The organism is Caballeronia sp. INML2 (assembly GCF_023631365.1).
Lineage (GTDB): Bacteria > Pseudomonadota > Gammaproteobacteria > Burkholderiales > Burkholderiaceae > Caballeronia > Caballeronia turbans.
In genome coordinates this window covers 1-44,124 of record NZ_JALQDH010000009.1, presented here as the reverse complement: position 1 = coordinate 44,124, position 44,124 = coordinate 1, and the positions used below count along the sequence as shown (strand labels likewise).

Here is a 44,124-nt window from a genome sequence, read left to right as displayed (position 1 = left end):
TGAGTCCCGTGCAATACAGAACTCAGGCCTTGGCTACCCGCTAGACTTTAACCGTCCAACTTCGCGGGGTCAGTTCAAACCCGCGCCGTTTTTACTTCCAAAGACCCCTTCGATCAATCCACTTCGATTGCTTCCGGATTCGGATTGCGCGGCGGCGCCGAGTTTTCGTCGAACGTGAGCTGTACCTTGTCGTCCGCATCGACATCCACCGTCACGCGGCCACCGTTGAGCAGCTTGCCGAACAGCAGTTCATCGGCCAGTGCACGACGGATCGTGTCCTGAATCAGACGCTGCATCGGGCGAGCGCCCATCAGCGGATCGAAACCGTGCTTCGCGAGATGCTTGCGCAATGCATCGGTAAAGACCGCATCGACCTTCTTCTCGTGCAATTGATCTTCCAGTTGCATGAGGAACTTGTCGACCACGCGCAGGATGATTTCCTCGTCCAGCGAGCGGAAGCTGATGATCGCGTCCAGACGGTTACGGAACTCCGGCGTGAACATGCGCTTGATGTCGGCCATTTCGTCGCCCGATTCGCGGCGCGACGTGAAACCGATCACCGACTTGCCCATCGTCTCGGCACCCGCGTTCGTCGTCATGATGATGATGACGTTGCGGAAGTCCGCCTTGCGGCCGTTGTTATCCGTCAGCGTGCCGTGATCCATCACCTGCAGCAGCACGTTGTAGATATCCGGATGCGCCTTCTCGATTTCGTCGAGCAGCAGCACGCAGTGCGGCTTCTTCGTGACGGCTTCGGTCAGAAGACCACCCTGATCGAACCCGACATAGCCCGGCGGCGCACCGATCAGACGGCTGACCGCATGGCGCTCCATATATTCCGACATGTCGAAGCGCAGCAGCTCGATGCCAAGCGTGAACGCCAGTTGCTTCGCGACCTCGGTCTTGCCGACGCCCGTCGGCCCGGAGAAAAGGAACGCGCCGATCGGCTTGTCCGTTTTGCCGAGTCCCGCGCGCGCCATCTTGATCGATGCCGACAGCGCATCGATGGCCGGATCCTGGCCGAACACGACGGCCTTCAGATCGCGATCGAGCGTCTGGAGCTTGCTGCGATCGTCCTGCGAAACGCTCTGCGCCGGCACGCGCGCGATCTTCGAGATGATCTCCTCGATCTCGCTCTTGCCGATGGTCTTCTTCTGCTTCGACTTCGGCAGGATGCGTTGCGCCGCGCCCGCTTCGTCGATCACGTCGATGGCCTTGTCCGGCAGATGACGATCCGTGATGAAGCGCGCCGACAGCTCCGCCGCCGCGGACAACGCACCCGACGAATACTTCACGCCGTGATGCTCTTCGAAACGCGTCTTGAGGCCGCGCAGAATTGCCACGGTCTGCTCGACGGTCGGCTCGGTGACATCCACCTTCTGGAAACGACGCGACAACGCCGCGTCCTTCTCGAAGATGCCGCGATATTCCGTAAACGTAGTTGCACCGATGCACTTCAACTGACCCGACGACAACGCCGGCTTCAGCAGGTTCGACGCATCGAGCGTGCCGCCCGAAGCCGCGCCCGCGCCGATCAGCGTATGAATTTCGTCGATGAACAGAATGGCGTGCGGACGCTCCTTCAGTTCCTTGAGCACCGTCTTCAGACGTTGTTCGAAATCGCCGCGATACTTCGTGCCCGCGAGCAGCGCACCCATGTCGAGCGAATACACCTGCGCGTCAGCGAGAATGTCCGGCACTTCGCCGCGCGTGATGCGCCAGGCGAGCCCTTCTGCGATCGCAGTTTTGCCCACGCCGGCTTCACCCACGAGCAGAGGATTGTTCTTGCGACGGCGGCACAACACCTGCACCACGCGCTCGACTTCCAGTTCGCGGCCGATCAGCGGATCGATCTTGCCATCCTTCGCGAGCTGATTGAGGTTTTGCGTGAACTGCGCAAGCGGCGTTTCCTTTTGCGCAGCGGCGTCTTCCGACTCCGGATTGGCTTCGCTGTTCGTCTTCGCGGCGTCGCCGCTGTTCGTCTTCGCGATGCCGTGCGAAATGAAATTCACGACATCGAGACGCGTGACGCCCTGCTGCTGCAGGTAGTACACCGCGTGCGAGTCCTTCTCGCCGAAGATCGCCACCAGCACGTTCGCGCCGGTCACTTCCTTCTTGCCGTTCGAGGTCGATTGCACGTGCATGATCGCGCGCTGGATCACGCGCTGGAAACCAAGCGTCGGCTGAGTATCGACGTCGTCCGTCCCCGGCACGGTCGGCGTGTTGTCATGAATGAAATTGCGCAGGTTCTGACGCAAATCTTCAATGTTGGCTGCGCAGGCGCGCAACACTTCAGCCGCGGTCGGATTGTCCAACAGGGCGAGCAGCAGATGCTCGACCGTTATGAACTCGTGCCGCGCCTGACGTGCTTCCATAAACGCCATGTGCAGACTGACTTCCAGTTCCTGGGCAATCATGCTTCCTCCATCACGCACTGCAGCGGGTGTCCCGCTTGCCGTGCATGGCTAACGACTTGCTCAACTTTGGTCGACGCGATATCCCGCGTGTAGACCCCACAAACTCCCCTGCCTTCGCGATGAACCTTCAGCATGATCTGCGTCGCAGTCTCACGATCTTTATTGAAGTATTCCTGCACGATCATCACGACGAATTCCATCGGCGTGAAGTCGTCATTCAGCAGCACCACCTTGTACATGGCCGGCTTCTTGAGCTTCTGCTCCTGCCGCTCCAGTACCGTGCCATCCTGCTTGTTGGGATTGATCGCCATACACCCATTCTAAACAACACGGACGTCCTTGCAATTGCCGCTCCAGCACCGACCGCCCGGTCGGAATGCAACGCTGAAAACTGCATTCGCACAGCTATCGTCCATTCAATCCTGCCGCTGCCCAACGCTTCGGCGCGGCCCGCTTGCCCCTCGTCGAAACGAGTATCGCACAGCTTCAAAAAAAACAAACCGAGCAGGCGCCGCGGGCCGCCGGGTAACACACACGTGAGTCGATTATGCGACTTTTCAAGATGGCGTGCTTGGACGGCAGCACACACGCAAAGCAGGAATTACCCTACGAATGTGCTCTTTGCAACGAGCTTAACGGCCATCCCAAAAATTCCTTGACACCCGATTTAAGAGATTTAACAATCAAACTGGCACTTTTTTCCGGGGGCCAACCACGGACGAAAAAAGAGGCCGAGGTGAGCTTGTGAGGAGGGGGCGGTTCACAATGTGGGGTGGCCGTCGAGCTTTTCGAGCGTGCTCTGGGTGCGACAAGAGTTAGAGGGGAAGTACGAATGTCTACTGGTACGGTCAAGTGGTTCAACGACGCGAAAGGCTACGGATTCATCACGCCCGATGAAGGCGGCGAGGATCTGTTTGCACATTTCTCGGCGATTCAAATGAACGGTTTCAAGACGCTCAAAGAAGGCCAGAAGGTCAGCTTCGAGATCGTCCAGGGACCGAAGGGCAAGCAGGCTTCGAACATCCAGGACGCTGCCTGACCGTTCGATCGAACTTTGCCTCGTGAAACCCGGCCTCCGAGCCGGGTTTTTTTTCGTTCGGCGCTTCTCAAATATATGAAGCGCTGGCGCCCAGTCAAAAACCCCGCAAGGCGCAAGCCTTCCGGGGTTTTACTTAACACATCGAACTGAGGTGAGTCCTCACATATTCTCGATCATCACCTGTCCGAAGCCTGAACACGATACCTGCGTCGCACCTTCCATCAGGCGCGCGAAGTCGTACGTGACGCGCTTCGAAAGAATCGATTGCTCCATCGACGAAATGATGCGGTCCGCGGCCTCGAACCAGCCGAGGTGGCGCAGCATCATTTCAGCCGAGAGAATTTCCGAACCTGGATTCACATAGTCCTTGCCCGCGTACTTCGGCGCCGTGCCGTGCGTCGCTTCGAACATTGCGACGGAATCGGACATGTTCGCGCCCGGCGCGATGCCGATGCCGCCCACCTGTGCCGCGAGCGCGTCCGAGACGTAATCGCCGTTCAGGTTGAGCGTCGCGATCACGTCGTATTCGGCCGGACGCAGCAGGATTTGCTGCAGGAACGCATCGGCGATCACATCCTTCACGACGATGTCATTGCCCGATTTCGGATTCTTCACCTTCATCCACGGACCGCCGTCGATCAGTTCCGCGTTGAACTCCTTCTGCGCGAGCGCATAACCGTAGTCGCGGAACGCGCCTTCGGTGAACTTCATGATATTGCCCTTGTGCACCAGCGTCACCGAGCGACGGTCGTTGTCGATCGCGTATTGAATCGCCTTGCGCACGAGCCGCTCCGTGCCCTCGCGCGACACCGGCTTGATTCCGAGCCCCGACGAATCCGGGAAACGGATCTTCGTCACGCCCATTTCCTCGCGCAGGAACTTGATGACCTTCTTCGCCTCGGCCGAATCCGCCGGCCATTCGATACCCGCGTAGATGTCCTCGGAATTCTCGCGGAAGATCACCATGTCGATCTTCTCCGGCTCGCGCACCGGCGAGGGCACGCCCTTGAAATAGCGCACCGGCCGCAGACACACATACAGATCGAGCTGTTGACGAAGCGCAACGTTCAGTGAACGGATGCCGCCGCCGACGGGCGTCGTGAGCGGCCCTTTGATCGACACGATGTAGTCCTTCACCACATCGAGGGTCTCGTCGGGCAGCCACACATCGGGGCCGTAGACGCGCGTCGCCTTTTCGCCCGCGAAGATTTCCATCCATTGAATCTTGCGCTTGCCGTCGTAGGCCTTTTCCACCGCCGCATCGACGACCTTGATCATCACCGGCGTGATGTCGACGCCCGTGCCGTCGCCCTCGATGTACGGGATGATCGGCTGATCGGGGACGTTGAGCGAGAAATCCGCGTTGACGGTGATCTTGTCACCGTCCGCCGGAACCTTGATGTGCTGATACGGCATGGTCGACTCCAAATAAGGCCGGACTTGAGTGGAAGCAAACAAACTGGAAAGAGAACGATGCGATGCAGCATGCGGGGGCGACGCACAGCCCCCAATGTTCGTCATTACATCATTCTAACCATGCTGGCCCGCCCCGGCGCGCCCGACGGGGCCTGGCGCATGCATTAAGATGCCGCATCCGATCACCCCGCGCGCCGCCTTGCATGTCACTCATCGCCCTGAACAAGCCCTTCGGCACCATCTGCCAGTTTTCCGCGCACGAAACGCGCGCATCGCTCGGCGACTGGGTCAAGACGCCGGGCGTGTATCCCGCGGGCAGACTCGACGCGGACAGCGAAGGGCTGCTCCTGCTCACCGATGACGGCGCACTGCAAGCCCGCATCGCAGAGCCGCGTCACAAGCTCGTGAAGCGGTATTGGGCGCAGGTCGAAGGCGCACCCGACGCAGCCGCGCTCGCGCGTCTCGCGAAAGGCGTCGATCTCGGCGACTATGTGACGCGTCCCTGCCGCACCGCATTCGTCGGTGCACACGACATCGACGCACTCTGGCCGCGCACGCCGCCGATCCGCTTTCGCGCCGCCATCCCGACGACGTGGATCGAGCTGGCCATCACCGAAGGCAAGAACCGGCAGGTCAGACGCATGACGGCGGCGGCCGGTTATCCGACCTTGCGGCTCGTGCGCGTGGCGATCGGCGCGCTCGATGTCTTCGCGCTGGGCATCGCCCCCGGCGAGACCGCGGACGTTGCGCCAGACGCGCCGTGGCAACGCGTTCGTTGAATCGCATTCAACTATCTCGCAAATAAGCGCCTTTGCATCGTTCAGTGCGATGCGCTTAAACGCAGTGTCATGAAGATCGAGTAGCGCAAATCTCGAAACGAATATTTTTTGTTCTGCTGCGCATTTCTCCGTAAATCGCGTCAACCGACTCCGCGCGCGACGCGTTAAGGGCGTCAGATGCCGCAGAAAGCTATCCGGCATGAGCGAAAACTGATTACAACAACCTGTGTGCTCCAGGGAGTTTGAAAGGTTCAAGCGTTCACAGTCGTATCGAGATTAATTTATCGACTCGACTGTCAACCGAAAGGTAGATGGCTCGTTTACTGACATGACTCAATGACCGGGTCGTTTGGTTAATTAACTCAAGCTGAGGATTCACAGATGAACAAACTGATCGCTGCTCTCGTCGCTGGCCTGTTCGCAACCGCTGCATTCGCACAAGAAGCTTCGGCACCGGCCGCTGCTGCTCCGGCTGCTGCTGCTTCGTCGGCTCACAAGTCGTCGCACAAGAAGTCGCACAAGTCGTCGCACAAGTCGCACAAGAAGGCAGCCGCTTCGGCGCCGGAAGCCGCTTCGGCAGCTCAGTAAGTTCGTTGTAAAACGGCGGTATAGCGAAGTCAAAAACGAGCATTACCGTCGTCTTTACGGCGTTGAAGGGCAGATGGCCGCAAGGCGTCTGCCCTTTTGTTTTGTGCCTGCGCATCAAGTAACATGCGCGGGGCCGCCGGCTTTCCGGCACAACGTTTGTCTTGAAAGGAGCATCGTCGTGAATCTGTTGTTGCGTGCCTTGGTGTCACCATTCAGTTCGACGGCTTCGGCCCGGCGCGCGCGCATCGCCGCCACGATTCGAGCATGCGTGATCGCATTGATGCTGCCATTCGCAGCCGTCCCGCTCGCGCAGGCACAGACAATGCCCCCCGGCGCCAAGCAGCCGTCCGACTTTCCGCGCGCGAAGCTCACCGCGGGCATGTACGTGATCGATGCCGCCGTCGCCGCGAACGATGCCGATCGCGAGCAAGGCCTCATGTATCGCACGAAGCTCGCACCGAACGAAGGCATGCTCTTCGTTTTCAATGAAAACGCCGTGCATTGCTTCTGGATGAAGAACACGCTGATTCCGCTGTCGATCGCGTTCATTCGCGCGGACGGCACGATCACCGACATCGACGAAATGCAGGCCGAGACCGAGAACAATCACTGCCCGCGCAATAACGGCGTGTATGCGCTCGAAATGCCCAAAGGCTGGTTCGCCGCGAAGGGCATCAAGCCCGGCATGCAGCTCAAGGGCCTGCCGCGCGCGCAATAGCCCGCAATAAGTCCGCAACAAGCCCTTTTCGCCCGACCAGGAAACCGGCGTCGTCGCACGACACGCCGGTTTTTTTGCGTCCGGAAAGTCCCCTCCGCCGAGCTGGCAGGATTCCTGCAAAGAGCTTGCCGACGCGCTATCCTAAAAAGATTCAGCGCGACGCATCTCACCACTTCAGGTCGCGCCGAAGGTCGCCGCACGGCGACCAGGGTCGACACATCCACAGGAGGTTCACGTGCCCCGCAAGACTCCCATCGAGCGCTATCGGAACATTGGCATTAGCGCTCACATCGATGCCGGCAAGACGACGACTACCGAGCGCATCCTTTTCTACACCGGCGTGACGCACAAGATCGGCGAGGTTCACGACGGCGCGGCCACGATGGACTGGATGGAGCAGGAGCAGGAACGCGGCATCACGATCACCTCCGCAGCGACGACGGCCTTCTGGAAAGGCATGGCCGGCAATTACCCGGAACACCGGATCAACATTATCGACACACCGGGACACGTCGATTTCACGATCGAGGTCGAGCGTTCGATGCGCGTGCTCGACGGCGCGTGCATGGTCTACGACTCGGTCGGCGGCGTGCAGCCGCAGTCGGAAACCGTGTGGCGTCAGGCGAACAAGTACAAGGTCCCGCGCATCGCGTTCGTGAACAAGATGGACCGCGTCGGCGCGGACTTCTTCCGCGTGCAGCGGCAGATCGGCGAGCGCCTCAAAGGGGTTGCGGTGCCGATCCAGATTCCGATCGGCGCGGAAGAGCATTTTCAGGGTGTCGTCGATCTGGTGAAGATGAAGGCGATCGTCTGGGACGACGATAGCCAGGGCATCAAGTTCACCTACGAGGAGATTCCCGACAACCTCAAGGAACTCGCGCACGAATGGCGCGGAAAGATGGTCGAGGCGGCCGCCGAGTCGAGCGAGGAGCTGCTCGAAAAGTATCTCGACGACCACGAGAGCCTGACCGAGGAAGAAATCAAGGCGGCGCTACGCAAGCGCACCATCGCGAACGAAATCGTGCCGATGCTGTGCGGCAGCGCGTTCAAGAACAAGGGCGTGCAGGCGATGCTCGACGCGGTGATCGACTACCTGCCCTCGCCCGTCGATGTCCCCGCGATTCTCGGCCACACGGAAGACGACAAGGAAGCGGAACGCCATCCGAGCGATGACGAGCCGTTCTCCGCGCTTGCGTTCAAGATCATGACGGACCCGTTCGTCGGCCAGTTGATCTTCTTCCGCACCTACTCGGGCGTCGTGAATTCGGGCGACACCGTCTACAACCCGGTGAAGGAAAAGAAGGAGCGCCTCGGCCGCATCCTGCAGATGCACGCGAACGAGCGCAAGGAAATCAAGGAAGTGCGCGCGGGCGACATCGCGGCGGCGGTCGGTCTCAAGGAAGCGACGACCGGCGATACGCTGTGCGATCCGAATCACATCATCATCCTGGAACGCATGATCTTCCCCGAACCGGTGATCTCGCAGGCCGTCGAGCCGAAGACCAAGGTCGATCAGGAGAAGATGGGCATCGCGCTGAATCGTCTCGCACAGGAAGATCCGTCGTTCCGCGTGACGAGCGACGAGGAATCCGGCCAGACGATCATCTCCGGCATGGGCGAGCTGCACCTCGAAATTCTCGTCGACCGGATGAAGCGCGAATTCGGCGTCGAGGCGACCGTCGGCAAGCCGCAGGTCGCGTATCGCGAGACGGTGCGCAACAAGGTCGAGGACGTCGAGGGCAAGTTCGTCAAGCAGTCGGGCGGGCGCGGCCAGTACGGTCACGCGGTGATCGCGCTGGAGCCGGACCCGGGCAAGGGCTACGAGTTCGTCGACCAGATCAAGGGCGGCGTGATTCCGCGCGAGTTCATTCCGGCCGTGGACAAGGGCATTCAGGAGACGCTCAAGGCGGGCGTGCTCGCGGGCTATCCGGTGGTCGACGTGAAGGTGCGGCTGACCTTCGGTTCGTACCACGACGTCGATTCGAACGAAAACGCGTTCCGCATGGCCGGCTCGATGGCCTTCAAGGAAGCAATGCGCCGCGCCAAGCCCGTGCTGCTCGAACCGATGATGGCCGTCGAAGTGGAAACGCCCGAAGAGTTCATGGGCAACGTGATGGGCGATCTCTCCGGCCGGCGCGGGATGGTGCAGGGCATGGAAGACATCGCGGGCGGCGGCGGCAAGCTGGTGCGCGCGGAAGTGCCGCTTGCCGAGATGTTCGGCTACTCGACGTCGCTGCGTTCGCTGACGCAAGGCCGCGCGACCTATACGATGGAGTTCAAGCACTACGCGGAGACGCCGTCGAACGTGTCGGAGGCCATCATCAACGCGAAAGCGAAATAATCGCGATCGAACCGTGTAGTATCGGAAGTCCGTTGCTCGCTCTGTTGGTGGCGGCAACGGACTTTTCCTTATCCGCAGACGATAAACCGTACCGACATGAGCGACGCACATCAGCACATCGATTGGCGCGAACACGGCGTCAAGGTCATCAAGGGCGATCAGCTCGACACCAACACTCCGCAGACGCCGGGCATGAACCGCGCGGCTGCCATCAACGCGGCGCGCGTCGGCGCGCAGAAGATCTGGGCCGGCACGGTCACGATCCATCCGAATGCGAAGACCGGCGCGCATCACCATGGCGCGCTCGAGAGCGTCATTTATGTCGTGCGCGGCCAGGCGCGCATGCGCTGGGGCGAGCATCTCGAATTCACCGCCGAGGCCGGTCCCGGCGATTTCATTTTCGTGCCGCCCTACGTGCCGCATCAGGAAATCAACGCCAGCACCGACGATCCGCTCGAATGCGTGCTCGTGCGCAGCGACAATGAAGCGGTGGTGGTGAATCTCAACATCGATGCCGTGGAAAAGCCCGAGGAAGTCTATTGGGTCGATCCGATTCACAAGCATCCACACGATCACTGAAGCGGGCGCAGAGACGCGCGATGCAGCCTCGGCGCGCGCCTTGCTACCTCCCGAAGACGCGGCGGCGCTTTTCGGCGCGGCTAACCTGATCGCTTGCGCGGCGCAGCCCGGGCGAGCGCGACAACGACAACATCCGCACACGATGAAAAAACCTTCGACCGACGCGCATTTCCTCGACCTCGCCCGCCCGCATGCGGGCGAACTGGGCAATCACGCGATCGACGAGTTCATGGCCGGGCGCCTCACGCGCCGCGAGCTGCTGCGTCATGCGAGCATGCTCGGCATCGCGCTGTCGGCGGGCGGCCTCCTCGGCATGCCGGGCGCGCGTGCGCAAGGCGCGGGCAAGCCCGGCGGCACGATCCGCGTCGCGCATCTGATGCCCGCGGGCGCCGTCGATCCGCTCACCGTGACCGACGCCGCCGGTCTCGCGCTCATCAATCAGACGGGCGAATTCCTGATCGACGACGACAGCGAACATCTGACGCTCAAGCCCGCGCTCGCGCTGTCGTGGTCGTCGAATGCGAAAGGCGACGTGTGGACCTTCAAGCTGCGCCAGAACGTGAAGTTCCACGACGGCCAGCCGATGACCGCGAAGGACGTCGTCGCCACGTTCAATCGCCTGTCCGATCCGGGCGCGGGCTCAGCGGCGCTGTCGGTGTTGAAGGGCGTGCTGTCGAAGGATTCGGCGAAGGCCATCGACGATCACACCGTCGAATTCCATCTCGATGCGCCCAACGGCAATTTCCCGTATTACGTTTCCTCGGATACGTATAACGCGGTGATCCTGCCGGCCAATTTCACCGGGCCCTACGAGAAGACCTTCATGGGCACGGGCGCGCTGAAGCTCGAGAAATACACGCCGAAGGTCGGTGCGTCTTTCGTGCGCAATCCCGACTACTGGGGCGAGAAATCGCTGCCCGATCGCGTGACCTTCTCCTTCTACGCCGACCAGCAGGCGCAACTCCTCGCGATGCAAGGCCGCCAGGCCGACGTGATGGGCGACTTCACCGTGCAGGGCGGCGTCTCGATTCTGACGAATCCGCAGTTCAAGGTGCTCGGCACGAAGTCGAGCTCGCATCGCCAGATTCACATGCGCTGCGACATGTCGCCGTTCAAGGACAAGCGCGTGCGTCAGGCGCTCGCGCTCGCGATCGACCGCGAGATCATCGTGAAGGGGCTCTTTCGCGGCCGCGCGACCGTCGGCAACGACAGCCCCTTCGCGCCGGTCTTTCCGTCGAGCGATCTCGCGGTGCCGCAGCGCAGGATCGACATCGCTCAAGCGAAGAAACTGATGAGCGAAGCCGGCGTCGCGAACGGCTTCGACGTCACGCTCACGACCGAGAAGTACATGGAGATTCCCGATCTCGCGGTCGTCGTGCAGAACGCGGCGAAGGCGATCGGCATTCGCATCCAGCTGAAGGTGGAGAGCCAGGACCTGTATTACGGCTCGGGCACGTTCGGCAAGTCGGACTGGCTGGATTCGCCGCTCGGCATCACCGATTACGGGCATCGCGGCGTGCCGAACGTGTTCCTCAACGCGCCGTTGACGAGCGGCGGCACCTGGAACGCCGCGCACTTCAGGAATCCGCAATACGACCAGCTCGTCGCGCAGTTCGTCGCGGCGCTCGATGTCGCGTCGCAGAAGAAGTTGTCCGGCAAGATCCAGCGCCTGCTGCTCGATGAAACGCCGGTCGTGATCCCCTACTTCTACGACCAGCTGATCGTCACGCGCGCCAACGTCTCGGGCGTGCGCTTCAACGCGATCTCGCAGATGTGGTTCGACCGCGCGACGGTATCCGCGTAAATGAGCACGATCACGCCGACGGCGCACGTAGCCGACTTCGCCAAAATGAAACGCATCGTGCGCTTCATCGGCGTGCGGCTGCTGCTCGCGCTCGTCACGCTCTGGCTTTTGTCGATGATCGTCTTCGCCGGCGGTCAGCTCCTGCCGGGCGATGTCGGCCGCGCGATCCTCGGCCCGCTCGCCGATGCGCGCGCCGTCGCGGCGCTTAATCATCAACTGGGCGTCGACCGGCCGCTTTTCACGCAGTATTCGAGCTGGATCGGCCACTTCCTGCGCGGCGACATGGGCGAGTCATATGCGTTTCGCGCGCCGGTCGCGCCGTTCATCGGCAATGCGCTGTGGAACTCGGCGAAGCTCGGCGCGCTCGCGTTCGTCGTCGTGGTGCCGCTCGGCATCGCGGGCGGCGTCTACGCGGCGTTGCACGCGGGGCGCTGGATCGACAGAGTCATCAGCATCGGCGGACTGACGGCGACGGTCGTGCCGGAGTTCGTCTCGTCGATCGTGCTGATCCTGATCTTCGGCGTGTGGCTGCAATGGCTGCCGATCGAAGCGACCGCGCCCGCCGACGCCGGCGTTTTCACGCAACTGGCGCATCTGGTCCTGCCGGTGCTGCCGCTCGTCTTCGTGTTCTTCGGCTATATCGCGCGTATGGCGCGCGCGGGCACCGTCGAGGCGCTCGACGCCGATTACACGCGCACCGCGATTCTCAAAGGCCTGCCGCAGCGCGTCGTGATTCTTCGCCACGTGCTGCGCAATGCGCTCCTGCCGACCGTGACCGTCGCCGCGACGCAGCTCGGCTACATGATCGGCGGCCTCGTCGTCGTGGAGACGCTGTTCCACTATCAGGGCATCGGCTCGCTGATCTATACCGCCGCGCGAGGCAAGGACTTTCCGATGCTCGAAGCGGGCGTGCTGACCATCGGCGTGATCTATACGGCGGCGAATCTCATCGCGGACGCGCTCTACATCGTGCTCAACCCGCGTCTGCGTAACGCCGATTCGAGCGGAGACGCCCGATGAGCACGACCGTCGCGCCGCAAACGCCAGTCAGGCCGCGCCGCTTCGAAGCGCTCGGCGCGCTGATGCGCTCGGCCACCTTCGATATCGGCGTGCTGATCCTGCTCTTCTGGGTGCTGTGCGCGCTCTTCGGCCATTGGCTCGTGCCGCACGATCCCTACGCATCCGACCCGCTCAACTCGCTCGTCGCCCCTTCCGGCGATCACTGGTTCGGCACGGATCAGCTCGGCCGCGACGTGTTCGCGCGCGTGATCGTCGGCTCGCGCGACATCCTGACCATCGCGCCGCTCGCCACCTTGCTCGGCACCGCGGCGGGCACGGCGATCGGGCTCGTCGTCGGCTATTTCGACGGCTGGGTCGATGCCGTCGTCGGCCGCGTGATCGATGCGCTGCTGGCGCTGCCGCTCGTGATCGTCGCGCTGCTCGCGCTGGCCGCCGTCGGCGCGAGCAACACGACGGTGATTCTCGTCATCGGCCTGACGTTCGCGCCGATCACCGCGCGCACCGTGCGCGCAGCGGTCCTGAGCGAGCGCCATCTGGACTACGTGCTCGCGGCGCAACTGCGCGGCGAGAACGCGCTCTACATCATGTTCGCGGAGATCCTGCCGAATGTGCTGCCGCCGATCATCGTCGAGGCGACCGTGCGACTCGGCTACGCGATCTTCGCCGTCGCCACGCTCTCGTTCCTGGGTTTCGGCATCCAGCCGCCCTCGGCCGACTGGGGCCTCGCGCTGTCCGAAAGCTACACGCTGATGGCGGGCGGCGCGTGGTGGACCGTCGTTTTCGACGCCGCCGCGATCGCCTCGCTCGTGATCGCGGTGAATCTCGTCGCCGATGCCGTGCAAGGAGTGCTGGACCGATGAACGGACCGCCGCCATCGGCTTTCCCAACCTTCGGCGCCGCGAAAGGCGACCAGGCCGACGCGCTCACGATCGTCGGCCTCACCGTCGCGTATCGTTCGCGCGGCCGCGAGCGCGAGGTCCTGCAGGACGTGACATTGCGCGTGAAACGCGGCGAGGCGTATGGGCTCGTCGGCGAATCGGGCTGCGGCAAGTCGACCGCCGCGCTCGCGGTGCTGCGCTACCTGCCGCGCAACGGGCGCGTGAAGGCGGGCCGCATATCGATCGCGGGGCGCGACGTCGCATCGCTGAACGCGGACGCGCTGCGCGGCATGCGCGCCAATGCCGTGTCGATGGTCTATCAGGATCCGGGGCGCGCGCTGAATCCGTCGCTCACGATCGCGCGGCAAGTCTCCGAGGCGTTCGAAGTCACGGGCGCATCCGCCGACGAAGCGCTGTCGCGCACCGCCGAGATGCTGAGGCGCGTGCGCATCGCCTCGCCCGAGCGCGTGATGGAGAGTTATCCGCATCAGTTGTCGGGCGGGATGCAGCAGCGCGTGGTCATCGCGATGGCGCTCGCGTGCAACCCCGAACTGCTGATTCTCGACGAGCCGACGACCGGGCTCGATGCCACCGTCGAAGCCGAAGTGCTCGATCTCATCGCGCAGTTGCGCGCGGAGCTCGGCACGGCCGTGCTCTTCATCAGCCACAACCTCGCGGTGATCGGGCGCATGTGCGATCGCGTCGGCGTGTTGTATGCGGGCAAGCTCGTCGAGGAAGGCACGACCGCCGACGTGTTCGCGAAGCCCCGGCATCCATACACCGTCGGCCTGCTGCGCTGCCTGCCGCGTGAGGCGCTCGCCAAGGCAAGCGGGCGGCTCGATACGATTCCCGGCTCGCTGCCGTTGCCGGGATCGATCGCGCAAGGCTGCATCTTCGCGCCGCGCTGCAAGCTCGCCGACGAGCGCTGTCTCAGGGACGCGCCGCCGCCCTATCGCATCGCGTCGGCGCACGGCGATCAGATGGCGCGCTGCCACTATCACGAACGCGCGCACATGCTGCCGCGCTCGACCGAGGAAGCGCCGGCGCATGTCGCAAACGGCGAGGATCAGCCGCTCGCGCTGTCCGCGCGCAATCTCTCGAAGACCTTCCGTGTCGGCGATGAAGAAGTGCGCGCCGTGCACGACGTCTCGCTCGATCTCGTGCAAGGGGAGACGCTCGGACTCGTCGGCGAATCGGGCAGCGGCAAGACGACGCTCGCGAAGCTCCTGCTCGGACTCGTGTCGCCGGATAAAGGCGCGTCGCTCGAACTCGAGGGCGCGTTCCTGCCCGAGCGCGTGACCAAGCGCAGCGACGCGCAGGTGAAGTCCCTGCAGATCGTTTTCCAGAATCCGGATTCCGCGCTGAACCGCGCGCATTCGGTGCGGCGGCTGATCGCGCGTTCGCTGTCGAAGCTCGCGTCGCTGCATGGCGAGGCAAAGGAACAGCGCCTGCATACGCTGACGGAAGCCGTGCGCCTGCCGGCGCGCTATCTCGGCTCACGCACGCGGCAATTGTCGGGCGGACTGAAGCAGCGCGTCGCGATCGCGCGCGCGTTCGCGGGCGATCCGCGCGTCGTGGTCTGCGACGAGCCGACGTCCGCGCTGGACGTCTCCGTGCAGGCCGCGATCCTCAATCTGCTCGCGGACCTGCAGCGCGAGCGGCGCGTGAGCTACGTATTCATCTCGCACGATCTGCATGTCGTGCGTTATCTGTCGGACCGCATCGCGGTGCTGTATCTCGGGCGCATCATGGAGATCGGGCGCGCGGCCGCGGTCTTCGACGGACCGCAGCATCCGTACACCGAAGCATTGCTGTCGTCGATGCCGTCGATCGACGGGACGCACGCGAAGCGCATCCGGCTGTCGGGCGAGTTGCCGAGCGCGGCGAATCCGCCTTCGGGCTGCGTGTTTCATACGCGCTGCCCGCGCAAGATCGGCGCGATCTGCGAGACAGAAACGCCGCCGTGCCGCGATGCGGACGACGGGCACGCGATCCATTGCCACATTCCCGTCGACGAATTGCGAATCCTGCAGCGTCAAGAGCGATAAGCGCGGCAAAGCGCTCATTCGTCGGAACCAAAGCGGCTTCCCGCGTCTCTCATCGGTTCGATGTTCAACGATAACGAGGATTCAACCGATGAAACCCGCCCTTTCCGCCGCGCTCTGTGCGCTCACCTTCGGCGTCGCGATGGCCGCACAGGCGCAGACCGCGCCGCAGGCACCGACACCCGGCGCCGCCGATCCGAGCTTCTCCGCCTACGCGCTCGTTCAGCAGTGCGCCGCGAAAGCCGACAACACGGCGCAGGGCCAATGCGTGGGCGCGGTGCGCGGCATCGTGCGCGGTTATCAATATGGCGTGCTGTTCCTGTCGCAGCGCGCTTCGCTGCCGGTCAGCGAGACGCAGCGCATCTCGCTGTGCCTGACGGATACGACGGTGTCGTCGATCGTCGATGACTTCATCTCGGACGCGAAGCAGGTCAACGAAGCGGATCTCCGGCGCACGCCCGCCGAAGTCGCCGTGCTCGGCTCGGTGCACGCGCATCATGCGTGCACCTGATCGCGCGCGGCATCAGAGCATTTCCAGCGAGCGCTTCGACTTCGGCGGCTTGAACTGCTGATCGATGTCGGCGAGTTCGTCGGCGGACAAATGAAGGTCGAGCGCGGCGCGATTCTCCCGGACGTGCGCGAGGTCCGCCGCCTTTGGAATCGCAAACACCTGCGGCTGTTGCAGCACCCACGCGAGCGCGACCTGAAACGCCGACACGCCGCGCGCCGCCGCGATCTTTTCGAGCGCGCCGCCACGCGGCAGGCGCGCGTGATCGACCGGGCTATATGCCATCGCGGGCATGCGGCGCTCGCGCAGCCACGGCAGCAGGTCGAATTCCGGCCCGCGCCGCGCGACGTTGTACAGGATCTGATCGGTTGCGCAGGCGTCGCCGCCGTCGATCGAAAAGAGCTCGTCGAGGTCGTCGGTGTCGAAGTTGCTCACGCCCCAATGCCGAATCTTGCCGTCGCGCTTCAGTTTCTCGAAGCCTGCGACCACGCCTTCCAGATCCTCGCCGCCGCGCCAGTGCAACAGATACAGATCGATGCGATCGGTCTTCAGACGCTTCAGGCTGCGTTCACATGCGGCCTGCACGCCGCGCTCGCTGCCGTTATGCGGATATACCTTGCTGACGATGAACAGCTCGTCGCGCCGGTCGCCGAGCGCCTCCGCGACGAGCTTCTCGCTTTCGCCGTCGCCGTACATTTCGGCGGTATCGATGAGCGTCATGCCGAGTTCGACGCCTTCGCGCAGCGCGGCGATCTCGCTCTTGCGCGCGTTCGCGCGCTCGCCCATTTCCCAGGTGCCCTGACCGAGCTTCGGGATCGCTTCGCCCGTTGGAAGCGTGACTGTCGACGCACTGGATTGAGCCATGAAAAAGCCTCCTTGTGTGTCTGCCGATTATGGCGCAAGGAGCACGCCCGTCATGTCACACGAGTCCGACACGAGCGGCTGGAGCGCGATGAGCGAGCGGTCACGCCGCAGGCGGCGCACGCTGGAATTGTCCTCGACGCGCTTCTCCAGTTCGCCGATGGAAACCGCGGCCGCCGTCACTCTGAACGCGCGGCCGCCGCTCGCCGAGCCTGGACCACACGCGCCGCGCTTCGTCGCGCAGCATAGTCACCTGCAGCCGCGCGGTGTCGGCGGCAGGCAGGCCGGTTGATGGCCTCCGGTGCCGCGCCGATCGCGGCGGACTCCGTTGCGCCGCCCGCGAGCAGGCCCGCATCCAGCTTGAGGACGATGACAGCGCCCAGCACGAGCGCGACCACGACGACGATATCGACGATCAACGGCGCGCGTCGTAATCGACAGCCGCGCCCGATGTTCGCGAAGAACCGCAGGCCGCCCGTGAAACCGGGCGTAAAAATGAATAGCGCAAATACGATGTTCTTGAGATTCGCGAATTACACGCGCCGGTTTGCCGAGAAATCGACGCAACGCTAAGCATGCCGCAGACGCCGCGAGTTGAATGGCCCAACTTCACGAAGCCGATGAGATAGCCGATTGCGAGACTTCAAAACAGAAAAATTGTGCGGCAAGCGGGTTCCATATCACGGCACCTTCAATATTTTTTGATCAGAATGGCGCACTTCTCGTTAAGTGAATCGAATAGGCTTTCGGTGTAATCTTTCAGTAAGACTCTTTATCAAAATACAAAATCAATAACCAAAATCTTTCAACGGGGCTTTCTGATATATCAATCCCCCGTTCGCAGTTGTGCCAGCAGGAAATTCGATGATTTAAGAAAACACTACATATATCATAAAAAATTCTGCGAAAAGTGAATCCGATCTGCCGAAAAGCCTTATATATAACGGCTCTGGAAAGGATCGTTCCAGATTAAAGAACGACGCCCCGGGTTCGATAACCGCTTCCCAAAACAAAGTCGGCCGCTCGTAAAAAAATCCCTTTCCCTGCAAAACTTTCTGATTTTAATATTGCAATCTTGTCTGCCTGTCAATATTATCAGATTCATAGGCCGTCAATCGCTGGACACGCGCATGTGATATGCGCGTAGATCCGGCTCCACGTAGTACACCGCGAGGCACTCACGATGAACCAGATTCATGCAATGCGCGTCTTCGTGCGCGTGGCGGACACAGAAAGTTTTCGCCGCGCCGCGCAACAACTAGACGTCTCGAACGCGCTGGTCACTCGGGCTATTGCCATGCTCGAAGCGCATTTGAGGACCCGCCTAATTAACCGCACGACCCGCAATCTTTCCCTCACCGAAGCCGGCACGCGTTACCTGGAAGGCTGCCGCGCGTTGCTCGAAGAACTGGACCATCTGGAATCGACCGTCACCCACACGGAGGGCGAGCCGAGCGGCACGCTGCGCGTCGTCGCCTCTAGCGCGCTCTCGCTGCTCACGCTCACGCCGCTCATCGACGGCTTTCGAAAGGTCTATCCCAAGGTCAATGTGCGCCTGACTCTCGCCGAGCGGCACGTCGATCTTGTCGAGGACGGATACGACGTCGGCATTGTCACGGCTTTCATGGTGTCGAGCACGGCGCTCATCGAGCGGCCCGTCGGCACCAACTCGCTCGTGCCGGTCGCGACGCCGGCATTCGTCGCCGAGCATGGCATGCCCACCTCGCCCACCGACTTGCACGCACTGCCTTCCGTGGGACTGCCGAACGAGATGCGCAGCCAGACGTGGCACTTCCGGCATCGTCTCGGCGACGCGGATCAGATCACGCTCGCGCCCGTGTACACGGTCAACAATGGGCTGATGGTGCGTCTCGCCACGCTCAAGAGCATGGGCTTCTCGATCCTTCCCGAAGGCATCGTGCGCGCGGATCTCGAAGAAGGCACGCTCGTTCGCCTGCTGGACGGCTATTCGATCGACGACCCCGACATGAAGATATCGATCGTGTATCCGGGAAGGCAGTATCTGCCGGCGAAAACGCGCTTTTTCATCGACTACGCGCTCGACTATCTGGGTCGGGAATTCGCCGCCAGAGGCATGCGTTCCGAGGAGACCCTGCGCCCGCCGATGCAGTCGGTCATGCCCTTGCAAACGATGCGGGGCGCCTCGGCGACCGCGAACTGAAGACCTCTCGAACAAAAGGGCCGGATGACGTCTGAGCCGTCCGCCCATTGGCGCCGCGAACCGAACATCATTGCCCGGTTCGCGCAGCGCTCAAGTCTCCCCGTACTCCGCACTTGACGCATCCGGCGCCGCGCACATCTCGCGCAGCAATGCCGCCTCGCGCTCGTGCACCTCCACCGGCATGCACAAGGCGCCGGCGTGAGCGAGATAGCGCGCGCGATGCTGCCCGTTGCGAAACGCAACGACCCCTTCCCGATGCACGCCCAGCAGTCCGAGCAAGCCCGGCGAGCGGCGCACGCTGATCGTAACGTAGGGCATTTCGGGTACGCGCGGATTGTCCGGGTCCAGGAACTCGCGGATGCCGCGCACCTTGCCCGCGTGCCAGTCATCGACGGCCTTGAGCACGTAATCGGTGTCGTCGCGATCGGCGCACTCGAGGAGTCTTCGGACGTCGACGAGCACGACCTGATGGCGCGAGCCGAAGTCGTTGAACACCCGTTTCAGGCGCACGAAGTCGTACTGCGGATGGCCCTGGAGCCTGACGATCCAGACCGCTTCTGCGGCGGTCGGCGCAACCATCGTGTCCATGTTCGGCATATGAAGGAGACCGCGGCGCGCGCGCCCCGTGCGCGCGTGTTTCGCTGGCATGCGGCCCGAGCGCAAGCCACTAAACATGCCGCGCGAGCCAAATAAACTTTTACACCCTAGACGCGATTCATGAAAGCGGCATGACGGGCACGTGGCGTGCTTTTGTTGCCAGAATCGAACACATCCACGTAGCCTGACAACACGCACGGCAAGCGGCTGTCGGCACGCATCCCTCAACGATCAGTGAACACTTCTTCCGATCTCATCGTCGCGCGGCCCGAAGGTCTCTTCTGTGTGCCGGGCAACTTCCATATCGACCCTTGGCGGCCTGTCGAACGCGCGGTCATCACGCACGCGCACGCCGATCACGCGCGCTTCGGCCATGCGCATTATCTGGCTGCGCAACCGGGCGTCGGCGTGTTGTTGTCGAGGCTGCCGGGCATCGACGTGCAAGGGCTCGCCTATGGCGAAGCGGTCGTCGTGAACGGTGTGCGCGTGTCGCTGCATCCCGCGGGGCACGTGCTCGGCTCGGCGCAGGTGCGCGTCGAATACAAGGGGCGCGTGTGGGTTGCGTCCGGCGACTACAAGGTCGAGCCCGATCCGACCTGCGCGCCTTTCGAGCCCGTGCGCTGCGATACGTTCATCACCGAATCGACGTTCGGCCTGCCCATCTACCGATGGGACAGCGCGCACGAGATCTTCGACGGCATCGATTCATGGTGGCGGCACAACGCGGCACAAGGGCGCGCATCGGTGCTCTTCTGCTATTCGTTCGGCAAGGCGCAGCGCGTGCTCGCGGGCGTCGATGCGGCCATCGGCCCGATCTTCTGCCACGGCGCGGTCGAGCCGCTCAATCGCGCATACGCGCAAGCGGGCGTCGCGCTGCCGCAGACGCGCCTCGTCAGCGAAATCGCCGCGAAGGACAAGGCTGCCTTCAAGGGCGCGCTGATCGTCGCGCCGCCGTCCGCGCAAGGCAGCACGTGGATGCGCCGCTTCGGCGATTACAGCGATGCCTTCGCATCCGGCTGGATGCGCCTGCGCGGCACGCGGCGGCGCAAGGGCGTCGATCGCGGCTTCGTGCTCTCGGATCACGCCGACTGGCCCGGCCTGCAACTCGCGATCGGCGCGACGGGCGCGCAACGCGTGATCGTCACGCATGGCCAGATCGAGCCGATGGTGCGCTGGCTCTGCGAACAAGGGCTGGACGCGGGCGCCTTCAAGACCGAATACGGCGACGATGCCATCGAAGCCGAAACGGCAGAGCCCGAGAGCGCCGCCTCATGAAGCGCTTCGCGACGCTCTACGCCGCGCTCGACGCGACGACATCGACCAACGAAAAGCTCGAAGCGCTGATTGCGTATTTCTCGGGCGCGGAGCCGGAAGACGCGGCGTGGGCGTCGTACTTTCTCGCGGGCGGCAAGCCGCGCCAGTCGGTGCCGACGCGCCTTCTCACCGAGTTCGCGCGCGAACGCGCGGGCTTGCCGGAGTGGCTTTTCGAGGAGTCCTATCAGGCGGTCGGTGATCTCGCGGAAACGATCGCGCACGTGCTGCCGCCCGCCTCGGGCGAATCGTCGCTCGGGCTCGCGCAGTGGATCGAGGAACGCGTGCTGACCTTGCGCGGCGCGAATCCGCCGGAGCTGCGCGACCGGCTTCTGAGCTACTGGGACGAGCTGAACTGGAGCGAGCGCTTTCTGCTGACGAAGCTGATCGGCGGCGGCTTTCGTGTGGGCGTCGCGCGGCAGCTCGTCGTGCGCGCGCTCGCGCAGGTCGCGGGTGTCGATCACAAGCGCATCGCGCAACGCATGGTCGGCTGGACCGATTCCCGGCAGGCGCCGGGCGCGGCCCGCTATCTGCGGCTGATCGCGCCGGCCGCCGAAGGCGACGACGTCGACACGCCGCACGAAAGCGATATCGGCCTGCCCTATCCGTTCTTCCTCGCGCATCCTTTGCAGGCGGACCCGGCGACGCTCGGTTCGCCCAACGACTGGATCGTCGAATGGAAATGGGACGGCATACGCGCGCAGCTCGTGAAGCGCGCGGGCCGCGTGTGGATCTGGTCGCGCGGCGAGGATCTCGTCACGGAGCGTTTTCCCGAGCTCGCGTCGCTCGGTGCGGCGCTGCCCGACGGCACCGTGATCGACGGCGAGATTCTCGCGTGGGAGCCGGGCGCGAACGCGCCACTGCCCTTTGCGCGCCTGCAACCGCGCATCACGCGCAAGTCGCTCACCAAAAAGGTGCTCGCCGACTCACCCGCCGCGCTGCTCGCCTACGATCTCCTCGAGACCGATGGCCGGGATCTGCGCATGGAGGCCCTGCATGAACGGCGCACTCGTCTGGATGCGCTCGCTCACTCGCTCTCCACATCGCTCGCGGTCGACTTGCTGCGCGTATCGCCGACGGTGGTCGCATCGGACTGGCCCGCGCTCGCCGCATTGCGCGACGAGAGCCGCGCGCGCGGCGTAGAAGGATTGATGCTGAAGGAACGCGCGTCGATGTACGGCGTCGGGCGCACGAAGGCGTCGGGCACGTGGTGGAAGTGGAAGATCGATCCGTATTCGATCGATGCCGTGCTGCTCTACGCGCAGCGCGGCCACGGACGGCGCGCGAGTCTCTACACGGATTTCACCTTCGCCGTGTGGGACGAAGCCGATGGCGTGCGCACGCTCGTGCCCTTCGCGAAGGCCTATTCCGGGCTGACCGACGAAGAAATGCGCCAGGTCGATGCGATCGTGCGCAAGACGACCATCGAGAAATTCGGGCCGGTGCGCAGCGTCACGCCGACGCTCGTCTTCGAGATCGGCTTCGAAGGAATACAGGCGAGCCCGCGCCACAAATCGGGCATCGCCGTGCGCTTTCCGCGCATGTTGCGCTGGCGCACCGACAAGAAGATCGAAGACGCCGATACGCTCGACATGCTGAAGGGCTTCCTGAACGAGGCGACGGCATGAGCGCGCCGGAGGCATCGGACGAGGACAAGGGCGAGCTTGAAGAAAGGCGACGCGCGCCGCGTCCCCGCCGCGTGCCGCGCACGCGTGCGGCGCAGGCGAAGCTCGACGCGGCAGCCGAGATTTTCACGCCCGCGCCTTTCGCCTACGACGAGAACGAAGCCGTCAGGCCGATCGACGAGCGCATCGCGCATTGGTTCGACGACCGCGGCTGGCAGCCGTTCGAGTTCCAGCGCGAAGCGTGGCGCGAGATCGCGCGCGGCGCGAGCGGCCTGCTGCATGCGACGACCGGCGCGGGCAAGACCTGGGCCGTGTGGCTCGGCGCGCTCGCCGCGTATGCCCACGCGCCGCCGAAGCCGAACGCATTGCCGGCGCCGCTGACCGTCCTCTGGATCACGCCGATGCGCGCGCTCGCCGCCGACAGCGCCCGCGCGCTGCAAAGCGCGGTGAGCGCGCTGTCCGTGCCGTGGACGGTCGGCCTGCGCACCGGCGACACGTCGTCGACGGAACGCGCGCGCCAGAATCGCCGCATGCCCTCCGCGCTCGTGACGACGCCCGAAAGCCTCACGCTGATGCTCACGCGCGCCAATGCGCAGGAGGAACTGAAGCACCTGCGCATGATCGTCGTCGATGAATGGCACGAGTTGCTCGGCAACAAACGCGGCACGCAGACGCAACTCGCGATCGCGCGGCTCGCGCGCTGGCGGCCGGAATTGCAGATCTGGGGCCTGTCCGCCACGCTCGGCAACCTCGCGCTCGCGCACGATGCGTTGCTGCATCCCGTGAAAACGCCGCGCGTCGTCGTGCGCGGCGCGCAGCCGAAGACGCTCGTCGTCGATACGCTGATACCGGAGACGATCGAGCGCTTTCCGTGGGGCGGGCATCTCGGCGTGCGGCAGGTCGGCCCCGTCGCCGATGAAATCGATCACGCGCAGAGCTCGCTCGTATTCACCAATACGCGCTCGCAATCGGAGATCTGGTATCGCGCGCTGCTCGACCTGCGGCCGGAGTGGGCGGGCCTGCTCGCGCTGCATCACGGCTCGCTCGACAAGGAGGTGCGCGATTGGGTGGAACTCGGCCTGAAGAACGGGCAACTGAAGGCGGTCGTGTGCACGTCGAGCCTCGATCTGGGCGTCGATTTTCTGCCGGTCGATCGCGTGTTCCAGATTGGCTCGCCGAAGGGCGTCGCGCGGCTCATGCAGCGCGCGGGGCGCTCCGGCCACGCGCCGGGCCGCGTCTCGCGCGTGACGATCGTGCCGACGCATGCGCTCGAACTCGTCGAAGCAGCGGCGGCGCGCTGGGCGATTCAGGAGCATCGCATCGAAGGCCGCGACATGCCGTTGAAGCCGCTCGACGTGCTGGTGCAGCATCTCGTGACGGTGGCGATCGGCGGCGGCTTCACGCCCGCCGACATGCTCGACGAAGTCCGCACCGCGTATGCGTATCGCGATCTGAAGGCGCACGAGTTCGACTGGGCGCTCGCGTTCGTGGAGCGCGGCGGCACGTCGCTCAAGGCGTATCCGGACTTTCATCGCGTCGTGAAGGGCGATGACGGCGTCTATCGCGTGCCGCGCGAGGATCTCGTGCGCCGGCATCGCAACAACGTCGGAACGATCGTTGCAAACGCAACCATCAACGTGGCGTATATGACGGGCGGGCGCATCGGCGCGATGGAGGAATCGTTCATCTCGCGCCTGAAGCCCGGCGACGTCTTCACCTTCGGCGGACGCGCGCTCGAACTCGTGCGCGTGCGCGACATGACCGCCTATGTGAAACGCGCGAGCTCGTCGCGCGGCGCGATGCCGCAATGGGCCGGCAGCAAAATGCCGCTCTCGTCCGAACTCGCGGACGCCGCGCTCGTGATGCTCGCGCGCGCCAGCGACGGCATCTACGACGAGCCCGAAATGCGCGCAGTCAAGCCGCTGCTCGACCTGCAGGCGAAGTGGTCCGCGCTGCCGGGGCCGGGCGTGCTCGTCGTCGAACTGGTGCGCTCGCGCGAAGGTCATCACTTCTTCTGCTATCCGTTCGCGGGCCGCATGGCGCATATCGGTCTGGGATCGCTGTTCGGCTGGCGGGCGTCACGCGACCAGCCCGGCACGTTCTCCATTTCGATGAACGACTACGGCTTCGAGTTGCTGTCGGCGCGGCCGTTCGACTGGGAAACGCTCATCGCGCAAGGCCTCTTTTCGCCGCAGAATCTGGAGCACGACATCCTGGCGAGTCTCAACGCCTCCGAACTGTCGGCGCGGCGTTTTCGCGAGATAGCGCGCGTGTCGGGGCTGATTTATCAAGGCCATCCGGGGCAGCAAAAAAGCGCGCGGCAGTTGCAGGCGTCGAGCGGACTGTTCTACGAGGTCTTCCGCAAGCACGACAGCGAGAATCTGCTGCTCGCGCAGGCGGATCAGGAAGTGATGCTGCAGGAGCTCGAGCTGGGCCGCATCCGCGCCGCGTTGCAGCGCATGAGCGCGAGCCGCCTCGTGCTCACGCGTCCGAAGAAGCCGACGCCTTTCGCGTTCCCGCTGATCGTCGCGCGGCTGCGCGAGAAGGTGAGCACGGAGAAGCTGTCGGATCGCGTCGAGCGCATGCTCGCGGATCTGGAGAAGGCGGCGCTGCGTCCCTGATGCTTTTCGTGCTGGCGGCGCGGCGAATTCGAACTTCGTCGAAAGAGGGAGTGCAATGAGCACGGCGATGCAGAACGCGCTGAAGCCCGTTCCGGCACAACTCATCGACATCACGTTGAGCAGGTCGGTCAATCCGCTGAGGCAATCGCTGTTTGATTTCCGGCCAGGCCATGTCATCCCTATTCTGCCGGCGGGGAGCTCGTCCGTGAACGGATGCCCGGTCAGCTACACTTGGCGGCTGGAAGTCGACGACGTGTCGATCACGCGATTCGCCGCCGTGAACGGCAACCCTCCGGCACGCGCATCGAGACCGAACCCGCGTATGAAGTGCGGGCCGAAGGCGACGCCTCTTTCTCATCGACGCATCACGCGCGGGAATGCGGCGCATCGGTAAGCAAGGTACTCGGCGAAGCGCTTCGCGCGGCGCCGGTCCTGCGGGCAGACGCCGGCATCTGAACATCAATCCACGCTCAATTTAATGGCAGTCGAAGCCCTGACCATCGACCTGGACGGCCACGCGCTCGTTTTATCGGCAGACCGCGCGGCCTTCGATCCGCTCCTGAACACGCTGTTCATCGCGGACGCGCATTTCGGCAAGGACGCGGTGTTCCGCGCGCGCGGCATTCCGGTGCCCGTCGGCACGACCGGCGAAAGTCTGGCGCGGCTCGATGCGCTCGTCGCGGCGCATCGGCCGGAATCGATCGTTTTTCTCGGCGATTTGCTGCACGCCCGCGAATCCCACGCCGATGAGACGCTCGACGCGCTGGCCGCGTGGCGCGCGAAGCATCGCGAGCTGGAACTCGTGCTGGTCGAAGGCAATCACGACAAACATGCGGGCGCGCTGCCCGCCATGTTCGGCGTCGATGTCGTAAAGGAACCGCACGTGCTCGGGCCGTGGGCGCTTTGCCATCATCCGCAGACGGTCGATGGCGCTTACGCGCTCGCCGGACACGAGCATCCTGTATACCGGCTCGCGACGCGCGTCGACAGCGTGCGCCTGCCCTGCTTTCGCTTCGGACCGCGCGCGGGCGTGCTGCCCGCGTTCGGCGCGTTCACGGGCGGCTTCGAGGTGAACGGCGCAGTGCGCGCCGAAGCGCTGTACGTGATCGCCGGCGAGCGCGTGTTTCCGCTCAGTGATAGGTCGTCGTCGACGATTGCAGCTTCGTGAGCTTGCCGCGCTGGAAGCCGTACCAGCCGAGATTCGACTGCATCACCACTTCCTCGCCCTGCCAGAACACGCGCCTGACCGTCATGCGCTGACTCACGCGCTGCACGAGCGGCGGATTGCGGCGGAAATCGTAGAGCACCGGGCCGGTGTCGGACTGCACGAGCATGCGCGTGACCGTGGCGCTTCCGCCGGACGTTTCATCGAAATGCGCAATGCGCTTGGCATCGAAGCGATCGAACACCTGTGTGTCGATGAGCGCGGCCATGCCGGATTCGTCGCGCAGGAAATGCAGCGCGCCCGCCTTCGTTGCGATGGGGCCGGCGGCGTCGCTCTGGGCATGCGCGAGCGCGCCGAGCAGCAACGTGGATGCGAGTGCGAAGCGAATATAGATTTTTGACAGTGACATCTTCGTGTTCGGTAGTTGATGCGTTCTTGTTGCTGCGTTTTTCCAACACTCTCCGGCATCTGCGACACGCAAGGATTGCACGGCCGCACGCGTGTTACCGGAAACATCTGACGCATGGCGGCGTTGCATCCGAAAGACCCGTGCGCCGCCGGCGCGTGCAGAAGAATATCCGTTCAGACGAGGCGTGGCTCGGGCCGGTCGGTATCAGGGTTTATACCAGCATCGAAAATGACCTTTCGGTACAATTCGAGCCTTCAACTCCGCCTCGGCGCCTGCATCGCTCACTCCGACGATGCGCCCAGACGTGACACCTCGTCCGCCTCCACCATGCCTCTGCCTCTTTTCGCTCTCGCCATTGCCGCGTTCGGCATCGGCACGACCGAATTCGTCATCATGGGACTGTTGCCCAACGTCGCGCGCGATCTCGCGGTGTCGATTCCGGCGGCCGGCATGCTCGTGTCGGGCTACGCGCTCGGCGTCACGGTCGGCGCGCCGATTCTGGCGGTGGTCACCGCAAAGATGCCGCGCAAGAAGGCGCTGATGAGCCTGATCGGCGTGTTCATCGTCGGCAACCTGCTGTGCGCGCTGGCGCCGAACTACTGGGTGCTGATGGGCGCGCGCATCGTCACCGCTTTCTGCCACGGCGCGTTCTTCGGCATCGGCTCGGTCGTCGCCGCCGATCTCGTCGCGCCGAACCGCCGCGCGCAGGCCATCGCGCTGATGTTCACCGGACTCACGCTCGCCAACGTGCTCGGCGTGCCGCTCGGCACCGCGCTCGGCCAGGCTGCCGGCTGGCGCTCGACCTTCTGGGTCGTCACGCTGATCGGCGTCGCCGCGGCGGGCGCGCTCGCTGTGTGCCTGCCCAAGCACATCGAGATGCGCGACACCAGCATCCTGCGCGAATTCGACGTGCTCAAGAACCCGCAAGTGCTGATGGTCCTCGGCATCAGCGTGCTCGCGTCGGCCAGTTTGTTCTCGGTGTTCACGTATATCACGCCGATCCTCGAAGACATAACCGGCTTTTCGCCGCACGCGGTCACCTACGTGCTGCTGCTTTTCGGCCTCGGTCTCACGGTCGGCAGCACGCTCGGCGGGAAGCTCGCGGACTGGAAGCTGCTGCGCTCGCTGCTGACGTTCCTTTTGTCGATCGTCGTGATCCTGACGATCTTCGCCGGCACGATGCACGGGCCTATCCCGGCGATGATCACGATCTTCTTCTGGGGCGTGCTCGCGTTTGCGATCGTGCCGCCGCTGCAAATGCTGATCGTGAATCGCGCGAGCGATGCGCCGAATCTCGCATCGACGCTGAATCAGGGCGCGTTCAATCTCGGCAACGCGACGGGCGCGTGGCTCGGCGGCTGCGTGATCAGCGCGGGCGCGCCGCTCACGTCGCTGCCGTGGGTCGGCATTCTGATGGCGGTGAGCGCGTTCGGCCTCACGCTGCTGTCGGCGACGCTCGACAAGCGCGCGCGCCGTCTCTCGATCGGACAAGCCGCCTGATTTCCGGCGCGCGGTACGTTGCATGAAGGGCATTCTCTCGCGTGACTTTCTCGCGCTGATCCTGAGCGTCGCGGTCGTCGGCCTCGGGCTGGGCGCGACGCTGCCGTTGACCGCGCTCGCGCTCACGCAGGCGGGCTACGGCACCGGCATCGTCGGGCTGATGACGGCGATGCAGGCGGGCGGCGGTCTCGCCGTCGCGCCGCTCGCGAGCCGCGTCGCCGCACGGTGCGGTGCGCGCGAGACGATCGTGGGCACGGTGATCGTCGCGGCGCTCTCCACCATCGCGATGCAGTTCACCGTCGATCTCTGGCTGTGGGCCGTGCTGCGCTTGCTGTGCGGCGCCGCGTTGATGCTGCTCTTCACGATCGGCGAGGCGTGGGTCACGCAACTCGCCGACGATTCGACGCGCGGGCGCGTCGTCGCGATCTACGCGACCAACTTCACGCTCTTCCAGATGACGGGCCCGGTGCTCGTCAGCGTGATCGGCGGTCTGCCGTCGATGCGCTTCGCGATCTGCGGCGCGATCTTTCTGCTGGCGTTGCCCGCGCTCGCGTCGATACGCGGCACGCCGCACACGCTCGCATCCGGCGACGGCGAACATGGCGACTGGCGGCAAGTGCTGCCGCGCATGCCCGCGCTCGTGATCGGCACGGGCTTTTTCGCCCTTTTCGACACGCTCGCGCTCTCGCTGATGCCGCTCTTCGCCATGTCGCACGGCATCGACGAGGAAGTCGGCGTGCTATTCGCCTCGGCCATCCTGTTCGGCGACACGACGATGCAATTTCCCATCGGCTGGCTCGCCGATCGCATCGGGCGCGCGAAGGTGCATGCGGGCGCGGGCGTGGTCGTAGTGCTGCTGTTGCCGTTGCTGCCGTGGGCGATGCCGCACCCGTGGATCTGCTGGCCGCTGCTCTTCGTGGTCGGCGCGGCGGCGGGCAGCATCTACACGCTCTCGATCGTCGCGTGCGGCGAGCGCTTCCGCGGCCCGATGCTCGTGTCGGCGACGGCGATCGTCGGCGCGTCGTGGAGCGTGGCGAGTTTCGGCGGACCGATGATCGCGGGGACGCTGATGCAGCGCGTCGGCGCGGATGCGTTGATCGGCGTGTTGACGGTGGCGGCGGGTTCGTTTCTGGTGGCGGCGTGGTGGGAGCGGCGTGCGTCGTCCGCGCGGGTATCGGAGTGAACGTCGTACATGTCGATCGACGGGCGGCTGCTTCGGCGCCTCCGGCTGCTTGAACTGCTCTACCTTTTTCGTACCGCAGGGTCATTTTTGATGCGAGCTTTTCTCTGCACGCGTGCAGTGGTTCGCGAGCTAGCGAATAAGCAACTCTACGGTATCCAAATCAACTTTAACTTGGAACAGCTGAGTCCAACGAGAACGCAATCCCCGCCCGCTTCCATTTTTCGACCGCTTATATCAGACACTTTCGTCCAATCGTTTAGCAACACGAATTGATACACAAATCCTGTCGGTTGCACGTTAGCCTTCAAACCCCAAGGCTCCTCGCTCCGAGTCGTCGGCCTGCTTAGGTTCCCGGAGGGCCGCCGGCGCCCAACCCCATTCCCAATGGGTGCACGCGCTTCGTGAAGTTGAGCACTGCTTTCGACCCGCTACGGCGGGTCTTTTTTGTTCTGGCTATACGTTCTTGGCACGAAGGAGGAATCGTTGAATCGCAGAGACGAATACTTTGAAAGACGCGAGCGCGCTTTTCAAGGACAACATCAGCCCTACTTTCTCGAGATAAGAAGCGCGCCGAGTTCGGCCACGGCGGATGTCTTCAGCATTGAGGGCGAGGAAGCCATCGGAGAGGAGAGCCGCTACACGATTCAGTTCACGCATACGTCGCACGATCTGTCCCAGCGCGAATATCTGGGCAAGCGCGGCTCCCTTCTCGTGCAGCCGCCGCACGATGCGATACGGCAACTCAAGCCCGATCCGGCACGTCACAAATTTGGCGTGATCACAGGCTTCTCCAAACTCTCGACTTCAAAGAACCAGAGCGTCTACGAAGTCGTACTGGAATCGCGCCTCGCGCTGCTTCGCAACACGCCGAAAGTGCGCTTTTTCTTCGACAAGAGCGAGCCGGAGGTCATGCAACAACTCCTGAAGGAGCACGGCTTCAACAAGATTTGGGCGCGCGTGGAGATGAATCTGTATCGGACGTATCGAAAGCGTCGCATCATCACGCAGTGGCACGAATCCGACCTGTCGTTTTTGAAGCGCCTCTGCGAACGCACCGGCATCTGGTTCGTCTGCGAGGAAGGCGAAGATTGCGAACTCGTTCGCTTCGGCGATGACCTTACGCATTATCGGCGCGATACCGAACACGAGAATCGTCCGTTCGAACTGCCGTTCCGCCCCGAGGCCGGAATGGAAACGCAGGGTACCGAGTCGGTGAAGTCGCTGGAAATGCATGCGGTCAGCATTCCGACGACCTATCACGTCCGTAGCTACAACTACCGGCAGGCACCCTATCCGATCGAGGCGACCGAACAGATTTTCGCCAAGGATGACGACACCAGCACTTACGGCGAAGCGTCGAAGGCTAATCTGGCGATCGAAACCAAGGAGGACGCGCAGCGCGAAGCACTGTTGCGCCGTGAGGCGGCAGAGGCCGCGCGAATCGAATACCGGGGCACTAGCGATGCGTTGGATGTGACGCCCGGCACCGTCCTCGCGTTCACTAACCACACGCTCGCCGATGCGAAGTATGGGCTGCTGATCGTGAGCATGAAATGCAGCGCTTCACGCAAGCAAGGGTACAAGGTCGAGTTCACCGCGGTTCCTTCCGACCGGCTGTATCGGATGCCTTTGCGCGAATCGGAATGGCCGCGCATCGAAGGCACGATTACCGGGACGATCGCGTCGACACCCGGATTTAGCGGTCCGTATATCGACGAACATGGTGAGTACATCGTCCAGTTCCACGATGACCGGGAGCGACGCGTGGCGGGTCTGAACAGTTGCTTGTTGCGGCTTGCGAAGCCCTTTGCAGGCAAGTGGCAGACCGGTTTTCACATGCCCTATCTGCCGGGTTCTGAGGTTGCCATCGCATTCTTCGCGGGCAATCCAGACCTCCCATACATACTCCATGCGCTCCATAACTCGCTGGACACCGATCCGGTTCATCAGGAACACAAGTGGCGCACGCGCAACGTCGTCATTCACACGGTTCGCAACAACACGATTCAGGTCGAGGACCGCGAGAATCAAGAACATATCAAGATCGCCACTGAGCCGGGTAAGTCACAACTGAACCTTGGTCATGCGGTCAGCAGTGGAGACCAACTTCGAGGACTCGGTTTCGAGCTGCGCAGCGATGCGAAAGGGGCACTGAGGGCCGGTCAGGGTCTGTTGATCTCGACCGAACCGCAGAACAAGGCGCAAGGACAGATCACGGATACGAGCGGCGCGACGGCTCTATTCGAGCGCACGCAAGCGCAAGCTGATGCGTTGGCGCAGGGTGCGGTTGCATCCAAGGCCGAAGTTGCAGACCTGAAGGCCGAGAATCAATGGCTCAAGGACGAACTCGCGGACATCAAGAAGCAGGTCATTGCGCTTTCGGCGCCTCACGGCATCGGACTGGCGACGCCCGATCGCGTGATGATCGGCGCAGGCAAGGACGTGAGCGTTGTAACCTCTCGCGGGTTCAATGTCAGCGCCTTCGAGAACGTCGCGATCGCCGCGCGCGAAGTGCTTTCGTTGTTTGCGAACACGATGGGTATTCGCATGTTCGCCGGGAAAGGACCGATCGAGATTCAGGCTCAGTCCGATGTGCTCGCGCTCGCCGCGCAGAAGGATGTCATCGTGACGAGCGCGAACGGCGCCGTGCATGTGCGGGCAGACAAGGAGCTTGTACTCGAATGCGGCGGCGCGTATGTCGAATTGAAGGACGGGACTATCACGCTTGGTAGCGCCAAGCCGCTGCAGCTCAAGCTTCCGGGTCTGAGGAAGTCTGCGGCGGAAATCATGCATTTGGCCGGTCCAGCGTTCGCGCCCGTGGTGGTGCCGTTCAGGACGAGTTGCGACGCGTGGCTGTACTCCGACAGCTTCGCGGAGAAGACGACGCCGTCGGGATCGAAGCAAGTGAACTGGGAGCGGCCGCAGAGTGCCAGCGCGGTTCCCGCTGCTCTCGCATCGCAGGCAATGCCCGACCCCGTTGCGTCAGATCCGGTGCCGGCCGGTGCCAGTGCGACCGATCAACCATCAACGGACGCACCCGAGGCGGATCACGATTCGAAGCATGAGTTGAAGCGATCGCCAAAGCCAAGGGACCAGGACCCAGAACCGGAGCCTATCAAAATTGGCAAACCTGTCTGGTGCGATTGGAAATTGAAAAATATGAAGAAGGAGTGTACGGCCTCGACCGAAACTAAGACGTATAAGGCGCTGACGAAGTTCAAAACCCCTTGGCTTGACAAAAGACAGAATCAGATCATGGGCGGAGGGAGTTTCCCGACGGCTTTCGAACTCAATTACGATGCAGAGAACCAAATCCTAACTGCGGTCGTTCGAATCAAGATCATTCCCGTCGACCTGGTACAGGCCGACTCAAGCGGGAACGCCTTGCTCGACGCAGCAGGAAAGATGCAGTCAGTTGCATACCATCACGATTTTCATTGGCCTGGGATTGCTAACGGTGTTGATAGCCCGATTTCCGGTGGCTTGCTGATGAAATACCGTGACGGGACAGGTCCAAATTTCGATATAACGACGAAGAGTCGCGCGGTTGAAAACACGCTAAATACTCATGGGAGTCTACTCATTCTTGACGGTTGCTCAAAAGGTGCACCGTTGGTCAACAAATCTGATTTTACGGAAGAGAACGTCACTATCCCCGCGCGAAGCTCAGTCATCTTCAAATTCCTAGCAGCGCCGAACGTGAAGCTTAGAGCAGGTATCTATGAATTCCACGTTCAGGTTTTCATGGATATCGGTGGATTCGGTCCGGTTGGAACGATGGGCAAAGCCGATTTTCACTCCGACTACAAGAATCCGTACCGCGTAACCTTCGACCGCGACTACCCCTCCACACCGCAAGAGTGGAAAGACTTCGAATCCCGAAAAGCCAAGGAAGTGTCGTTCCTTATGCCCGGCGCGACGGTTGCCGAATCCGGCTACTACCGCGCAACGTCGATCACCGGCACACGCGATCAGTTCGTGAAGAAGTTCGAGCAAGGCACGGCCGCGCCCGATCTCGATTTCCAACGCTGGGACCGCTGGGAATGGGAGACGGACCTCGCCCGCGCGACTATCTGCAAACCCGGTGAAACGTGCCCGCGCGAGGGCCGTTGGGTACTGCGCGCGAAAGACTTCTCGTACAACAGCAAGGGAGACATTACCTATTCACAGTATGAGCAACGTTTCCGAATCGGCGAGCAGCTTCCCGCCGTTGATATTGCCGATGTCGCCGGGCCGAGACTGTTCTGGGAATGGATGAGCGCGTAACGCGCGGCCGATCGTGTCCACGCCGGGGCATCCCGCCCCGGCTTGCTCTCTATTCTTGAAGATCGAACATGAAAAATCCAGTATGCAAGGGCCACCCGGCTTCACATGGCGGAGTCGTCAAGACCGCTTCATCCTCGTTCGACATCCACGGGCGCATGGTCGCGCTCGAGCACGATATCGTGTCCTGTCCGCTGCATGGAGATAATCCCATCATCGAGCACGGTGAAGGCTACGAGGAAGACGGGCGCAAGTGGGTCGCCGATGGATGATTGACCCAATGCGGCAACGTTGTCCGCGCCACCACGAAGGGGATGGACATCGCATGAGTACAAGGCGCATTCCAGACGTTCCCGAATACAAGCACATCGAACCGCCCTCCATCTGGATAGCGGTGTTGGCCTTCGTCGTGGTATTCGTAGCGGGTTTCATCGTCACGATCCTGAACTGGAAACAAGGCGAGTCGATCGTATCGGCTAATTTTTCGGCTTTGCACTGGGCCTCCCGTTTCTGGTCTGGGGTGCGTTCTGCGGCTTGCTCTATCTACCCTCCGAGGACTGGCATGCCCGCGTAGACCTATGGAATTTTCTCTGTAAAGACAACTTCAACAATTGGCGCGCGTGGTCACAGTGGAAGGTGTTGAGCTTGCAGGCCGCAGGGGATGTCATCGAAGCGCATTTGGCAGTCTTTCGCGGAGTGCTGCAAAAGCTTGAAATGGCACACGAACATATCGCCCTGTCTCGCTACGCGTTGAAGGACGTGCCGAGCATTCTTGATGAATGGATGGAGAATCAGAAGGTTCGCTATCACTACGGATATCGTGGGCGGAAGATCATGCCGGACCTATGCTTGATGCTGGCGTGTCAGCTTAACGAGGACGGCGCGTTCCCGGTATCGGAGGTGGCGGTCGGGATTTTGTTCGGCTCGTGGCAGATGCTGGGAGACACGAAGCCAAGCCCAAGGCGCGCCTGTTCCGCCCCATTCCCACGACCACCGACGAAATCGCCGCTGCCCTCAAGACTTTACAGACCGCCCAGCCGGTGCTCGGGTCTCTAATGCTTCTGATTGAAGGCGCGGTGATCGCGTCGGATGCCGGGGTCGTCTGGACCTGTAGTGCTTTAGGCGCGGGCGCCACGTTGATGTTTGTGGCGCTTCCAGCAGGGACGGTGTACAAGCATCGGCGACTCTGTCGAGAGTTTTACGAGCGTGCGCGGGGATAAGCGCGGCGCGCTGCCTGTTGAGCGCTGAAAGCCTGCGGCGTGCGCGCTTTATCCTTGGCTCGTTGGCGTCCTCCTGATGTCTCCGTTCGCCAGGTTCGTGGGCCTCGATGATGCTCCGGTTCCATCTCAACGACGAACCGTCCGAAATCTCGAAGCCACCTCTGACCCCGGCCGCTCGTTCGTCAACCACGCGCCGCCAGAACCTGCCCGGCACAAGCGCCGAAGCCAACCCGGTACCCCTCCCCCTGACACCATCCCCGCAAGATGACTTCATCGCCGTCCTGCAGGAACACGCGCTCGCCGCCCTCTTCCAGCTGCAGCGGCCGCTGGCCATTCCACGTGCTTTCGAGCAGACTGCCGCACGACTCCGGCGTGGGTCCGCTGATCGTGCCGGAACCCATCAGATCGCCGACGCGCGTATTGCAGCCGCCGACCGTGTGATGCGCGAGCTGCTGCGCCATCGACCAGTACATCAGCCTGAAGTTGGTGCGCGAAATGGTCGTGGCCGTGCGGGCGCCTTCAGCGCGCAGCGTGACTTCCAGTTCGATGTCGAACGCGTGATCGCCTTCATGACGCAGATAGGCAAGCGGCGCCGGCTCCTGCCGCGGCGTCGCGGTGCGGAACGGCTCGAGCGCATCGAGCGTGACGATCCACGGCGAGATGGTCGTCGCGAAGCCCTTCGAATTGAACGGGCCGAGCGGCACGTATTCCCATTGCTGAATATCGCGCGCACTCCAGTCGTTCAGCAGCACCATGCCGAAGATGTGCGCCTCGGCGTCCTCACACGCGATCGGCTCGCCGAGCGTATTGCCGCGTCCGATGATGAAGCCCGTCTCCAGCTCGATATCCAGCTTGCGGCACGCGCCGTAGACCGGGCGATCTTCATTCGGCAGCTTGATCTGTCCGTTCGGGCGGCGCACCGGCGTGCCGCTCACGACCACCGACGACGCGCGCCCGTTATAGCCGATCGGCATCTCCGACCAGTTCGGCAGCAGCGCGTTCTTCGGATCGCGGAACATCGAGCCGACATTGGTCGCGTGCTCCTTCGACGAATAGAAGTCCGTGTAGCCGGGAATCTCCAGCGGCAGATGCAGCGTCGCGCCGGCGCGCGGCACGAGCGCCTGGCGGCGCAGCGATTCGTCGTCGCGCAGTGTCGCGTCGCCCTGCGCGAGCAAGGCGCAGAGCGCAATGCGCACGTCGCGCCATGTCTCACGTCCGAGCGCGATGAAGTCGTTCAGGCGGGGCTTGTCGAACGTGCCTTGCGCTTTGAGGAGACCCGCCCGTTCGAGCGCGGCCAGATCGACGATCCACTCGCCGATCGCGACGCCCGCGCGCGGTTGCGCATTCACCGCGTCGCTGAAAATACCGAACGGCAGGTTCTGGATCGGGAAGTCGCTCGCGGGATCGTTCGCGGATTCGATCCAGCTCTTCAGGGCAGGCGCAAGTGTGGCCTTCAGCGCGTCGTTCATCGTTGCTCCGGATTGAAGTGTTTCGTGAGGCCTTGCCAGCACTCGTAGTAGTTCGCCTGCAGTTGCGCGGTGTCGAGCGCGAACTGCGTCGGCTTGATGAGGGTGCGCGTCTCGAACATGAAAGCCATCGTGGCGTCGACCTTCGCGGGCTTCGAGGTATCGCTGTTCGATGCCTTCTCGAACGTTCCGGCATCCGGCCCGTGTCCCGACATGCAGTTGTGCAGGCTCGCACCGCCCGGCACGAAGCCTTCGGCCTTCGCGTCGTAGACGCCATGCACGAGGCCCATGAACTCGCTCGCGACATTGCGATGGAACCAGGGCGGCCGGAACGTATCCTCGGCCGCGAGCCAGCGCGGCGGGAAGATCACGAAGTCGATCGTATCGACGCCCGGCGTGTCGCTCGGCGATTGCAGCACGAGGAAGATCGACGGATCGGGATGGTCGTAGCTGATCGAGCCAATCGTGTTGAAATGGCGCAAGTCGTACTTGTACGGCGCGTAGTTGCCGTGCCACGCGACGACATCGAGCGGCGAATGACCGATATCCGCGCGCCACAGCACGCCGTTCATCTTCGTGACGAGCTCGAACTTGCCCTCGCGGTCTTCATAGGCCGCCTGCGGCGTGAGAAAGTCGCGCGGATTCGCGAGCCCGTTCGAGCCGATCGGACCGAGATCGGGCAACTGAAAGAGCGCGCCGAAGTTCTCGCAGATATAGCCGCGCGCCGCGCCTTCGGGCAGCGCAACCGAGAAGCGCACGCCGCGCGGAATCACCGCGATCTCGTACGGCTCGACGTCGAGCTTGCCGAGCTCCGTCGAAATCGCGAGGCGCCCTTGCTGCGGCACGATCAGCAGCTCGCCGTCGCTGTTGTAGAAGAAACGGTCCTGCATCGACCGGTTCGCGGCGTAGAGATGAATCGCGCAGCCGGTCATCGATTCGGCGGCGCCGTTGCCCGCCATCGTCACCCATCCGTCGATGAAATCGGTCGGCGCGGCGGGCATCGGCAGCGGGTCCCAGCGAAGCTGGTTGGGCGGCGTCGGCGGCACATCGGGCGAACCCGCGCCGAAATTGCCGACGAGCTTCGCGCGCATCGTGTCGGCGGGAATACGGGTGAACGGCTTGTGCACGGCACCCGGCCGGATGCGATAGAGCCACGAGCGGCGATTGTGGGCGCGCGGCGCCGTGAACGCCGTGCCCGAAAGCTGTTCGGCATACAAGCCGTAGGCCACGCGCTGAGGCGAATTGCGGCCGACGGGCAGCGCGCCCGGCAGCGCCTCGGTGGCGAAATCGTTGGCGAAGCCGGATTGATAGTGCTGATTCGCGTCCGTGTGCGTCTCGAACGTTGGCATGGTCGAAATCCTCGGCGAAAAAATGCGACGGTCAGGCGGCGACGGCGAGCGCGGCACGCTGTCGCGATGTTTTACGCATGGTAAAACCAATTACGATTAGTGAAATTGCTCGTATACCCTTAATCGACGCCCTTACTCCGGCATATCAATATGTGAATTTGGTGCTGGACGCGGTGCTGCGCGCTGATACCATCGACCCTTCCGACGACAATCGCCCGGTACGGCACGCCTCACAATACGAATGCTCCATCCATGATCGCCCCGTCCTTGCCTGAACTCGTCGCCCGCGCCGCGGAACATCCGTTTCTCGGCGCGCATGTCGCGCTCGGCGAGAACGAGCACGCCGGGCAGGCCATCGCGCGGTACGGCGATCTGTGCATTTCGAGCGCCTACGAGCCGATCTTCGATGTCGGCACGCATAGCTTCCCGCAGACATTGAGCGCATCGCCGGAGAGCGCCGAGCGTTTCGGCGATGAACTCGGCGTGCAGGCGTTGACGTTGATTCAGGGCGATGCGCCGCACGATCCGTTCGGCCAACTGGAAAACGATCGCGAACTGGTCGCGCTCGACCGCCTATCGCGCGCGGTGCACGCGTTCAATTTCTTCGGGCCGCATCGGCCGGGGCTTCTGTTTTTGCGCGTGCACGAGCGGCTGTTGAAGAGCGTGAAGTACGACCACGGGCTGCACTTTTCTTCCGTGCTGACGGAGTTCGGCATGACGCCGTCGCGTGTGGTGATCGAATTGCCGGCTGCCGCCGTCGCGCACAAGACGTTTCTTGGTTATCTCACCAAGAGCTATCAGCGTTACGGGTTCAAGGTCGCGGGGAATCTGCCCAATGCCGGGCAGATCATGGCGGTGTCGGATATGGCACGGCTCGATTTCATCAAGATGGATGCGGCGCAGGCTTTACGCGATTCCGTAGTGAAGCATCTCGTGGCGTATGCGCATCGGCTGAAGATTCCGCTCATCTTCTCCAATGTCCGCGACGAAGCGCAGTTCAACGCATTGCAGCAGTTCGACGTGCACTTCGTGCAGGGACCGGTGTTCGATTCGCATCCGGTGCACGGCCGGTGAATCGCGGCGGGCCCCGGACGCTCATTCGCCTCATTCGACCCGCAAACGGTGCATCAGCGGCTTCAACGCGGGATAGAGATCGAGATAGACGCCGAAGCGATCCGCATAGACCCGCTGCCGCTCCTTGTCCGGCTGCGCACGTTCGACGAGCGTGACCCATCCGCCTTCCGCCGTTTCCCGCGACACCAGCCCCGCGCCCAGCGCCGCCAGCAGCGCGGCGCCCATCGCGGCTTCGACGTCCTGCTCGATCGACAATACCGGATAGCCGGTCACATCGGCGATGATCTGCATCCACAGATCCGAATGCGCCGCGCCGCCGACGACGATCAACCGGTCATCGAGCGACTGCGCCCCGCGCCGCCCCGCTTCCATGTTGTGCTTCAACGCGAACGCGACGCCTTCGAGCACCGCGCGATAAAGCGTCGCGCGCGTATGAAACAGGTTGAGCCCGACGAACGTCCCGCTCGCGCGCGCGTCCCAGACGGGGCTGCGCTCGCCCATCAGATACGGTAGAAACACGACGCCATCCGAACCCGCCGCAACCTTCGACGCCGCATCTTCCAGCAGCCGATGCGGGTCGCCATGCGGCATCGTCTTCGCCGCGGCGATTTCGGCCTGGCAGAACTGATCGCGATACCACGCGACGCACTGCCCCGCGGTGCTCGCGCCGCCGAACACATAGAGATCGTGCTTGCCGTTGTAGACATGCGGCATCGACACGAGTCCGTGACTCGCATCGACGGTCTGGTTGATGTAGCCCCAGCACATGCTCGTGCCGATCATCGCGACGTGATGACCCGCCTTCGTGACGCCCGCCGCGAAGGTCGCGACCGCCGCATCGACGCCGCCCGCGACGATCGGCGTGCCTGCGGCAAGCCCCAGTTTGTCGGCCCACTGCGGCAACAATCCGCCCACCGCTTCCGACGATTCGACGAGCCGCTGCGGCATCATCGAAGCGGGAATGCCCAGCATGTCGAGCGCCTCGCGCGACCACGCGCGCTTCGCCACGTCGTACACGCCGCCGATATTCCCCGCCGAACTGTGGTCGACGGCGAGCTCGCCAGTCAGTCGCTGGATCACGAATGCATTGGGCGGCAGAAAATAGCGCGTCTTGTTCCATACGTCGGGCTGATGGCGGCGCAGCCAGAGCATCTTCGTGAAACCGTAATAGCTGTCGACGCCGTTGCCCGTGATCGTTTCCAGCCGCTTCATGTCGACGTTCGCGCGCACCCAGTCGACTTCCGCCGTCGCGCGCCGATCCATCCAGATGAGGCACGGGTAGAGCGGTTCCATGTGCTCGTCGACGGGAATGCCCGAGCCGCCGTAAAGACTGCTCACGCAGAGCGACTTCACATCGCTCGAAGCGACGCCCTTCTCGCGCGCCTTCGCGACGACCGCCGCGATGCACTCCGTCACGGCCTCGAACCATACCGAAGGCCATTGCTCCGCCCACAACGGTTTGGGCGTATCCGGATGGTAAGCGCTCGAATGCTGCGCGACGATCGCGCCGCTGGTTTCGACGAGCAGCGCCTTCGTGCTCTGCGTGCCGATGTCGATGCCGATCACATAATTCATGTCCGTCTCCCGCGTTCTGTTTTTGCGCCTATCGTTAAAGGCAATTGGCTCACGCACCTTCGTTCATTGGCCGTCAGCTTGCCTATACGGGTTATTCCCGATGCGTACCCGTCGATGGAATTTGTGCGCCGCAGCGCCGTCCGGAGCGCGCGTCGGCGATGGATGTGCCGTTCGCGCGACGCGCGGTTTGCGCGGCGTCGCACGAACTATCGCGCCTTGACTTTAGTCCGGGCGAATACGATCATTCGATCAACGACAGAGCAAATGCTCACTTCAGCGCCTTGAGCGCCTTGAGCGCTTTGAGCGCCTCGCGCGCCATCGCGACCCGCCGTCCGCGAAGAACGGGCGCGCATCCCAATCAGAGGAAGAGACGACATGACTAGCGAAGCCAACGTGATCCTGCACATCGGCGCCGGGTCTTTTCATCGCGCGCATCAGGCGTGGTATCTGCACCGACTGAACGAAACGGGCGATACGAGCTGGTCGCTCGCCGTCGGCAATATTCGCGGCGACATGAATGCCGTGCTCGAAGCGCTCGCCGCGCAGCATGGGGCGTACACGCTCGAGACCGTCACGCCTAAGGGCGAGCGCGAATACGAGACCATCCGCTCGATCAGGAAGGTCGTGCCGTGGTCGGCCGATCTGAACGAACTGATCGCGACGGGCGCCGATCCGGCTTGCAAGATCGTGTCGTTCACCGTCACGGAAGGCGGCTACTACCTCGACGAGCACGACAAGCTCGACACCGCCAACACCGATCTCGCCGCCGATCTGAAAGGCGCGAAGACGACCATCTACGGCGCGCTCGCCGCCATCCTCGATGCGCGCATGAAAAACGGCGCGGGCAAGGTGTCGCTGCAGAATTGCGACAACCTGCGCAGCAACGGCGACCGATTCAAGGCGGGCATGCTGGAATTCCTGGAGCGGCGCGGCGAGACCGCGCTGCGCGACTGGATGATCGCGAACACGTCGTGCCCGAACGCGATGGTCGATCGCATCACGCCGCGTCCGACGCCCGATGTCGCCGAGCGCGTGAAGGCCGCGACCGGCTTCGACGACAAAGCGCCCGTGATGGGCGAGAAGTTCATCCAGTGGGTGATCGAGGACAACTTCGTCGCCGGGCGGCCCGCGTGGGAGAAGGTCGGCGCGGAGATGGTCGAATCGGTGCATCCGTACGAGGAAGCGAAGATCCGCATCCTGAATGCGAGCCATAGCTGCATTGCGTGGGCGGGCACGCTCGTCGGGCTGCAATACATCCACGAAGGCACGCAGGACCTGGAAATTCGCGCGCTCGCGGACGCCTACGTCACCGACGACGTCATCCCCTGCCTCACGCCCAGTCCGATCGATCTCGCGAAGTATCGCGATGTCGTGCTCGATCGTTTCAGCAATCCCTATATCAGGGACACGAACCAGCGCGTCGCGGCGGACGGCTTCTCGAAGCTGCCGGGCTTCATCGCGCCGACGCTCTCCGAATGTTTCGCACGCAACGTCGATCCCGATTCGACCGCCATCCTGCCCGCGCTCTTCTTCCGCTTTCTCGAACGCTGGCACGAAGGCAAGCTGCCTTACACGTATCAGGACGGGGTGATGGACCCATCGGCCGCGCATGCCTTCTTCACGGCCACCGATCCGGTCAAGGCGTTCACGGCAGACAAGCTCCTGTGGGGCAGCATGGCGCAGACCGAAGGTCTCGAGCGCGTGATGCGCAACGCGATTTCGAAGGTCGATGCGTGGCTCGCCAATCGCCCATAAGCCCGATGTTATCGCCGCCCTAAACGCGAGTTGAAACCAGCGCCGCGCCGCTCGGGTAATGTGCCCATGGCGCGGCGCGCTGCGTGGCGTTAAATTAGCGCCTCCCGCTGCATCGGCGTCACGCCTGTTTTTGGCCGGGTTCGATCCCGGCGACGACAAAGGGTCCGTTCATGTACTTAGGCATCGACCTCGGCACCTCCGAAGTGAAAGTTCTGCTGCTCGCGAGCGACGGCAGCGTCATCGGCACGGCGGGCACGCCGTTTACCGTATCGCGTCCGAAGCCGCGCTGGTCGGAGCAGAATCCGCTCGACTGGTGGGAAGGCACGCGCGCCGCGCTCTTCAAGCTGCGCGACAAATTCCCGGATGAATTCGCGCAGGTGCGCGGCATCGGCCTCTCGGGTCAGATGCACGGTGCGGTGCTGCTCGATTCATACGACAACGTGCTGCGCCCCGCCATCCTGTGGAACGACATGCGCAGCGACAAGGAGTGCGCCGAACTCTACGAGCGCGCGCCGAACCTGCACGAAATCGCCGGCAATCTGGCGATGCCCGGCTTCACTGCGCCGAAGCTCCTCTGGGTCGCGCACAACGAACCCGAAATCTTCAAGCAGACCGCGTGCGTGCTCTTGCCGAAGGATTATCTGCGCATGCATCTGACGGGCACGAAGGTCTCCGATCCATCGGATGCCGCGGGCACGCTCTGGCTCGATGTCGCACGGCGCGACTGGTCCGACGAGTTGCTCGCGGCATGCAGCATGTCGCGCCAGCAGATGCCGTCGCTTGCCGAGGGCAGCGAGCCGTCAGGGATGTTGCGGCGTGAGCTCGCGCGCGAATTCGGGCTGGGCGACCACGTGGTCGTCGCGGCGGGCGGCGGCGACAATGCCGCGAGCGCGGTAGGCATCGGCGCGACCGATCCGGGCGATGGCTTTCTCTCGCTCGGCACATCGGGCGTGCTGTGCGTGATCGGCGATCGCTTCCGGCCGAATCCGGCGTCGGCGGTGCATGCGTTCTGCCACGCGATTCCGGATCGCTGGCATCAGATGAGCGTGGTGTTGTCGGCGGCGAGCTGTTTGCGCTGGGTGTGCAAACTGACATCGACGGACGAGCCGACCTTGCTCGCGGAAATCGAAGCCTTGCCCGCCGACGTGTTGCCTTCCGCGCCGTTGTTCCTGCCGTATCTGAGCGGCGAGCGCACGCCGCACAACGATCCGTACGCGCAGGGTGTGTTTTTCGGCATGACGCACGCGACCGATCGCGCGCTGCTCGGTTACTCGGTGCTCGAAGGCGTGACGCTCTCGCTGACCGACGGTCTCGACGCGCTGGAATCCGCGGGCACGCAGGCGCGCGCGTTGTCGATGTTAGGCGGCGGTGCGCGCAGCGCGTACTGGGCGCAGATGTTCGCCGATGCCTTCGATACCCCGACGCGCACGCACGGCGGCGGCGAGACCGGCGCGGCGCTGGGCGCGGCACGGCTTGGCTGGCTTGCGGCGGGCGGCGACCCGGCGACGGTGCTCGCCAAGCCCGAGATCAAGCAGGAATTTACGCCGGACGCGGGGCGGCATGAGATGCTTCGGCAGCGTCTGAAGGGGTTTCGGGAGTTGTATCAGCATGTGAGACCGTTGTTTGATCCGGCGCGGCCGAGGTTGGCTTGATTTTGTGGTGCTCGTGGGCTTCTATGGAATTTGTTGTCGTGGTCGTTGTTGGCGCTTTTTTTTTCGGCGGATCCCGTTTTCTTTTTGGTTTATTAGCGTTGCCCCTATGCGGGGCGGCAGTCACTTTCTTTGCTGCTGCAAAGAAAGTAACCAAAGAAAGCAGCTCCACACGCCCGCGGTCACA

General features: G+C 63.2%; 36 protein-coding genes. 25 read left to right on the top strand and 11 right to left on the bottom strand.

The window, feature by feature from the left end; genetic code table 11:
* Positions 1-113 precede the first annotated feature (113 nt).
* Together clpA and clpS are read right to left on the bottom strand one after the other, a co-directional pair.
* Entirely contained in the window at positions 114-2,417 is a 2,304-nt protein-coding gene (clpA, locus tag NCT32_RS02820) for an ATP-dependent Clp protease ATP-binding subunit ClpA (protein ID WP_061117638.1), read from the bottom strand.
* Positions 2,414-2,728 (bottom strand): ATP-dependent Clp protease adapter ClpS, encoded by a 315-nt coding sequence (clpS, locus tag NCT32_RS02815; protein WP_008351199.1) that lies wholly within the window; start codon positions 2,726-2,728, stop codon positions 2,414-2,416. The genes clpA and clpS overlap by 4 nt, the downstream gene beginning before the upstream one ends.
* Positions 2,729-3,249: 521 nt before the next feature.
* Between clpS and cspD the strand changes: the two genes are divergently transcribed.
* Entirely contained in the window at positions 3,250-3,456 is a 207-nt protein-coding gene (gene cspD, locus NCT32_RS02810; RefSeq protein WP_008351201.1) for a cold shock domain-containing protein CspD, read from the top strand.
* Between the two features lie 159 nt (positions 3,457-3,615).
* On the opposite strand, the gene icd is transcribed toward cspD, so the two are convergent.
* The gene (gene icd, locus NCT32_RS02805; protein ID WP_061117639.1) at positions 3,616-4,872 is read right to left on the bottom strand and encodes an NADP-dependent isocitrate dehydrogenase; all 1,257 of its coding nucleotides are present in this window, start codon (positions 4,870-4,872) and stop codon (positions 3,616-3,618) included.
* A gap of 203 nt (positions 4,873-5,075) precedes the next feature.
* Here icd and NCT32_RS02800 point away from each other — a divergent pair, with 203 nt between their 5' ends.
* From NCT32_RS02800 to NCT32_RS02755, 10 genes are all read left to right on the top strand, one after another.
* Positions 5,076-5,651 (top strand): pseudouridine synthase, encoded by a 576-nt coding sequence (locus NCT32_RS02800; protein ID WP_061117640.1) that lies wholly within the window; start codon positions 5,076-5,078, stop codon positions 5,649-5,651.
* A 381-nt stretch (positions 5,652-6,032) separates the two neighbouring features.
* Positions 6,033-6,239 (top strand): hypothetical protein, encoded by a 207-nt coding sequence (locus tag NCT32_RS02795; protein WP_061117641.1) that lies wholly within the window; start codon positions 6,033-6,035, stop codon positions 6,237-6,239.
* A 280-nt stretch (positions 6,240-6,519) separates the two neighbouring features.
* Positions 6,520-6,957: a DUF192 domain-containing protein gene (locus tag NCT32_RS02790; RefSeq protein WP_061117866.1), complete on the top strand. Its 438-nt coding sequence runs from the start codon at positions 6,520-6,522 to the stop codon at positions 6,955-6,957.
* Positions 6,958-7,192: 235 nt separating this feature from the next.
* The gene (fusA, locus tag NCT32_RS02785) at positions 7,193-9,298 is read left to right on the top strand and encodes an elongation factor G (RefSeq protein ID WP_061117642.1); all 2,106 of its coding nucleotides are present in this window, start codon (positions 7,193-7,195) and stop codon (positions 9,296-9,298) included.
* Between the two features lie 96 nt (positions 9,299-9,394).
* On the top strand, positions 9,395-9,877 hold the full coding sequence (locus NCT32_RS02780) for a cupin domain-containing protein (RefSeq protein WP_035497879.1): 483 nt from the start codon (positions 9,395-9,397) through the stop codon (positions 9,875-9,877).
* A gap of 142 nt (positions 9,878-10,019) precedes the next feature.
* Positions 10,020-11,681: an ABC transporter substrate-binding protein gene (locus NCT32_RS02775; RefSeq protein ID WP_061117643.1), complete on the top strand. Its 1,662-nt coding sequence runs from the start codon at positions 10,020-10,022 to the stop codon at positions 11,679-11,681.
* Positions 11,682-12,701 carry an ABC transporter permease gene (locus NCT32_RS02770; RefSeq protein WP_061117644.1) on the top strand — a complete coding sequence of 340 codons (1,020 nt, stop codon included), beginning with the start codon at positions 11,682-11,684 and terminating at the stop codon, positions 12,699-12,701.
* Positions 12,698-13,561: an ABC transporter permease gene (locus tag NCT32_RS02765; protein ID WP_061117645.1), complete on the top strand. Its 864-nt coding sequence runs from the start codon at positions 12,698-12,700 to the stop codon at positions 13,559-13,561. The genes NCT32_RS02770 and NCT32_RS02765 overlap by 4 nt, the downstream gene beginning before the upstream one ends.
* Positions 13,558-15,627: an ABC transporter ATP-binding protein gene (locus NCT32_RS02760; protein ID WP_061117646.1), complete on the top strand. Its 2,070-nt coding sequence runs from the start codon at positions 13,558-13,560 to the stop codon at positions 15,625-15,627. The genes NCT32_RS02765 and NCT32_RS02760 overlap by 4 nt, the downstream gene beginning before the upstream one ends.
* Positions 15,628-15,715: 88 nt before the next feature.
* Complete coding sequence (locus tag NCT32_RS02755; protein ID WP_061117647.1) at positions 15,716-16,135, top strand: hypothetical protein; 420 nt, start codon at positions 15,716-15,718, stop codon at positions 16,133-16,135.
* 12 nt (positions 16,136-16,147) lie between these two features.
* Here NCT32_RS02755 and NCT32_RS02750 read toward each other — a convergent pair whose 3' ends face one another.
* The 3 genes from NCT32_RS02750 to NCT32_RS02740 are packed head-to-tail and all read right to left on the bottom strand — an operon-like array spanning position 16,148 to position 17,463.
* Entirely contained in the window at positions 16,148-16,996 is an 849-nt protein-coding gene (locus tag NCT32_RS02750; protein WP_250489878.1) for an aldo/keto reductase, read from the bottom strand.
* 27 nt (positions 16,997-17,023) lie between these two features.
* On the bottom strand, positions 17,024-17,176 hold the full coding sequence (locus tag NCT32_RS02745; RefSeq protein WP_250489877.1) for a hypothetical protein: 153 nt from the start codon (positions 17,174-17,176) through the stop codon (positions 17,024-17,026).
* Positions 17,173-17,463: a hypothetical protein gene (locus tag NCT32_RS02740; protein ID WP_250489879.1), complete on the bottom strand. Its 291-nt coding sequence runs from the start codon at positions 17,461-17,463 to the stop codon at positions 17,173-17,175. The genes NCT32_RS02745 and NCT32_RS02740 overlap by 4 nt, the downstream gene beginning before the upstream one ends.
* Positions 17,464-18,176: 713 nt before the next feature.
* On the opposite strand from NCT32_RS02740, the gene NCT32_RS02735 reads away from it, so the two are divergent.
* Complete coding sequence (locus NCT32_RS02735; protein ID WP_061117650.1) at positions 18,177-19,175, top strand: LysR family transcriptional regulator; 999 nt, start codon at positions 18,177-18,179, stop codon at positions 19,173-19,175.
* A gap of 90 nt (positions 19,176-19,265) precedes the next feature.
* On the opposite strand, the gene NCT32_RS02730 is transcribed toward NCT32_RS02735, so the two are convergent.
* Positions 19,266-19,772 carry a plasmid fertility inhibition factor family protein gene (locus tag NCT32_RS02730; protein ID WP_086960950.1) on the bottom strand — a complete coding sequence of 169 codons (507 nt, stop codon included), beginning with the start codon at positions 19,770-19,772 and terminating at the stop codon, positions 19,266-19,268.
* A 234-nt stretch (positions 19,773-20,006) separates the two neighbouring features.
* On the opposite strand from NCT32_RS02730, the gene NCT32_RS02725 reads away from it, so the two are divergent.
* The 5 genes from NCT32_RS02725 to pdeM all read left to right on the top strand — a co-directional run bounded on the left by NCT32_RS02725 (position 20,007) and on the right by pdeM (position 26,497).
* On the top strand, positions 20,007-21,047 hold the full coding sequence (locus NCT32_RS02725; protein WP_250489876.1) for a ligase-associated DNA damage response exonuclease: 1,041 nt from the start codon (positions 20,007-20,009) through the stop codon (positions 21,045-21,047).
* On the top strand, positions 21,044-22,711 hold the full coding sequence (locus tag NCT32_RS02720; RefSeq protein ID WP_061117652.1) for an ATP-dependent DNA ligase: 1,668 nt from the start codon (positions 21,044-21,046) through the stop codon (positions 22,709-22,711). The genes NCT32_RS02725 and NCT32_RS02720 overlap by 4 nt, the downstream gene beginning before the upstream one ends.
* Positions 22,708-25,329, top strand: coding sequence for a ligase-associated DNA damage response DEXH box helicase (locus NCT32_RS02715; protein WP_061117653.1), 2,622 nt, complete (start codon positions 22,708-22,710; stop codon positions 25,327-25,329). The genes NCT32_RS02720 and NCT32_RS02715 overlap by 4 nt, the downstream gene beginning before the upstream one ends.
* A 55-nt stretch (positions 25,330-25,384) precedes the next feature.
* Entirely contained in the window at positions 25,385-25,723 is a 339-nt protein-coding gene (locus tag NCT32_RS02710) for a hypothetical protein (protein WP_061117654.1), read from the top strand.
* 84 nt (positions 25,724-25,807) lie between these two features.
* Positions 25,808-26,497: a ligase-associated DNA damage response endonuclease PdeM gene (gene pdeM / locus NCT32_RS02705; RefSeq protein ID WP_061117655.1), complete on the top strand. Its 690-nt coding sequence runs from the start codon at positions 25,808-25,810 to the stop codon at positions 26,495-26,497.
* Here pdeM and NCT32_RS02700 read toward each other — a convergent pair.
* Positions 26,460-26,903 (bottom strand): hypothetical protein, encoded by a 444-nt coding sequence (locus NCT32_RS02700; RefSeq protein ID WP_061117656.1) that lies wholly within the window; start codon positions 26,901-26,903, stop codon positions 26,460-26,462. The genes pdeM and NCT32_RS02700 overlap by 38 nt on opposite strands.
* A 327-nt stretch (positions 26,904-27,230) precedes the next feature.
* Between NCT32_RS02700 and NCT32_RS02695 the strand changes: the two genes are divergently transcribed.
* The 5 genes from NCT32_RS02695 to NCT32_RS02675 all read left to right on the top strand — a co-directional run bounded on the left by NCT32_RS02695 (position 27,231) and on the right by NCT32_RS02675 (position 34,905).
* Complete coding sequence (locus tag NCT32_RS02695) at positions 27,231-28,403, top strand: MFS transporter (protein ID WP_250489875.1); 1,173 nt, start codon at positions 27,231-27,233, stop codon at positions 28,401-28,403.
* A 22-nt stretch (positions 28,404-28,425) separates the two neighbouring features.
* Positions 28,426-29,586, top strand: a complete 1,161-nt coding sequence (locus NCT32_RS02690) for an MFS transporter (protein ID WP_061117657.1) — start codon at positions 28,426-28,428, stop codon at positions 29,584-29,586.
* Between the two features lie 483 nt (positions 29,587-30,069).
* Positions 30,070-33,852: a type VI secretion system Vgr family protein gene (locus NCT32_RS02685; protein ID WP_143756314.1), complete on the top strand. Its 3,783-nt coding sequence runs from the start codon at positions 30,070-30,072 to the stop codon at positions 33,850-33,852.
* Between the two features lie 68 nt (positions 33,853-33,920).
* Positions 33,921-34,121, top strand: a complete 201-nt coding sequence (locus NCT32_RS02680; protein WP_061117659.1) for a PAAR domain-containing protein — start codon at positions 33,921-33,923, stop codon at positions 34,119-34,121.
* 262 nt (positions 34,122-34,383) lie between these two features.
* The gene (locus NCT32_RS02675) at positions 34,384-34,905 is read left to right on the top strand and encodes a hypothetical protein (protein ID WP_143756315.1); all 522 of its coding nucleotides are present in this window, start codon (positions 34,384-34,386) and stop codon (positions 34,903-34,905) included.
* Positions 34,906-35,251: 346 nt separating this feature from the next.
* Here the strand turns inward: NCT32_RS02675 and fahA are convergent, their stop codons facing one another.
* Both fahA and hmgA read right to left on the bottom strand, forming a co-directional pair.
* A complete protein-coding gene (fahA, locus tag NCT32_RS02670) occupies positions 35,252-36,538 on the bottom strand; it encodes a fumarylacetoacetase (protein ID WP_061117662.1) in 1,287 nt (428 codons plus the stop codon).
* Entirely contained in the window at positions 36,535-37,884 is a 1,350-nt protein-coding gene (hmgA, locus tag NCT32_RS02665; protein WP_061117663.1) for a homogentisate 1,2-dioxygenase, read from the bottom strand. The genes fahA and hmgA overlap by 4 nt, the downstream gene beginning before the upstream one ends.
* Positions 37,885-38,136: 252 nt before the next feature.
* Between hmgA and NCT32_RS02660 the strand changes: the two genes are divergently transcribed.
* Positions 38,137-38,958, top strand: a complete 822-nt coding sequence (locus NCT32_RS02660; RefSeq protein ID WP_061117664.1) for an EAL domain-containing protein — start codon at positions 38,137-38,139, stop codon at positions 38,956-38,958.
* Between the two features lie 30 nt (positions 38,959-38,988).
* Here NCT32_RS02660 and NCT32_RS02655 read toward each other — a convergent pair whose 3' ends face one another.
* Positions 38,989-40,533: an FGGY-family carbohydrate kinase gene (locus NCT32_RS02655; protein WP_061117665.1), complete on the bottom strand. Its 1,545-nt coding sequence runs from the start codon at positions 40,531-40,533 to the stop codon at positions 38,989-38,991.
* A gap of 375 nt (positions 40,534-40,908) precedes the next feature.
* On the opposite strand from NCT32_RS02655, the gene dalD reads away from it, so the two are divergent.
* Positions 40,909-42,288, top strand: a complete 1,380-nt coding sequence (gene dalD / locus NCT32_RS02650; RefSeq protein WP_061117666.1) for a D-arabinitol 4-dehydrogenase — start codon at positions 40,909-40,911, stop codon at positions 42,286-42,288.
* A gap of 170 nt (positions 42,289-42,458) precedes the next feature.
* Positions 42,459-43,940, top strand: a complete 1,482-nt coding sequence (xylB, locus tag NCT32_RS02645) for a xylulokinase (protein WP_061117667.1) — start codon at positions 42,459-42,461, stop codon at positions 43,938-43,940.
* Positions 43,941-44,124 lie beyond the last annotated feature (184 nt).

What these genes read in the sequence shown, in the direction of transcription:
- xylB (WP_061117667.1), top strand. Translation starts at nt 42,459, where the DNA reads ATGTACTTAGGCATCGACCTCGGCACCTCCGAAGTGAAAGTTCTGCTG.
- hmgA (WP_061117663.1), bottom strand. Translation starts at nt 37,884, where the DNA reads ATGCCAACGTTCGAGACGCACACGGACGCGAATCAGCACTATCAATCC.
- NCT32_RS02780 (WP_035497879.1), top strand. Translation starts at nt 9,395, where the DNA reads ATGAGCGACGCACATCAGCACATCGATTGGCGCGAACACGGCGTCAAG.
- pdeM (WP_061117655.1), top strand. Translation starts at nt 25,808, where the DNA reads ATGGCAGTCGAAGCCCTGACCATCGACCTGGACGGCCACGCGCTCGTT.
- dalD (WP_061117666.1), top strand. Translation starts at nt 40,909, where the DNA reads ATGACTAGCGAAGCCAACGTGATCCTGCACATCGGCGCCGGGTCTTTT.
- clpA (WP_061117638.1), bottom strand. Translation starts at nt 2,417, where the DNA reads ATGATTGCCCAGGAACTGGAAGTCAGTCTGCACATGGCGTTTATGGAA.
- NCT32_RS02775 (WP_061117643.1), top strand. Translation starts at nt 10,020, where the DNA reads ATGAAAAAACCTTCGACCGACGCGCATTTCCTCGACCTCGCCCGCCCG.
- NCT32_RS02695 (WP_250489875.1), top strand. Translation starts at nt 27,231, where the DNA reads ATGCCTCTGCCTCTTTTCGCTCTCGCCATTGCCGCGTTCGGCATCGGC.
- NCT32_RS02690 (WP_061117657.1), top strand. Translation starts at nt 28,426, where the DNA reads ATGAAGGGCATTCTCTCGCGTGACTTTCTCGCGCTGATCCTGAGCGTC.
- NCT32_RS02660 (WP_061117664.1), top strand. Translation starts at nt 38,137, where the DNA reads ATGATCGCCCCGTCCTTGCCTGAACTCGTCGCCCGCGCCGCGGAACAT.
- NCT32_RS02735 (WP_061117650.1), top strand. Translation starts at nt 18,177, where the DNA reads ATGAACCAGATTCATGCAATGCGCGTCTTCGTGCGCGTGGCGGACACA.
- clpS (WP_008351199.1), bottom strand. Translation starts at nt 2,728, where the DNA reads ATGGCGATCAATCCCAACAAGCAGGATGGCACGGTACTGGAGCGGCAG.
- NCT32_RS02710 (WP_061117654.1), top strand. Translation starts at nt 25,385, where the DNA reads ATGAGCACGGCGATGCAGAACGCGCTGAAGCCCGTTCCGGCACAACTC.
- NCT32_RS02765 (WP_061117645.1), top strand. Translation starts at nt 12,698, where the DNA reads ATGAGCACGACCGTCGCGCCGCAAACGCCAGTCAGGCCGCGCCGCTTC.
- NCT32_RS02700 (WP_061117656.1), bottom strand. Translation starts at nt 26,903, where the DNA reads ATGTCACTGTCAAAAATCTATATTCGCTTCGCACTCGCATCCACGTTG.
- NCT32_RS02730 (WP_086960950.1), bottom strand. Translation starts at nt 19,772, where the DNA reads ATGCCGAACATGGACACGATGGTTGCGCCGACCGCCGCAGAAGCGGTC.
- NCT32_RS02715 (WP_061117653.1), top strand. Translation starts at nt 22,708, where the DNA reads ATGAGCGCGCCGGAGGCATCGGACGAGGACAAGGGCGAGCTTGAAGAA.
- icd (WP_061117639.1), bottom strand. Translation starts at nt 4,872, where the DNA reads ATGCCGTATCAGCACATCAAGGTTCCGGCGGACGGTGACAAGATCACC.
- NCT32_RS02655 (WP_061117665.1), bottom strand. Translation starts at nt 40,533, where the DNA reads ATGAATTATGTGATCGGCATCGACATCGGCACGCAGAGCACGAAGGCG.
- NCT32_RS02755 (WP_061117647.1), top strand. Translation starts at nt 15,716, where the DNA reads ATGAAACCCGCCCTTTCCGCCGCGCTCTGTGCGCTCACCTTCGGCGTC.
- fahA (WP_061117662.1), bottom strand. Translation starts at nt 36,538, where the DNA reads ATGAACGACGCGCTGAAGGCCACACTTGCGCCTGCCCTGAAGAGCTGG.
- NCT32_RS02680 (WP_061117659.1), top strand. Translation starts at nt 33,921, where the DNA reads ATGAAAAATCCAGTATGCAAGGGCCACCCGGCTTCACATGGCGGAGTC.
- cspD (WP_008351201.1), top strand. Translation starts at nt 3,250, where the DNA reads ATGTCTACTGGTACGGTCAAGTGGTTCAACGACGCGAAAGGCTACGGA.
- NCT32_RS02750 (WP_250489878.1), bottom strand. Translation starts at nt 16,996, where the DNA reads ATGGCTCAATCCAGTGCGTCGACAGTCACGCTTCCAACGGGCGAAGCG.
- NCT32_RS02760 (WP_061117646.1), top strand. Translation starts at nt 13,558, where the DNA reads ATGAACGGACCGCCGCCATCGGCTTTCCCAACCTTCGGCGCCGCGAAA.
- NCT32_RS02720 (WP_061117652.1), top strand. Translation starts at nt 21,044, where the DNA reads ATGAAGCGCTTCGCGACGCTCTACGCCGCGCTCGACGCGACGACATCG.
- NCT32_RS02770 (WP_061117644.1), top strand. Translation starts at nt 11,682, where the DNA reads ATGAGCACGATCACGCCGACGGCGCACGTAGCCGACTTCGCCAAAATG.
- NCT32_RS02795 (WP_061117641.1), top strand. Translation starts at nt 6,033, where the DNA reads ATGAACAAACTGATCGCTGCTCTCGTCGCTGGCCTGTTCGCAACCGCT.
- NCT32_RS02790 (WP_061117866.1), top strand. Translation starts at nt 6,520, where the DNA reads ATGCTGCCATTCGCAGCCGTCCCGCTCGCGCAGGCACAGACAATGCCC.
- NCT32_RS02800 (WP_061117640.1), top strand. Translation starts at nt 5,076, where the DNA reads ATGTCACTCATCGCCCTGAACAAGCCCTTCGGCACCATCTGCCAGTTT.